Here is a 57,671-nt window from a genome sequence, read left to right on the forward strand (position 1 = left end):
TGGAAAAATGGGTCCGCACCGAGATCGGCCCGATCGCCAAGCCCGACTTCATCCAATGGGCGCCGGGCCTGCCGAAAACCCGCTCCGGCAAAATCATGCGCCGCATCCTGCGCAAAATCGCAGAAAACGACACCGGAGCTATGGGCGACACATCAACCCTCGCCGACCCTTCCGTCGTCGATGAGCTGATTGAAAATTCTCTTTACGCCACGTCAGCATAAACGTGGTATAATTTAAGCGTCGCCACCACAACATAAGGCAGCGACATGATCCCCGACCCGCACAATTGCGGGTCGGCTGGGACGGGAGGCGGCACAGGCATAACGCAGTGTTGCAGTTAAGTGATTACGGCAAGCGGGGGATTTATCCGCACCGTAATCGGGGACAAAAGGGAGGACCGCACATGGCGGACAACTCAAAAAACAATGCTTACTGGGCAGCGAACAAACGGATCATCGGCATCAGCCTCGTGATCTGGTTCCTGTGTTCATTTGGTGCAGGCATCCTGTTCCGGCCATTGCTTTCGGGCATTAAAATCGGCGGAACGGATTTGGGCTTTTGGTTCGCACAGCAGGGCTCGATTCTCGTGTTCCTCGTGCTGATCTTCACCTACGCAATCAAGATGAACAAACTCGACAAAGAACACGGCGTCGACGAATAAGGAACCGAAGAATGGATCAGTTTACCCTCAACCTCATCGTTGTTGGCGCGACTTTTGCGCTCTACATCGGTATCGCAATCTGGGCCCGTGCAGGGTCCACATCTGAATTCTATGCGGCGGGCCGTGGGGTCAATCCCATCGTCAACGGCATGGCAACTGGCGCGGACTGGATGTCCGCCGCGTCGTTTATTTCTATGGCTGGCATCATCTCGTTTGGCGGCTACGACACCTCCGCCTACCTGATGGGTTGGACGGGCGGCTATGTGCTTCTCGCGATGCTCATCGCGCCATACCTGCGCAAATTTGGAAAATTCACGGTGCCCGAATTCATCGGCGACCGTTTCTACAGTCAGACCGCGCGCACCGTTGCGGTCATCTGTCTGATCACCGCTTCGCTGACCTATGTGATTGGCCAGATGACGGGTGTAGGCGTGGCCTTCTCGCGCTTCCTCGAAGTTGACAAGACCACAGGCCTTCTCATCGGCGCGACCATCGTGTTCTTCTACGCTGTGATCGGCGGCATGAAGGGCATCACCTATACGCAGGTGGCCCAATATGTCGTGTTGATCACCGCCTACACGATCCCTGCGGTGTTCATTTCGCTGAAACTCACAGGCAACCCAGTTCCACCACTCGGCCTGTTTGCGGACGCCAAATCCACAGGCATGCCGTTGCTTGAGACCCTCAACGGCTTGCTGAATGACCTTGGCTTCAGCGAATATACCAAACAGTACGACACAACGCTCAACATGTTCTTGTTCACAGTCTCTCTGATGATCGGGACTGCGGGCCTGCCTCACGTCATCGTGCGCTTCTTTACGGTTCCGACCGTTGCCGCCGCACGGTCTTCCGCAGGTTGGGCATTGGTCTTTATCGCACTGTTGTACCTCACGGCACCTGCTGTGGGCGCAATGGCGCGTGTGAACCTGCTCGACACCTTCTACCCCAACGGCACAACCAGTGCGGCGCTTTCTGTCGCCGAGATCGAAGCGGGCGTGGATGCACGCGGCAACGATATCAACTGGCTGAAGAACTGGGAGCAGACGGGTCTGCTCGGGTTTGAAGACAAAAACGGTGACGGCCTCATCGAATACAATGGTGGCGCTGACAACGAGTTGAATGTGAACCGTGACATCATCACGCTTGCCAACCCCGAGATTGCCAACCTGCCTGGTTGGGTGATCGCACTGGTAGCAGCGGGTGGACTTGCAGCGGCGCTTTCCACCGCAGCGGGTCTGTTGATGGCCATCTCCTCCGCCGTCTCTCACGACCTCATCAAGTCGCAGATCAACCCGAACATTACCGAGAAGGGCGAGCTTCTGTCCGCCCGTATCGCAATGGCTGTGGCGATCGTAGTTGCGACCTATCTAGGTATGAACCCTCCAGGGTTTGCCGCTCAAACCGTGGCGCTTGCCTTCGGTCTGGCAGCGTCCTCGATCTTCCCTGCCTTGATGATGGGGATTTTCTCCAAACGCGTGAACAACAAGGGCGCGGTTGCGGGGATGCTCGCAGGTTTGATTGTGACGCTCGTCTACATCTTCCTGCACAAGGGATGGTTCTTCATCCCAGGCACCAATTCGTTCACCGATGCTGATCCGCTGCTCTTGTCGATCAAATCGACATCCTTCGGTGCCGTAGGTGCGGCCGTCAACTTCATCGTTGCCTTCACCGTTTCGAACGCAACAGATGATGTGCCAGAGGAGATCGCCGAATTGGTCGAAAGCATCCGCGTCCCACGTGGCGCAGGCTCCGCAGTAGACCACTAAAACGGGTTTGGGCTAGCCCTCGGGCTGGCCCCTCTCCATACTGCGGGCGCGGAGGTTAACGGCTTTCGCGCCCGTTTATCATTCAGTCGACGGACCACCCCGATGCATGCGTCAGCCAAAATTCTTGCGTTTCTCGAAACGGCTCACCCCTACGACGTGCTGCCGCGCGACGCATTGGAAGAGCTGGCACACTCTTTTGCCCGCAAGCAGGTCAAAGAGGGGGAAACGATCTATGGGCATGGCGATCTGCTCGAAGGCCTCTACCTGATCAAAGACGGTTCAGTAGAGATTACCGACGTGAACGGCGGGCAGGTCTCGCTTCTGCAAAAGTCCAATCATTTTGGCGAACGCGGGTTGCTGCGTGACGGCGTGGCCGCAACCACCGCGACCGCCGCCTCCGACACAACGCTTTTGATCCTCACCCCACAGGCCTTTAAGGCCGAAGTGGCCCGTAACCCCGCCTTTGCCCGCTATTTCAATCGCGGCAAAAACCGCCCACAGGCCGCGGCAGGGTTGATGACGCAGCACGTCTCCGACCTCATGGCCAAAGACCCTGTGACCTGTCCGATGGACATGAGTATCCTTGAGGGCGCACGCCTCATGCGCGACCGCCGCGTGTCCTGCCTTGCCGTAACCGAGGGTCCGCTTCTCAAAGGCCTCGTGACGGTGCGCGACATGACGAACAAAGTTCTGGCAGAGGGACTGAATACCGCCCTACCCGTCTCCGCTATTATGAGCCCAGATCCCATTACCTTGGAACCCTCTGCGCTTGGTACGGACGTGATCCAAACCATGCTTGAGGCCAAGATCGGCCACCTGCCAATCACCGAGGCGGGTCGTCTTGTGGGTATGGTCACGCAAACCGACATCACGGGCTATTTCGGCTCCTCGCAAACCCAGATGATATTCGAGTTGAGCAAAGCCAAAACCATCGCGGAGATGGCCGACGTGACCGCCCGTCTTCCCGCATTCCTCATGCAGTTGGTGGGGGCGCATTTGCCCCATGATGTCGTCACACGCAAGATCACCGATGTGGCCGATATCGTCACCCGCCGCCTGCTCAAAATGTATGAGAGCGAGTTTGGCACCGCCCCTGTGCCCTACCTGTGGGCAGCCTGTGGAAGCCAAGGACGCCAAGAGCAAACAGGCGTCTCCGATCAGGACAATTGCCTCATCATCTACAACGCCGCGACCGATACCGACATGACCTATTTCAACGCAATGGCGAAATACGTTTGTGACGGTCTGGACGCCTGCGGCTATGTCTATTGCCCTGGAGATATGATGGCGATGACGCCTAGATGGTGTCAACGTCTCTCGGTTTGGGAGGGCTATTTCGATAGGTGGATCAACAAACCCGATAACGAAGCTCAAATGCTCGCCTCCGTGATGTTCGATCTGCGCCCGATTGCAGGCGACGAATCCCTTTACACACCACTCCAAGAGGCATCACTCGCTGCCGCCCAAAAGAACTCGATCTTCGTGGCGCATATGATCTCCAACTCGCTCAAACACACGCCGCCCCTTGGATTGTTGCGCGGGTTTGCGACAATCAAATCGGGCGAACAACGCGGCCACCTCGACATGAAACACAACGGCGTTGTCCCGATTGTCGACCTCGGCCGTGTCTATGCGCTTCAAAGCGGTAGCCCTGCGGTCAACACCCGTGCGCGGATCGACGCGGCGATTATCGCAGGTGTTATTTCCCAATCAGGCGGGGCCGATCTTCTGGCGGCCTATGACACCATCGCCACAGCACGCCTCGAACATCAAGCCGAACAGGTGCGCAGAGGCACGCCACCCGACAACTACCTGAGCCCTTCGAGCATTCCTGCCTTTGAACGGTCCCACCTGCGCGACGCTTTTGTGATCGTGCGCACCATGCAATCCTCGCTCGGCTCCTCGTCAGCGCGCAGTTAAAAGAAGGGTCCAATCCCCATGCTTCTCGAATTCATTGCCGTCATCGCCCTTGGTGGGGGCACAGCGGGTATCGTCATGCTCCTCCAAAAACTCACACGCAATGCGTTGCCCCGTTGGGCCACCCCCACGGCGGCAGGCCTCGCAATGCTCGGCTTTGCGATCTGGAGCGAATACTCTTGGTTCGATCGCACCTCGGTCGCTCTCGGCCCCAATACAGTTGTCGCAGCCACGATCGAGCGCAAACAAATCTGGCGACCTTGGACCTTTTTCGCCCCCGTCACCACGCGGTTCATTGCCGTGGATATGGGCAAGACCCAGATCAAAGACTCCATCGTGGCGACAGACCTATACTTGATGTCGCGGTGGCAAGAAGGCGCCATTGTCCCCGTTGCATTTGATTGCAAACAGGGACGCCGCGCTGACGTGTTCAAAGGCTTCACAGACGACCTAGATGCCGATCTCGCGGGCGCAAGTTGGATCACCTTGGAGGAGGGCGACACAATTTTGGCGCAGGCCTGCACCGCGCTCGACTAAAGCGCATCACTCATTACGGAGGGAAGACAGACATGCGCGGCCCACAGCATATTTTGCTTGTCGAAGATGAAGACAATATCGCTATCGCCGTCGCACTCTTACTGGAGCGCGAAGGCTATCAGGTCACACGCGCTTCCATCGGCAGCCAAGCCCTCCCCAACATTCGCGCCATCGCCCCTGCTCTCGTCATACTCGACGTGACGCTCCCCGAAATGTCAGGCTATGAAATCTGCCAACAATTGCGCCGCGATCCTGAATTGGGCAAAACGCCCGTCTTGATCATGTCGGCCCGCACCTCCCCCGCCGAACGCCGCAAGGCGATGGCCCTTGGCGCGGATGCCTTTCTCGCCAAACCCTTTGCCGTCCACGAACTGCTCGACACCGTGAACCACATGTCACAAGGACTGCAGTCATGAAGATTGAACACTGGTCCTTGCGTCTGCGCGTCTTTTTGTTCTTTGCGTTTCTGTCCGTCGCGGGCATCGGCGCGGTCATTGCGGGGCTGTATTTCGGATATCATCGCCTTGGCATTCCCGCAGCCCTCGATGGCTTCGTTTTCGCGGGGGCCGTTTCAAGCTTTGCCATCCTCGGTGTGACCGTGTGGATCTGGCTGATGTTCGACGAAAATGTCGCCAAACCGATCCAACGGCTATCGGGCGGGTTGCTCGCCCGCGCCCATGCGGATGTGGACGATGAACTGGACGAGGCCACCGCCAAATACCTTGGCGACCTCGCGCCCGCCGCGCGGGCTGTCACACAAAACCTGTCATCAACGCGCAATCAATTGGCGAAATCCGTCGCGCAGGAAACCACACGTCTGGTTGAAGAAAAGGCAAAACTCTCCGCGCTCGCCGCAGAAATGCCTCTCGGAGTTGCGCTTCTGTCAGGCACTCACAAACTTGCGTTTTACAATGGAGCCGCAGCCGAATTGCTCGACACAGATCACGCCCCTGGCTTGGACCATTCGATTTTCGATTACTTGCGTGAAGCCCCAATTCGATCCGCCTACCGCCGACTGTGCGCGGGCGAAGGCGGTGACGGGCACGTGATCCCCCTCACTGTCGCCACCACCCACGGCGGGCACACTCTCGCCGCGCGTCTGCGCCTGATGCATAGTCCGACCGAAAGCGAGGCCAGCCCTCCCTATGTTCTCACCCTTGAGGACGTCACCGATGACCTCGCTGTCCATGTGGCCCGCGAAGCGCTTCTGCGCCGCTTGTTCAACCGCCTGCGCCCCTCTGTGGCCACGTTGCAAACCACACTCGACGCACGCGCTTCAGATGACGCTCTGCGTCAGGACGCCCGCCTTGATGCCGCGATGCTGTCTGAAATGGCCACTCTCATCACCGAGTTCAGGGAGATGGACGCTGCTTACGAAGCCGCAAAAAGCGACTGGTGGCGGATGGGCACCGTGCGCGGTGCGGAACTATGCGATGCACTGACAGCGCGCCTCGAAGAAGACGGGATCGCCCTATCAGCAGACGTGCCCGAGCCGATCAATCTCACCCTCGACGCTGTGCAAATTATCTCTCTGATCGACCAAGTGGCCCACAACCTCACCCGTGACGGGGCCAAGGCGCTCTCGCTGCTCATCACGCCAGAGGAGACAGGCGCAATGATTGCTCTTGGATGGTCGGGCGAGCCGCTTTCGGTGGATCGTCTGGACGGGTGGATGCGCCGCGAGATTGACGTCGGGCTTGCCAATATGACGGGTCGCGCAATTCTCGACATGCATGGCACCGAGATATGGCCAGAGGAAGGCCGTGGATCGCGGGCCGTTCTCAAGCTCCCCATCCGCGAGGCGCACCGCCCACGACGCCAAGCAAGTGATGGACGGCGCAGCGTAACCTATGATTTCGACCTCTTGGCCAAAACACCTCCCAAAGAACTCATCAACGCGCCTCTGTCCGATCTGACCTATGTGGTATTCGACACCGAAACCACGGGGCTTTTACCCTCTCAAGGAGACGAAATTTGCCAGATCGCCGCTCTGCGCGTGATCAACAGCAAGGTCGTGCAGGGTGAGCACCTCGACCGTCTCGTGAACCCCAATCGCGACATCCCCGCCACCTCCACCGCCGTGCATCATATCACCAACGGGATGGTCAGGGACGCCCCTCCGATTGACGTGGTCGGACTGCAACTGCACTCCTTTGCGCGCGGCGCGGTATTAGTCGCTCATAATGCGCCGTTCGATCTGGAATTCTTGCGCCGTCACGAGAGCGACATTGGCGTGAGTTTCACCAATCCCGTTCTCGACACCGTGCTTCTCTCTGCCGTGGTGTTTGGCCAAAGCCAAGAACACACACTCGACGCGATCTGTGACCGGTTGGGTGTGACAATTCCCGCGGAAGCGCGACACACCGCTATGGGTGATACGGTTGCAACAGCGGAAGTGTTTATCAAAATGATGCGCATGGCCCAAGAGAGAGGCATCACGACATTTGGCGAGATGCTGTCAGAAATGCGCAAACACAAACGCCTGTTACAAGACGCCAATACGCATCTCTAACGCTCGTCATCGAATATTTCGCACCGACCCGATAGGACCACGATGGTCATAGAACGGCACATGATCCGGCGGTTGCGGCCCGTGCAATGCGGCTTCGACTTCGCCCAACACAACCCGCGTCACGAAAGGCAGATCAAAGCGGCGTGCGGCCTCTAGAGGCACCCATTGCAGATGCGATAGCTCATCCTCGGCGCGGCTGAAATCATCAAGATCCCCCGCAATCAAGGACGCTTCCGCCAGAAAGAACCGCGCATCAAAGCGCCGCGCGAACTTCGGTGGTGTGATTGCGCGAAATACGAACGATAAGCCCGTTGCCTCCTCCATCACCAGACCCGTTTCCTCGCGCAATTCGCGAAGCGCTGCGACGGGCAAAGCATGGGCCAAGGCGGGGTCGGCCTCTGTTTTCAATCGTGCCTGACAAATCGGAGAAAGAGCGCCTCTCAATGGCGCCCTGAAATCGGCGTCATCCACGGCCCCACCTGGAAAGACAAACTTGCCGGGCATAAAGACCGCCCCCTGACCACGCTGCCCCAAAAGGACACGCGGTCCTTCCGCACCTTCTTTGCGAAGGACGACAATCGTAGCGGCATCTCTGATCGGGGTCTCATTCATACCCGAAAGCCTAACGCGCTCTTACGGCTCGCGAAAGGCCTCACGCGATTTGTAGAGCGGTTTTAGAAGATATTGCAAAAAGGTCTTTGACCCAGTGTGCAACTCGACCTGCGCGCGCATACCGGGGCGAATTTCGATATTCTTTTGACGATCCGTGAGACCGCCCAAATCGACCGTCGCGGTGACGCGGTAATAGGGCTCTGCATTGGGGTCACGTTCATCTTCAAAAGTATCGGCGGACACAACTTTAACCTCGCCTTTGAGTGATCCGTAAATCGTGTAGTCGTAGGCCGACAACTTGATCGTTGCCGCTTGTCCTGGTTCAACGTGGGCGATGTCTTCGGGGCGCACACGGGCCTCGATAAACAACTCCTCATCAATGGGAATGATCTGCACCAATTCTTCACCCGGACGGATGACGCCGCCGATTGTGGTGACGGTCAACTCGTTGATGATCCCGCGCATGGGGGATGTAATCACGGTGCGGCCCAATTGGTCCTGCGCCAATGTCAGCGCCTGTTTGACAGAGGCAATCTCGCGCAGCGTATCTGAATATTCCTCGGCTCGCTTCAACTCGGCTTGGCTCACGGTCTCGTTGTATTTCGCCTGCGCATCCGAATGCGCTTTGCGCGCGCGGGTCACTTCAATCAGAGCCACAACGTTTTTGGTGAGCATATCCTCCATCAAGGACCGCTCTGCCTCCGCCTGTTTTAACACCGCCATCGCGCCATCTTTACGCGCCAGATAATCCGCCGTCCGCGCGGTCAGAAGGGCACGTTCAGAGGCCAGAACCCGTTCGGCCCGCGCCGCCAAATCCTCGGGCACATCAAAGGTATCACGCCCCTCAAGTTCAGCTTCGAGCCGCAACTGGCGCACACTCAAGGCATCTAGCTGCTCTTGGAGATCATCCGTAGACGTACGGAACTCTGTGCCGCGCAAACGTGCCAAAACCTGCCCTTTTTCGACCGTATCGCCCTCTTTGACGAGCATCTCGGACAGGATACCACCCTCAAGGTTTTGCACGATTTGTGAACGCGACGAAGAGATCATTTCCCCGTCTGCACGCACAATCTCATCGACCGTGGCAATGGAGGCCCACAAAATGAAGACCACGACCACCAGACCCGCAATGCGGATCACCCATCCGGGTTTGTCGAGATCTTTTTCAAGGACATTATCGAGTGTGACCATCAGGACTTCCCTTGCGCTTTGGCAAGGTGTGCGGTGACTTGGTCGCGTGGGCCGTCGACAACCATTCGACCACCTTTGAACACCATCACGCGGTCGGTCAGATCGACGATTGGCATACGGTGCGTGGCGATCACCGCCGTGCGGTTCTCCAGCCATCCCGCAACCCGCTTGATCAGTTTCGCCTCAAGCGCTTGGTCAAGGGCGGCGGTTGGCTCGTCGAGCAGGCAAACACTGGGATCTTGCAACCACAAGCGGGCCCAACCGATGGATTGACGTTGTCCAACTGAAAGCCCCTCACCCCCGTCACGAATATCCAGATCGAGACCACGGTGGTGACTGCGCACAAAGGCTCCAAGTCCAGCAAAATCAAGCGCTGAATAGAGCTGATCGTCACCACGCATCACCCCGCCCAACGACAGGTTGTCGCGCAACGTCCCCGCGAACAGGCGCACATCCTGACCAAGGTAGCCAACATTGCGCCGCACATCGCGCGGGTCGATCTGGTTCATTTCGGCCCCATCAAGCATCACACGCCCTTGGCTCGGCGCATACAGGCCCGCGAGCAATTTTAGGAAGGTAGATTTGCCCGAGCCATTGGCCCCAAGCACGGCGATCTTTTGCCCCGCTTTCAAATCCAGACCAGGAATATCAAGGCTCGGCGCTCCGTCCGTATCATAACGGAACTGGACCTCACGCAGAGCAAAATCGCCCGCAATCGTTTCGCGGCGCAGATAGCTGCGTGTCGGATCATTGTCCTGAACCGAGTCCGCGATCATGTCCAACCCGTCGAGCGCTGTTTTCACATTGCTCCACCGCGCCAGTGTGCCCGACAATTGAGCCAGAGGCGCAAGCGTCCGCGAGGTCAGAATACCTGTGGCAATAATGGTTCCGACTGTAAACTCGCCCGCAAAGACAAGATACGTTCCTGCGACCACGGCGCCGACATAGGTCAGTTGTTGAATGGCCTGCGACCAGAACGTCAAAAGCCCCGCAAGTTTGCGTTGTTCCGAGGATTTCACCGAAGACAGCAGGTTCAATTCGTCCCAAATCCGTTTGATCCGATCCTCGCCGCGTTGCGACTTGATCGTGTCCAACTCGAACACTGATTCATGCAACAAACGTGACGCCTGCGCCGAAGCCCCTTGGGTCTCTTTAGTAAGCTGCATCATCTGCTTTTGGAAAAAGTACCCCGGAACAACCATGAGAATGGCACCGGCGATGAGCAAAAACACCACTGGCCCTGCAATGGAGGCCACAAGCGCGAAGAACAAAAAGATAAACGGAATATCCGCGATCGTTCCGATAGTACTGGAGGTGAAAAATTCACGCACAGACCCAAACTCACGCATAGCTGAAAACAGCCCCGAGGGCGTGTTGGGTCGCGCATCCGAACGCATTCCCAAGATACGGTCCATCAGAAGCGATTGCACCTTGGTCTCTATCTGACGCCCCGAGCCATCCATAAGGCGCGACCGCGCCAATTTAAGAACAGCTTCCATAGCAATCGCAATAACGGCACCGAGCGCCAAGACCCACAAAGTCGCTTGGCTCTGGTGCGGGATTACACGGTCATAGACCTGCAACGAAAACAGCGCGACAGCGACTGCCAACATATTGGCCACGAGAGAACCGAGGGCAATTTCACCGATCTGGCGTTTGTAACCTTTGAACTGTCCCCAAAACCAATGGTCGTTTTTGAGGTTAGGGACATAGGAACGCGTCAGCGCACCGAGCGTTTTCCCCGCACGCACAAGCGTGCCCGAAAAGAAAGGAGCAAACTCTGTCTCCAAAACCTCAGCCGTATGATCAGGTGCTGTACGGTCATGGATCGTCAGAACACCGTTTTTCTGGCTAAGCACCAAGACAATATGACCAGAGGACATATAGGCCAAGGCAGGCCAATGATTGGGCCTTAGCATGGTCACGGTTGTGACTTCTGCATCCAATCCCGTCTGTTTGAGAGCCTGCGCCATTGTCTCAGGCGCGATATCTCCGCTCTGCGCCCCGAAGCTGTCGAGCACATCTGCCACCGTGGCAAGGACACCAAACCGCGAGGCCAACAAGGTAACGAGTTCAGCGCGCTGCACGATCTGCTTTGTGATCGCTGCGGGAGCGGGAGAAACGGGCGCGGTCGGTTCTGGAACGGGCTGCGGCGCTACGTCTGGAGGAGCGATTGTCGGCTGGGCTTGCGGCTCAACAGCCTGCGGCGCGGCAGGGTCTTGGACCGGCTCGGTCACAGGCGCGGACTGAGGCGCTCGCGCCACCTGCTCGGCCTCGCGGTTTTGCTTGAGCCGCTCGGCAACACGCGCTTTGGCCTCGGCCTTAACCGTTTCCGCGTCCTTTTTCACATACGCAGCCCCGTTGGCCGCAGATTGTGCGCGAGCAAGCCGCTTTGACTTTGCCTCTTCACGGGCTTTGCGTTCTTCAATTACTTCACGAGCAAGTCGCTCTTCGCGGGCTTTCGCCTCTTTAGCCGCTTTGGCCGCCATCTCTCGCACAGCCTTCGCAGCAGCGGCCTTTTTCTCCTGGTGTGGATCAATGGCCGTTGGTTCTGGCGTATCTGCCACGGGGACAGTTTTCGGACGCCCGCCCAAATGAACGGTCATCGGTCCAATTTTATTCAAAGGCGCTTTGGTCTTGTTCGACACGTCTTTGGGCGCGATAGGCCGCGCCGACGTGATCTTGAATGCCAGTTTGCTCCCCCTACTCAAATGTCCGCTCCGTTTGCCAAAGTGCCAGCCAAACGGGCCGCTTCCAACTGGGTCTGGACGATGTCGTATTTGACATCGATGTGCTTCAACTCGTCACGGACCATTTGCTCATAGACCCCCAAGACATCCATGACGGTCTTTTTTCCCGCTTCGAACTGATCTTGAAACAGGCGGTAATTGGCACGTGATTGTTGAACCTGATCTGCGGCATCGCGTTCTTTGCGTTGCAAAGCCTGTAAGCTGCTTTCAAGCCGCGACCGCTGCCGCGCCGCGGTCTCCTGCGCCTGCGCGACGAGGGCAAGTGCGGCACCTTCTCGGGCTTTGCTAGCCTCCATTTCGGCGCGGGTTCCAAGCCCCAATCCGCTGCCTTCGTAATCAAGAGATGCAGAGCCGTTTTTGCCCAACACACCTGTCGCCGACAAGGCAGGCAATAGCGATGCCCGTTCTACGCGAGCCTCTGCTGCCGCGCGTTTAGCCTCAGCGCGCGCACGCACCACGTCGAGACTCTCGAGTGACGACGACGGCAATTTCACGCCCCGTGGTTCTGTCAGATCAGGCACAGAATGCCCCGACATCATTGACTGCAATTCAGAGAGGGCGCTGTCGCGGGCTTCGCGATGTGTCGACGCTTCATGCTCCATTTCGGAAATCTTGGAATGGACAACGCGCTCGTCTGCAAGACTAGACAGCCCCCCGCGCACACGCTCGCTCACGACACGGTTAAACTCACGCATGCGGCCAAGGCCACTTTCCGCCATGATCGTTTTTTCGCGGGCTTCTGCGGCCACCACCAACAATTCCAACCCTGAATGCACACGATCGTTTTCGTCTTGGGCCAAAGCCACAGCCGCCACTTCAACATCGGCAGCGGCGAATTCACGCTCGGCTTTTTTCTTGCCGTTGTCATAGAGCACTTGGTTGATCAAAAGACCCGCGGCGAACTCACCCAAAGAGGTCAGCGAGATTGACGGGCCAATCGTGGGCAACCAGTTTTTGTCACGCGACACCGACCGCATTTTGGCCGCACGCAATTCTGCTTGCGCCACACCCGATGAGGTATCGAGCAAACTTGAGGCCAATTGCGCGTAGGGTGATCCATCGTCCAGAACACTGCGGCGCGAAATGAGGCCCGAAATGATCTCGGACCCCGTATTGGTGTTGGCAGCCGCAAGTTGCGACGCGCCTTCATCCATAGCAGGAGGGTCGGCCATCTGGTCGCGCAAAAACGCGACCGGTTTCACCTCTGAGAGTTTGGACATCACGGGTGCGTCCATGCATCCTGATAGAGCTGTCGTCGCTCCGATCAAGATACAGATTGATAGACCCTTGCGCATAAAACCCTCACTCAACACCCGCGCGAACTGGACCCTATTGAACACCATCGTGTCCTCTACGGCAGCACCACTTCGATTTCAGGAGCAACAAGAACCTGTCCTTCGGTGCCCAACGTGTAGACATCGTAGGTCGCCCCATCGACGTCAGTCGATTGACCAGTATGTGTTGCGCCCTCGAGCACCACGCGGTCATCTTCGCCACCGTGAATTGTGATCGCTCCATTCACGCCTGCAAGACGATCCAGATCAGCCGCATTGAGCGTCACTTGGCCGCCATTCACGAATTGAAGGTCGATTGCGCCAAGCTCGAAGTCGTCGAGACCTGTATTGTCGAGATCCACCTCAAACATCGCGCCTTCGGGACGCTCGTTCGTCGTGTCGAGTACGAACAGGGTGTCCGATTGGTTGCCCGCAGTGTCTTCGGAAGAGAGTACGATTTGTGATCCGTTCGGGACTTTGTTGCCAAACACCATCATGGTCTCGCCGCCCACGTCGATATCGGTCGAAGCCACTTCGGTAACTTGTCCGGCCTCGCTGACAGCAAAAGCCGTCACATCATCAGTAGTCTCTTCGATAGAAACGGACCGTACACCTGTCGTGTCGCGCATCACGGCTTCGACAACAGGCTCGGTGCCAATGGTGTCGATCTCGATTTGCGATGTCTCGGTCAAGGTGTTGCCTGCGGCATCCTTGGCTTCAATGGTCACTTCCGCATTGCGCTCGCCGCCTGCGATAACCCCGTCATCATAGGACACAGTCCAGTTGCCGTTCCCGTCAACCTGCGCTTCCTTGCGGACTCCATCAACTGTAACGAACACCGTCGAGCCTGACTCGACCTCGCCCGTCAGTGTAAGTCCGCCGTCCATTTCCGAGCCATTGAACACACCATCGGCACCGCCAACATTGCTATCCATGCCAAGCTCGGTGACAAGCGTGTCATAGGTCAAGGTGTCGGACAGGCGCGCCACGTTGCCCGCACGGTCGGTTGCGACCACCTGGATCGGCATAGAGCCTTCGCCCGATGGAACAATGCCCGCGGGAAGTGTGTAGGACCATTCGCCCGCGCCATTGGCAATGGTGGTAAATTCCGAACCACCAACCGTAATGACCACCGTGGAATGCGGCTCTACCTGACCGTTCAGCCCGACGCCTGCATCAGCCTCAACCTTGTTTACAACTCCATCAGAGCCGCCAAAACTTGTTAGATTGTTGAAGTTATTAACGTAAGTATCGACCTCAACTGCGCGGGTTACCGTCTTGGTATTGCCCGCATCATCGGTGATCGTCGCCGTAGCTTCGGTCATATATTCGCCTGCGGTCACTTCGCTCGCTGCGAATTTGACAGCGAATGACCCGCCTGACGACGCCCGAACGGTGTGCGACACGCCACCCAAGGTAACGACGACATCCAGACCCGGCGTCGCTGTGCCTGTGACCCAGACACCATCGGCCGCCTCTTCAAAGTTGATGATATCGTCACCCTCAATCGGGCTTGATGACAACGCGACATCGCCCGCCTCCGTATCAACACGCACCGAGGTTGCCGAGGTTGCAGTGTTGCCCGCGGCATCGGTAGCCACAGCCGTCAGCGTCGTATTATATTCGCCCGATGGCAAAGTCCCCGCAGGAAGCGTTACGCTCCAAACACCATCTGTGCCTGCGGTTGTCTCCATATCCACGCCCTGAAGCGTCACCACCACAGTAGACCCTGGCTCTGCAGTGCCTGTGAAAGTCAGTGGCTGACCGCTTTCACTAAGGTTCACAATATTGTCGCCGCCAGAGTGGTTCGGGTCGATTGCGACCCCCATCTCGGTGTCGATGTGGAACGTGCCAGAGGTCGTGGATGTGTTACCTGCCGCGTCTGTGGACACCGCCGCAACCGTTGCATCGTATGTGCCTTGCGGCAAAGTGCCATTGGCATAGTTGACCGTCCACGATCCATCATTGCCAACCGTCGTCGTGCGCGAAACGCCAGCGACGGTCACAACGACAGTAGACCCCGCCTCACCTGTTCCCGATAGCGCAACACCCGACTGCATTTCGCTCAGGTTGACGGTCCCGTCACCGCCTGCCGAGTCCGCATCGACGGTCAAACTGCTCTCGAGATCGACATGCACATCATGCGTATAGCTCGCAGCATTGCCCGCAGCATCGGTCACCGTTGCGGAAATCGTGCTGTCGTAAGTGCCAGGCGCGAATTGCGTGCCATCAAAGACAACGCTCCATGTCCCATCCTGCGCCACGGTCGTTTCGACCTCTTGGCCCTGCATTGTAACAACAACCGTCGCCCCTGCTTCGGACGTACCTGAAACAGTGACGTCGCCCGTTGCTTCGTCGATGTTGATCACGTTATCGCCCGCAACCGTATCAAAGGTCAGATTTTCGGCTTCCGTATCAACGAGAAGCGAGTCAGTCACAGTCGTCGAATTGCCTGCGTCATCGGTGGCTGTCACGGTCACATCCGTAGAATATTCACCTTCATCGATCGCATCACTCTCGAAGTCGACCGACCAAGAACCATCATCACCAACCGTTGTGGTCTCGGTGGTATCGTTGACAGTTACATCAATGGTCGCACCCGGCTCGCCCTCACCCGAAATGGTAAAACTGCCGCTATCGTAATCTTCGCCATTTACGATCGTGCCTGTGCCCTCGGTTCCGCCCGTAATGACAACATCGGGCGCAGTCGTATCCGCAGCCCCGCCATTACCGCCGCCATCAATAATAGTGCCCGCTGCCAACGCTGCCGCAGCACCACCTCCGAGACCGAGAAGTGGCCCAAGCCCTGCACCGAGAACTGGCGCAACCACAGGCTCGACACGCTCCAGATCAAGAAAGACCAACTGGTCGTATTCACTCCACTTGCCTGACAGGTCTACGTCTCCGTAGCTCGCCACAAGCGCACCCTCAGAGGTATCTTCGAACTCGACTTCCGAAATAAACCCGCGTTCGGAGAGCAAAATCTCCTTTTCGCCGCCTACGAAGAACCCTTCGAGGCGCACTTCCTTGCCTCCGACCAACGTAAGGATCAAATCCCCGCCACTACGTGTATAACCCGAAATCGCGGCCTGCGTTGTGTTTAGGGAGATATCTTCGATTCCTGCCATCCGAATGACTTCTACGTCATTCACGAGAGGAATATTGCCTGTGTCAATTTCGCCCGCAGAATTGCGGACAGTAAACTGTAGCCCCACCATTGTACTCATTCACTTCTGCTCAAGTTTCACGGCGTGCCCTGCTCGAACCGCCGCATTTTTATACTCTGGGACAGAAACTACCCGATCAGCGAATCACTTGCTAGATTTTTCTCACTCCGGACGGCAAAAATTAACTATTTGGTAACCAAATAGCGGTAAGGCCCCGCGATTCCCACCAAGATGTAGGGAGGAAAACGACATCTTGAACACCGCAGAAACACAGAAAAATCAAAGAAAATTACGACTTTCGGACTATTTACTACTTTAGGACGACCACGCCATTGAGCCTTAACGCGTTGCTGATCACGAAGACCGACGACATCGCCATAGCTCCCGCGCCAAGCATCGGGGACAACAGAACGCCCCAAACAGGGTAAAGCACCCCCGCCGCAACGGGGATCAACGCCACGTTATAGGCAAACGCCCAAAACAGGTTTTGACGGATGTTGCGCATGGTTTTTGCACTCATGTCCAGCGCAGTGACGACCCCACGCGGGTCCGCCCCCATCAACACCACATCCGCCGCCTCAATCGCGACGTCCGTGCCAGTCCCGACTGCAATACCGACGTCCGCCGAAGCAAGAGCCGGCGCATCGTTGATCCCATCCCCGACAAAGGCGATCTCACCGAACTCTTCTCGCAGCGCCGCAACGATCTTTGCTTTGCCTTTAGGGAGAACCTCGGCTTCGACCCGCTCAATGCCCAACTCCGCCGCGATTGCTTGTGCGGCACGCGTCGTATCTCCCGACACCATCACCACCGACAGCCCACGTGCATGTAGCATTTCAACGGCAGCGCGTGACGTTGCCCGCACTGGATCGGAGACGCCAAGCACCATCGCGGGCACGCCGTCAATTGCGACCAATACGGGTGTGCGTCCCTTTTCTGCCAAGGCCTCAAGCGGTGCCGCGAACGCAGCCCCTTCAACGCCTTCGCGCTCCATCAGCCGTAGGTTTCCGACTAAAACGGCCTGATCGCCCACCTGTGCGCGCACGCCTTGACCCGCAACTGCACGCGCTTGCGAAACCTCGGGTAGGGTTAAACCGCGGTCCTGTGCAATGCGCTCAATCGCCCGCGCTATCGGGTGTTCAGATTGCGCCTCAACCGCCGCAACAACGGCCAGTACCGTCGCCTCATCACCGCTCAGACGAACCACATCCGTCACCACGGGCTTGCCTTCGGTGAGTGTTCCCGTCTTGTCAAAGGCCACGACCTTGATGCCTTGCAGCGCCTGAAGCGCGTCGCCCTTGCGAAACAAAACGCCCAATTCCGCGGCCCGTCCTGTGCCGACCATGATCGACGTCGGCGTGGCCAGCCCCATCGCGCAAGGACAGGCAATGATCAACACAGACACACCTGCGACAAGCGCATATTGCAACGCGGGATCAGGACCGAATATCAACCAGACAAAGACCGTCAACGCAGCCAATCCCATCACAGCAGGCACAAAATACATCGTCACCTTGTCGACGAGGGATTGGATGGGCAGCTTCGCGCCTTGTGCGTCCTCGACCATGCGAATGATCTGTGCCAACATCGTGTCGCCACCAACCTTTTGAGCACGGAACGTCATCGCCCCTTCGCCGTTCACCGTTCCGGCGATCAAGCCCGCGCCCTCGGCCTTGGCCACGGGCAGCGGCTCGCCCGAGATCATCGCCTCGTCCACATGGCTCTCACCGCTAATCACCACACCATCGACAGCAATCTTCTCACCGGGACGCAGGTGCAAAACGTCGCCCACGACAACCTCGCCAATCGCCACATCGACCACGTCCCCGCCGCGCTCAACCCGTGCGGTTTTGGCCTTCATCCCGGCCAGTTTACGGATTGCCTCACCTGTGCGCCCCTTGGCCCGCGCCTCCAAATAGCGCCCCAATAGGATCAGTGTTGCAATCACCGCCGCCGCTTCGAAATAGACATTGCGAGCGGACACAGGCAGCGCCCAAGGCGCAAATGTGGTCACGCAAGAGTAGGCAAACGCCGACCCCGCCCCCATCGCGACGAGTGAGTTCATCTCGGGCGCACCGCGCAGTAGCGCAGGAATGCCTTTGAGAAAGAACCCGCGAGCAGGTCCAACGAGAACGGCCAAGGTCAACACGAACTGGATGAACCGCCACGTTTGCGGCCCTACCACCCCCATAAACCAATGATGAAAAGCCGGCACCAGATGCCCGCCCATTTCCACCACGAATACGGGCAATGTCAGGGCAGCGGCCACGATCAACCGCCCCCGATACCCACGCGCCTCATCGGCCTTGCGGTCCACTTGCGGCGCATCCTGTCCGCGCGGCTTGGCCGAATATCCCGCACTGGCCACAGCACGGCGCAGCTCGTCTGCATCAGTGGTCCCGACTAAAAACGTCGCACTTGCAGTTTCCGCGGCCAAATTGACCGATGCCGAGACAACACCCGTCGTCGCCGCCAAAACACGTTCAACTCGCCCCACACAAGAAGCGCAAGACATGCCCTCGACATCGAACACAACCGTATCGACCCGCGCGAGATAGCCCGCCTTGTCCAAAGTAGCGCTGAGACTAGCGGGATCGGCAGGCGCATCAAATGTCACCTCGGCTGTTTCCGTGGCAAGATTGACACTGGCGGCCTGCACACCCTCAGTCGCGCCAAGCGCTCGTTCAACACGCCCAACACAGGATGCACAGGTCATGCCCGCAACACTCAATCGGATGGTGGTCATTTTGGGAACCTCGCCTCTGGCAGTTTCATACCCACCTAGGTAACAATAGGATAAATCGTCAAGGCTCTGCGCGACAAAGTGAACGGCGCAATTCCACCTGACGTTAAACCATACACGCATCCAACAGCCAAGAAAGGCGCCCCCATGTCTGTGTTTTCTGTTCCTGATATGACCTGTGGCCATTGCAAGGCCGCCATTACCGAAGCTCTCGAAGCGGTCGATGATGGTGTCGACATAGAGGCCAACATGGAAACCCGCGAAATTGAGGTACACTCCACCGCGGGAGATGCCGCCATTCTCAAAGCTCTCAATGACGCAGGCTACCCCGCGCAACTGCGCTCCTGATCGCTCCCTTCTTTCCCTATTCAAATTTCGTCCGTTGCAAGCCGCCCGCGCTCGCGCGATAAGGTTGTGCTAACAGTATGACTTTTGAAATTCGGGAGGGATTGATGGTCAAAGCAGACTGGATCGCCGTTGACTGGGGCACCACGTCGCTTCGCACGTGGGCGATGAGCTCAAGCGGCACTGTTCTGGCCGAAGCCCAATCAGATCACGGTATGGGGGCCCTGCGCTCCGACGGCTTTGAAGCCGCCTTGCTTGACCTGATTTCAGACTGGCTTCCTGCAGAAAAAACCCGTGTCATTGCCTGTGGTATGGTCGGAGCGCGCCAAGGATGGGTCGAGGCCGAATACTCGCGCGTCCCTTGCGCGCCCACGGCCAGCACGTTGACCCGAGCACCCACCACCGACCCGCGCCTTGATGTCCAAATCTTGCCCGGCGTATGCCAAATGTCGCCCGCAGACGTGATGCGCGGCGAGGAAACCCAGATCGCCGGCTTCCAATCGCTCAACCCCAATTTCGATGGCGTCATCACCCTGCCCGGTTCCCACACAAAATGGGTCCACATGAGTGCGCGCGAAATCGTCTCGTTCCAAACCGTGATGACAGGAGAAATGTTCGCCGCCCTGTCTGGCCATACTGTGTTACGCCATTCCGTGCGCACCGATGGATGGGATGAGGCAGCGTTTGATACCGCAGTAGACGAAATTCTCTCGCGCCCCGAGCGGCTCGCCGCCAAACTCTTTTCGCTGCGAGCCGAGGGGCTGCTCAATGCCATGCCATGCGAAACCGCCAAAGCCCGCCTGTCTGGCCTGTTGATCGGCGCGGAGATTGCCGCGTCCAAACCCTACTGGCTCGGGCAACCGCTTGCCATCATCGGCGACACCGACCTTGCGACCCTCTACGCTCGCGCATTGCAGACACAGGGGCTCGACGCCATTCGCACCGACGCCACAGCCATGACACTCGCGGGGCTATGTGCGGCCCACACCCAATTCACCACTGGCCCACGGAGCGGCACATGACCTGTCGTTTCAACATGTGGCCTACATTCTTCAAACCAGATTTCACCACCAACGTGACCGCATCTCGCGCCCGCGCTATGGTGACCGCATATGATGAGGCTGTAACATGAGCTATTACGTTTACGACGACACAAAATGCGAACTCGGCGAGGGCCCGATGTGGCACCCCCTGTGCAATCAACTTTTCTGGTTCGACATCATGGGGATGCGTCTACATACTCGTGTCGATGACGAGACATTGACATGGCAGTTCGATGAGTATGTGTCCGCCGCAGGATGGGTCGATGAGAACACCCTGTTGATGGCTTCGGAAACATCGCTATCGACCTTTGACATCGAGACGGGCGAGACCTCCTTTGTCTGCGCCCTTGAGGCCGACAATCCCGTTACCCGCTCCAACGATGGCCGCGCCGACCCTCAGGGCGGGTTCTGGATCGGGACGATGGGCAAACAGGCCGAAGACAAAGCAGGCTCGATCCACCGCTATTATCGCGGCTCTTTGCGTAAATTATTTGGCGACATCACCATCACCAACTCCATCTGTTTTTCTCCCGACGGCAAAACGGCCTACTTCTGTGACACGGCCACCGATCAGATCATGCGTGTTGCCCTCAACGACGATGGTTGGCCCCATGGCAAACCCGAAGTCTTCATCGCAAACGCCAACAATCCCGACGGCTCCGTGGTCGACGCAGCGGGCAACTTGTGGAACGCCCAATGGGGATCATACCGCGTGTGTTGCTACTCCCCCGAAGGTGAGGTGCTGCGCTATGTCGATGTGGGCGGGATGCAATCCTCATGCCCTGCATTCGGGGGCGCGGATGGCACGACTCTGTTCGTGACCACGGCGCAGCAAAACCTGCCAGAGGCAGACCTCGAAAAGAGTGACGACCACGGTTGTGTCTTTGCGGTTGATGATGTGGCCAAGGGCCAAAAAGAACATCGGGTGATCCTATGAGACGCCCCTTTGGCACCACGGCGGATGGCCGCAAGGTCGAGGCTATATCGCTGCACGCAGGCGATCTGAGCGTCACCATCCTGACCCTTGGCGCGACCCTCAACGATGTCCGCCTCAAAGGCGTCGCATACCCGCTCACATTAGGATCAAAAGATGTGGCCGCCTATGAAGGACCGATGGGCTATTACGGCGCTCTGGTCGGCCCTGTGGCCAACCGCATCGCAGGCGCAAGCGCGCCGCTCAATGGGGAGACTTTGAGCTTTGAGGCCAACGAGGGCACAACCTGCTTGCATGGCGGCCCTAACGGGATGCACCGCGAGATTTGGCAGATCGAAAGCCATTCAGAAAGCGCCCTCACCCTCTCGCTCACCCTGCCTGATGGCAAGGGCGGCTTTCCGGGGGCGCGGTCTATGCGAGCGCGGTTCTCCCTCGATGCACCTGCGCACCTGCGCTTGGTGATCGAGGCGGAGACGGACAAGGACACCTACATCAACATCGCCAACCATTCCTATTGGTCGCTCGACGGTCACGCGACCATTACGGGCCACATGCTCACTGTGCCAGCCGACCGTTATACGCCCGTTGATGCAGACCTCATTCCAACGGGCGTTGCCCCCGTAGACGGGACCGATTTCGACTTTCGCACAGGGCGCGCCTTGGGGGAGAATACACCGCGCATTGACCACAACCTATGTCTGTCAGACACCCCAGCCACAGACCTGCAACACGCCTGTACGTTGACGGGGTCAAGCGGCGTGACACTGCGCATTGATACCACCGAGCCGGGCTTGCAAATCTATGACGCGGGCAAGAACTCCTCCGCCCCCTTCGTGGGATTAAACGGCAAGCCCTACGGCGCGTTTAGTGGCGTGGCCTTGGAGCCGCAACGCTGGCCCGATGGGCCCAATCAGGCGGGCTTCCCGTCGTGCCTTCTCAAAGCGGGCGAGACCTACAGACAAGAAACCGTCTGGAGCTTTTCCAAGCCCTAATCCGCACGACACGCCAAACCACAAAAGGGGCCAAACGGCCCCTTTTTCAATCGTCCTAACCTGATCCTAAATGCGTCAGGAAAACCCGCCGCCACCTGGCGTTTCCATCACAAACACGCCATTTTCAGGCAGATCAATCTCGTCGTTTCCTTTGAGATCAACGCGCGTGCCATCGGGCAAAATAGCGTAGTTCACCCCCACCTGTCCGCCCATCGCTCCCCCAACGCCAAAGGGCGGAACGACACGATGGGACGACAATGTGGTCACGGTCACAGGCTCCAGAAAACGCAAACGACGCAAGGCGCCACAGCCCCCCGTGTGCGAGCCTTTTCCGCCTGACCCGTGACGAATGGAAAACTCCTCAAGGCGCACTGGGAAGCGCGTCTCCAAAATCTCGGGATCGGTCATACGCGTGTTGGTCATATGGCTTTGCACCGCATCGCAGCCGTCAAAATCCGGTCCTGCCCCTGTGCCGCCTGCAATCGTTTCGTAGTTTTGAAACTCAGCGTTGCCCCAAACAAAATTGTTCATCGTGCCTTGGCTGCCCGCAATCACGCCAAGCGCGCCAAACAAGGCATTGCACGCGGCCTGCGACACTTCCGTGTTGCCCGCGATCACCGCCGCAGGGGCGCGGGGATTGAGCATCGAGCCTTCTGGAACGATGATATCCAACGGCGCAAGACACCCCTCGTTGAGCGGGATGTTCTTGCCAACCAAGGTGCGGAAAACATAAAGCACTACAGCCCGCGAAATGGATAAAGGCGCGTTGAAATTGCCATCCTGCTGCGCACTTGTTCCGGTGAAATCCACGACTGCACGACGGGTTGCACGGTCCACCCGCACCGCCACTTTGATCTCGGCCCCTTCGTCCATCGGATAGGTAAATGCGCCGTCTTGCAAATGATCAATGACCGCCCGCACGGAGGCCTCGGCGTTATCTTGCACATGCCCCATATAGGCCGTCACAACGTCCAGACTATAGCGCGACACCACCTCCAACAAGGCGCGTTTTCCCGTTTCGTTTGCGGCCACTTGCGCCTGTAGGTCCGCGATATTCTGATCAATGTTTCGCGCAGGGTAGCGCGCCTCCGACAAGATGCGACGCATCAATGTCTCTTGGAATTCTCCCGCCGCCACAAGGCGTTCATTGTCGATCAGAACACCCTCGTCCTCGATCGTACGGCTGTCGGGCGGCGCTGATCCGGGGGTGCGACCACCGATGTCGGCATGGTGCCCGCGCGACCCGAGCCAAAACGCGATGGACCCGTCCACAAAGACAGGCGTCACCACAGTCACATCGGGCAAATGCGTCCCGCCGCGATAGGGCGAATTGAGCACAAAAGCATCGCCATCTGCGGCGTCGGCATTCAGTCGGATTATTGTCTGAATACTGTCGGACATTGACCCCAAATGAACGGGCACATGCGGCGCGTTGGCGACCAGATGCCCCTCAGCGTCAAAGATCGCACAGGAGAAATCAAACCGCTCCTTGATGTTCACCGACCACGACGTATTCGCCAAAGTTGCGCCCATTTGATCGGCCACCGACATGAACAGGTTCGACATGACCTCAAGCAAGATCGGATCGGCCTCAGTTCCCACCGCGAGCGCCCGCGCGGGGGCTGTGTCACGGGTCAACACCAGATTGCCCATCGGATCGAGCGTCGCACGCCACTCAGGCTCGACCACATTGGTTCCCGTCGCCTCGGTGATGATCGCGGGGCCTTTGATCACCGTCTCTTGGGCCAGTGTGTCACGCGCGTAAAGCGGCACGCGTCCCCACCCCGCAGCACTCACATCCAGATGCGCCACAGGGGTCGCCTCGCCCTCGCCCATCGCAACAGCGGCAGGCGCTTCGCCCGTGTCACCAATGGCCTCCACGGCCAACATATCGAGGATCAGGGCACGCCCCTCACGGGCAAAGCCGAACCGCGCTCTATGTGCGGCATGAAAGGCCTCCGTCATTGCCGCCGCGGCCACGAACGTCACATCCAAAGTCTGATGTGATCCGTCATAGCGCAGGTGCGCACGGATTTCTGTGCGGGTCGAGGTGACACCCTGTGCCGTAACCTCGCGCAGCGCGTCCTCCGCCAGTTCCTGTGCAAGCGCCTGTGCCGCACCAAGGTCCGTGATCGGTGTGTCGACCTGACGCTCGCGCAAGGCCCGCACCTCGGCCAACCCCATGCCGTAAGCCGAGAGAACCCCCGCAAAGGGATGGATCAACACGCGGCGCATCCCGAGCGCATCCGCCACAAGACAGGCATGTTGCCCCCCTGCACCGCCGAAACATTGCAAGGCGTATTCGGTCACATCATGGCCGCGCTCGACCGAGATTTTCTTGATCGCGTTTGCCATATTGTCGACTGCAATCTTGAGAAACCCCTCGGCCACCTCAACGGGATCAAGGCTCTGCCCCGTGGCGGCGTTGATCTCGTCGGTGAGAGCAGAAATGCCGCGCCGTGTGGCAGCCACGTCAAGCGGCGCATCGCCATTTGGCCCGAACACAGGCGGGAAATGATCGGGTGACAGCTTGCCCAAAAACACGTTGCAATCGGTGACGGTGATCGGCCCGCCACGGCGATACGCCGCCGGACCGGGGTCCGCGCCCGCACTCTCGGGCCCGACTTGAAGCCGCCCGTCGCGGAACGAACAAATCGAGCCGCCCCCCGCGGCCACCGTGTGAATATCCATCATCGGCGCCCGCATCCGCACGCCCGCCACTTCGGTCTCAAAACTGCGCTCGAACGCGCCCGCATAGTGGCTCACATCCGTGGAGGTGCCGCCCATATCGAAGCCGATCAAACGGTCAAATCCCGCCGCCTCACCTGTGCGCACCATTCCGACGATCCCGCCCGCAGGCCCCGACAGAATGGCATCGCGCCCCTGAAACAAGGCCGCATCGGTCAGCCCACCGTTGGATTGCATGAACAACAACCGCTCACATGCTGTGCCCAGAGACAAGGCTTCGGCCACCTGTTCCACGTAGCGACGTAAGATGGGCGAGAGATAGGCGTCCACCACGGTGGTATCACCACGCGAGACGAGCTTGGCCAGACGCGACACCTCATGAGAGGTGGAGACCTGCGTGTAACCGATCTCCCGCGCGATTTGCGCCACGCGTTGCTCGTGAACGGGCTCCAGATAGGCATGAAGAAAGGCCACAGCCACAGCGCGGACACCACCGTCGAACGCCCGTTGAAGGGCCGCGCGCGCTGCCACCTCATCCAGCGGCGTTACAACGGTCCCGTCGGCGGCAAGACGCTCAGGAATTTCCGCGACGGTTTCATACAAAAGGTCAGGACGTTTGATGTTGAGCGCGAACAGATCAGGGCGCGTCTGATAGCCGATACGCAAGATGTCCCCGAAGCCTTGGGTGATGAGCAACAACACCCGCTCCCCCTTGCGCTCCAGCAGGGCATTGGTGGCCACAGTGGTGCCCATCTTGACCGAGGCAATCGCGCCAGACGGAATCGGCTGTCCCGCTTGCAATCCCAAGACATCACGAACGCCTTGTTCCGCGGCATCGCGGTAGCGCTCGGGGTTGTTCGACAGTAATTTATGGCTGTGCAAAACGCCCTGCGGATCGCGACCGACAATATCCGTAAAGGTGCCACCACGATCAATCCAAAAGTCCCATTTCGCATCCATTGTATCGGCCTTTCGTCACAGGTTTCGGGCAAACTAGGACATGCCTTAGTCTGCAACAAGCACGCTGCCACAAAGGAACCGTCACAAACACGTAATTTCCCTCTTGACCCCCCGCGCGTGACCGACTACCTACGCGGCACTTCGGCGGAGTAGCTCAGTTGGTTAGAGCAGCGGAATCATAATCCGCGTGTCGGGGGTTCAAGTCCCTCCTCCGCTACCATTACCCCCTCAGATCATAGATACGATGCACGGCTCAGGCCGACCTTTGCGCTGTGGCGGGCGGCACCGGCACGCTCGAATGATGTTGTCCCGCACACAAAAACGGGGACGCAAGCGCCCCCGTTTTCAACTCATTGCATAGCCGCGCCTTACCAATCGAAGGCAGCAACCATTTCGCGTTTTCCGAGCGTCAGAGCATCGGAAACATGCAGCATGGGGCGCAGGTCCACTTCGCTGCGGCCCGAGGCCACCAGCGCCGCCATATCGGCGTAGAGCTGCGGGTATTCGCCGTCGAGTTGGCCAATCGCGCCGGGTTGTTGGACACCGTCGATCAACAGAACGCCGCCGCCCTTCTCCAGTTTCAAAACGCCCTCGTTACAGACCGCTTCGATATCCCACACATCCGCGCCCGAATGATCCCAATCCATCTGGGCCGACACCACGGCCGCCTTGGGATGATAGAACTCAAGATCCGCCGCAATAGGCGTGTCTCGGTTGGCGGGGAATTTCAGCACCGCCTCTTTGAGGTGAATCGGATCGGGCAGGATTTCTGTCACGATGGACAGCGCGTTAATGCCCGGATCAAAGATGCCCATGCCGCCAGGCTCAAACACCCAATCCTGGTTCGGGTGCCATTTGCGCACATCTTCTTTCCACGTCACTGTGAACCGCTCGAGCGTCTTGTCCGCGAGCCATGCCTTTGCCGCCGCGACCTGCGCCGCCTTGCGCGAGTGCCATGTGGCATAGAGGGTCACACCCGCTTCACGCGCCAAAGTTTCGAGCGTGTGGACTTCCGAGAGCGTCGCACCAGGGGGCTTTTCCAACATCACGTGACGCCCTGCGGCAATCGCCTCACGCGCGATGTCAAAGCGCGGCACAGGCGGCATACACAGGCTGACCACCCCGATCTCGGGGTGAGCCTCAAGCATCTCGGTCATGTGAGTGTAATTGGGCACGCCCTCAACCTGATGGTTGCGCGACACGGCTGCGGCCAGTTCCCAATCGTCAGATTTGGCAAGCGAAGGGATGTGTTGGTCGATGGCGATTTTGCCGACACCGACCAGAGCAATTTTACGCGCCATTAGTGACTGTCCTTTCCGACAGGTGCGCCACGGCACCCTTTGAGGAAGTCGAGATCGGCCCCCGTATCTGCCCCCTCGACGTGGGCTTGGTGAAGCCATGCATAGCCGCTCGCAGCCTGTTCGTGGATCGGTTTCCATGCAGCCAGACGTGCGGCCAGTTCCTCGTCCGAGATATCGAGATGCAGCTTACGATTCGGCACATCCAGTTCGATCATGTCACCATTCTGAACCACGGCAAGCGGCCCGCCTGCGGCGGCCTCTGGCGAGGTATGCAGAACAACCGTGCCGTAGGCCGTGCCCGACATCCGCGCGTCGGAAATACGCACCATATCGGTGATACCCTTGCGCAGGATTTTGGGCGGCAGGCCCATATTGCCCACCTCGGCCATACCCGGATAGCCTTTGGGTCCGCAGTTTTTCATAACCATGATGCAGGTCTCGTCGATGTCGAGATCCTCATCGTTGATCTTGGCCTTGTAGTCGTCGATGTCCTCGAACACGACCGCGCGGCCTTTGTGTTGCAACAGTTCAGGCGTCGCCGCAGAAGGCTTGAGAACCGCACCTTTGGGCGCAAGGTTGCCGCGCACAACAGCGATGCCGCCCTGCTCCATGAGGGGCTTGTCGACAGGCAGGATCACGTCTTCGTTGTGGTTCACCACATCTTTGACCTCGTCCCAGATCGTCTCGCCCGACACGGTCAGCGCATCTTTGTGCAACTGATCCGCCTCGCCCAAACGTTTGAGAACCACAGGCAGACCACCCGCGTAGAAGAACTCCTCCATCAGGTATTTGCCCGATGGCATAAGGTTGACGATGGTCGAGACATCGCGACCGCAACGGTCCCAGTCATCAAGCGACAGATCAACACCCACACGGCCCGCCATTGCGAGCAGGTGAACAACCGCATTGGTGGAACCACCAATGGCGCCATTGGTACGGATAGCGTTCTCGAACGCCTTTTTGGTCATGATATCGGAAGGCTTCAGATCGTCTTTGACCATCTGCACAATGCGGCGACCCGACATCTGCGCCATAACGCGGCGGCGGCTATCCACGGCGGGGATTGCGGCGTTTCCCGACAGAGCAAGCCCGAGCGCCTCGGCCATAGAGGCCATCGTCGATGCAGTGCCCATGGTGTTACAGGTCCCCGTGGAGCGCGACATGCTTTGCTCCGCTTCGAGGAATTCCTCTTGGGTCATCTTGCCCGCTTTGACGTCCTCGGAGAATTTCCAAAGGTGCGTGCCCGATCCGACGCGCTCGTTCTTGTAATAACCGTTGAGCATCGGCCCGCCCGTCACAACAATCGACGGCAGGTCACATGATGCGGCCCCCATGATCAGCGACGGCGTGGTTTTGTCACAACCGACAAGCAACACACAGCCATCAATAGGTTGTCCGCGAATAGTTTCCTCGACCGCGAGAGCGGCAAGGTTGCGGAACATCATCGCGGTGGGGCGATAGGTGTTCTCAGAGGCGGAGAACACAGGCACCTCAACGGGAAAGCCACCCGCTTCCCAAATCCCTGCTTTGACCTTTTCGGCCAGCTCTTTCATGTGGCTGCCGTTACATGGGCTAAGTTCCGACCATGTGTTCAACACGCCAATGATCGGGCGACCGTCGAACAGATCATGGGGATAGCCTTGGTTCTTGAGCCAGCCACGGTGGTAGATCGTGTCACGACTATTGCCGCCATACCAAGACTGGGATCGAAGTTTGCGGGGCCATTCTGCGGGTTTAAAACTCATTTTATAGTGCTTTCACTTTGGTTGTGCCTGCCGCCTTAGGGGCTTGGATAAGAGGATTGCGCAGCGCCATGCCGAAATCGGGGGCTTCAATCTCGAAAATGTCGCCCTCTTTCGTGCTGATGCCATCCGCGAAGGACAGGGTCGCCGTGCCAAAGAAATGCACATGCAAATCCCCCTCTTGGCGGAAGATGTCGTACTTAAAGTGGTGATGCTCCAGATTGGCAAGGGTGTGAGACATATTGTCCTCACCCGAGACAAACGGCTTCTCCCACAACACCTCACCATCGCGGTAAATCCGTGACATGCCCTGCACATCGGCGGGCAGATCCCCGATCAGCATTTCAGGACCAATGGCGGCGGGGCGCAGTTTGGAATGCGCGAGCCACAGGTAGTTGCCGCGTTCGGTGATATGGTCGGAAAATTCATTGGACAGGGCAAAGCCCACACGGAACGGCGTGCCGTCAGGACCGTTGATGTAGATGCCCGCGATCTCGGGTTCTTCGCCCGCGTCCTCGGCGAAGGAGGGCGAGTGCAGCGGCTTGCCCGCAGCCACCGCCATCGTGCCGTTGCCCTTGTAGAACCATTCGGGCTGCGCGCCCACTTCGCCCTCGGCGGGCTTGCCAGATTCAACGCCCATCTGGAACATTTTCATCGAGTCGGTTAGCGCGGCCTCTTTGTCCGGTTTGACGTGCATCGCATTGCGCGTCGAGGCCGAACCAAGGTGGGTCAGGCCCGTGCCCGTAAGATGGCAATGCGCGGGGTCGTCGTGGTGGATCGGCAGGAGCATCCGGCCTTCGGCGTAAGCGGCCTCAAGGTCCACCGCCTCACCAAACCCATGTTCACGGATCACATCGGCAAGGGGACGTCCCGATGTCGCGGCCTCCATCGCAAGCGCATAGGACGACTCCGCGTTCTTGACCACATAGGCCTCGGAACCAGACCTGACGACGACACTCACACCGCCAGAGGCATTTTCAATTTGTGACAGAAGCATCATCCGTTATCCTTGTTTTTGTTTGTTATAGACGTCGAAAACCACAGCCATCAGCAGCACGAGGCCTTTGATCATCTGTTGATAGTCGATACCAATACCCATGATCGACATGCCGTTATTGAGCACCCCCATCAAAAACGCACCGACCACAGCGCCCACAATCGTGCCGACGCCGCCCGACATGGACGCCCCGCCGATGAACACCGCCGCAATCACGTCAAGCTCGAGTGCAAAGCCCGCTTTCGGTGTCGCCGTATTCAGGCGCGCCGCAAAGACGAGACCGGCCGCCGCGGCCAGAACGCCCATGTTCACAAAGGCGAGGAAGGTCAGCCGTTCGGTGTTGATGCCCGACAGCTTGGCTGCTTTCTCGTTGCCGCCCATCGCGTAGACGCGGCGACCGATCACGGTGTTCTCGGTGAGGAAGGCATAGATCACGGTCAACACGCCCATCGTGATCAACACGTTTGGCAGGCCACGGAAGGTCGCCAGTTTCCACATCACAAAGATCAGCGCGAAGGCCACGATGCCCGTGCGAGCCACAAAGAAGCTCTGTGGTTCGTCTTCGATCCCGTAGGCCTTGTTCGTGGCGCGCTGTTTCATCCCGCGCCAGATGACAAATGCTGCGGCGACAAATCCCATGACCAGTGCCAAGACATTGACCTGACGGACACCCGTCATCACGGCGAGGCTTTCGCCCCACGCGGCGGGGAATACATCGGGCACAAATCCGTTTGCAATCACGGTAAATTCACGCGGGAACGGGCCGACAGATTGGCCGTGCAGCAACCAAAGCGACAGACCGCGAAACACCAACATGCCCGCGAGCGTGACGATGAAGGGGGGAATGCGCCAATAGGCGACCCAATAGCCCTGCGCTCCGCCGATCACACCGCCCGCGACCAGACAGACCGCGATGGTGAGAAGCGGGTTCACATCCCAGTTCACGATCATCACCGCTGCCAATGCGCCGATAAAGCCCATGACCGAGCCGACCGACAGGTCGATATGACCGCCGACAATGATCACCAACATGCCCAGCGCCATGATGATGATGTAGGAGTTTTGCAGCAGCAGGTTGGTGATATTCACCGCCCGCAGCAACGTCCCGTTTGTGACGATCTGAAAGAACGCCATGACCCCGATCAGGGCAAATAGAAGACCGTATTCGCGCAAGTTCGCGGCGAGGTAGGCCTTGATCCCCGTGTGTTTCGTGTTGTCCATCCCTGCTCTCCTATTCGCTGACGATGAGCGACATGATGCGCTCTTGGCTCGCCTCGGCGGCGGTCAATTCACCGACCAACGCGCCCTCGTTCATGACATAAATTCGGTCGCACATGCCCAATAGCTCGGGCATCTCCGACGAGATCATAACCACGCCTTTTCCTTGGGCGGCCAGATCGTTGATGATTGTGTAAATCTCGTATTTCGCACCCACATCGATGCCGCGCGTCGGCTCGTCGAGGATCAGAACCTCAGGCTCGGTAAACAACCACTTGGCCAAGACAACCTTCTGCTGGTTGCCCCCCGACAGGTTCATCACTCTTTGGAACACCGACGGAGTGCGCGTCGCCAAGGCCTCGCGATATTTTTCCGCCGCCTTGGTCTCTTCGTTCTTGTTGAGAACGCCGCCACTGGAAACATCCTCAAGGTTGGCAAGCGTGGTGTTGAAACGGATCGTTTCCTCCAACACGAGGCCCAGAGATTTACGGTCCTCGGTCACATAGGCGAGACCCGCATCAATCGCGCGATCCACCTTGGACACATCAACAGGCGTGCCATGCAGTTTCACGGTGCCCGAAATATTGCGGCCATAGGATTTGCCAAATACTGACATGGCCAATTCGGTTCGCCCCGAGCCCATCAGGCCCGCGATGCCGACAACCTCGCCCGCGCGTACGTTGAACGAGGCGTTCTTGACCACTTGGCGGTCGCCATGTTCGGGATGCCAGACATTCCAGTCCTCGACCTCCATCAACATCTCGCCCGGTGTGCGGACATGTTCAGGATAGCGGTGCGTCATGTCGCGCCCCACCATATCCGCCACAATCTTGTCCTCGGACAGTCCTTTGGCAACATGGGCAGAGACGGTTTGGCCGTCACGGATCACCGTCACAGTGTCCGCGACATAGCGCACTTCGTTAAGTTTGTGAGAAATGATGATACAGGTCACGCCCTGCGCTTTCAGCTCCAACATCAAATCAAGAAGTTTACGGCTGTCGTTTTCCTGAAGCGCCGCCGTGGGCTCGTCCAAGATCAACAATTTCACGTCTTTCGACAGAGCCTTTGCGATCTCGACGAGTTGCTGTTTGCCGACACCTATGCTGTCCACTTTGGTGGTTGGCGTCTCGGCCAGACCGACCTTTTTCAACAACTCCTCGGTGCGCGCATTGGTTTCGTGCCAGTTAATGACACCCTTCGCCGCGCGTTCATTGCCCAAGAAAATATTCTCGGCAATTGACAACTCGGGGACCAGAGCAAGCTCTTGGTGGATGATCACGATGCCGCGGCTCTCGCTATCACTCAGCGTTTTAAAGGCGGCGACGTCGCCCTCGTAATGAATGTCGCCGTCATATGTTCCGATGGGGTAGATGCCCGACAGCACCTTCATCAACGTTGATTTTCCGGCGCCGTTTTCGCCGCAAATCGCGTGGATTTCACCCTGCTCAACCTTCAAGTTCACCTGATCGAGCGCTTTCACGCCGGGGAACTCTTTGGTGATATTTCTCATTTCCAGAAGTGTGGTCATGGTTTGCCCTTCTGCGGGGGCGCATCGCCCCTTTTCGTCGCTCCGCCCCTCAGGGGTAGAGGCACAGCCGCCCGAGCCTCTAGGGAAAACTCGGGCGGCCTCGTACTGTTCAAATCGCGTGGATTACTTGATCTGATCCATTGTGTAGTAGCCAGAGTCGATCAAACGCTCTTCCCAGTTGGACGCATCCACAGGAAGCGGCTCAAGCAGGTAGGAGGGAACAACCTTAACGCCATTGTCGTAGGTCGTGGTGTCATTGATCTGTGGCTCGGAGCCGCCAAGAACGGCGTCGACCATGCCCACGGTCACTTTTGCAAGCTCACGTGTGTCTTTGAAGATCGTGGAATACTGCTCGCCAGCAAGGATGGATTTCACGGATGGGATTTCCGCATCCTGACCCGACACGATTGGCATTTTCAAATCGCCGGAGCCGTAACCGACACCTTTAAGCGAGGACAGGATACCGATGGACAAACCGTCGTAAGGGGACAGAACGCCGTGGATCTCTTTGTCGGTGTAATGTGCGGACAAGAGGTTATCCATGCGGGCCTGTGCAACAGCACCGTCCCAACGCAATGTCCCGACTGTATCCATGCCCATCTGGCCAGACACGATGTTGATCGTGCCATCATCGATCAGCGGCTGAAGAACAGACATCGCACCATCGTAGAAGAAGTAGGCGTTGTTGTCGTCAGGGGAGCCGCCGAACAGCTCGACGTTATAAGGGCCATCGCCAAAGCGGGCTTTGAGGCCTTCAACGATTGTGGTTGCTTGCTGAACGCCAACTTTGAAGTTGTCGAACGTCGCGTAGTAGTCAACGTCGCCAGAATCGCGGATCAGGCGGTCATAGGCGATGACTTTCACGCCAGCAGCAGCGGCGTTTGCCAGAGCGTTGGACAGCGTTGTGCCATCAATCGCCGCGATCACGAGCACGTCCACACCTTTGGTAACCATGTTCTCGATCTGTGCGAGCTGGTTGGGGATGTCATCTTCTGCGTATTGAAGATCGGCCTCGTAGCCTGCGGCTTCGAGTTCTTTGACCATGTTGTCGCCATCAGCGATCCAACGTGCCGAAGACTTTGTCGGCATTGCGATCCCAACGGTGCCGTCAGCAAAAGCAGCGACAGCAAGCGTAGAGACAGCGGCGGCAAGCGCCAGTGTTTTCGTAAGTTTCATTTTTTATCCTCCCAAGACCGAAAAATCCGGTCGTCGTCAATCAGGCCGGAATCGGCCCCGACGCATGTCACGTCGCGCATGATAAAGCCTTGGCTTATTATCCCAGTCAAATTATGTATAATTATTAATTCATATCATTATGGCTATTTTATCAAGCTGAGGACGGGACTTCACCGATGAACACGCTTTTGCGCAAGGGCCTGAAAATCAATCACCTGCGTCTCGCGGCCGCTCTGCTCACCGAAGGCAAGCTGACCGATGCGGCCCATACGCTCGGCATTGCGCAACCCGCCGCCTCGCGTCTGGCGTCCGAGATCGAAGCCATCATCAACGCGCCGTTCTATCACCGTGAAGGCCGCGGGATTGCCCTCACCGCCGAGGGTCGCGCTTTGGCGATCCGCGCGGACCGTATTCTCAATGAAATCGGCGACGCGGGTCGCGAAATAGACGAGTTGCGCCGCGGATTGACGGGGACCGTAGCACTCGGGGCCGTTACGGGGCCCGCGATTGACCTTGTCCTTCCTGTGGTGCGCCATGCACGGATCGATATGCCCGATGCGCAGATCGAGATTGAAGTCGCGACCTCTGATCACCTGCGCGATATGGTCATTGATCGACGGCTGGACTTTGCCATCGGCCGCCTACCCGACGATTCCACCGCGTCCCAATTCGACTACACCCCCATCGGACCAGAACCGATGAACATTATTGCACGGCGCGATCACCCTTTGATGCGGGCCAAAACGCCGATCTCGATCGAAAGCCTGTTAAGATATGATTGGGTCATGCCGCCCTCTGGGGCCATTTTGCGGCAAACCGTCGAACGGGCGTTGCGCGACCTTGGCCACGCGCCGCCCCTGCGCGTGCTCAACACGTCTTCGTTTTTATTGACCCTCGCCGCCGTCGGCCAATCCAACGCCATTGCGCCTATTGCCTCTGCCGTAGCCCAAATCTTTAGCGCCGACGGTCAAATCCAGACCCTCGACACGAAACTAGAACTCGCCGTCGACGAATTTGGCATTCTGACACGTTCGGGCGCACATTTGACACCGACCGCCCAGCGCGTTCGCGAGCTTGTCAACGATATGGTCAAACAACACCGCGACACTTAGTCCGCGGACCGCAACACCCGCGCAGGCCGCACACGCATCGCGCGCCATGAGAACCACAGCGACGTCAGAAGCGTGAGCAAAACGCCCCCCACCACGATGACCGCCGCCGAGCCCCAAGCAAACTGGAAGTCCGACTTCATCACGAAATGGATGACAGCCCATCCCGCGAGGCCACCGGCCGCAAGTGCGACGATGGCCGCAGCAAACCCCATAAGCGCCGAGCGCAGCGCGAAACTGCGCAAGATGACTCGGCGCGTGGCGCCAAGCGTTTTGAGAATGGCCGCCTCATAGCGCCGTTTGCTTTCCCCCGCAGCCGCAGCCCCGACAAGAACGACAGCGCCCGTGATAAGCGTGGCCAGTGCACCAAGGGTTGTGGCAGCGGCGATGCCCTCAAGGACGGTGACAACCCGCCCGATAGCATCGCGCACACGGATCGTCGTGATATTGGGATAGGCCTTGGCAAGATCGCGGATCAGCGGTGCTTCGGCCTCCGGCGTGGCATAGATCGTCGCAATATGGGTGTGCGGCGCACCGCGCAACGCCGCGTCATTCATCGACAGGACAAACCCCATGCCCGCGCCAGAAAAATCAACCTCGCGGAAGGACGTGATCTCACCCGTGATCTCACGACCAAGCACATTGACCGTCATGGTATCCCCGAGTTTGAGACCCATCTCTTCGGCTTCTTCGGCGGCAAAACTGATCTGTGGCGGGCCCGCGTAATCCTCGGGCCACCACGTTCCTGCGGTGATCTTTGCGTTTTCGGGTTTGGCGGCGGAATAGGTGATCCCGCGATCCCCGCGAATGACCCAATGCGGCCCCGCGTATGTCTCGGCGTCCACGCCATTGATCTGCGTGATGATCCCGCGCAGCATCGGCGCGCTCTCAAATTTGCTCACGCCCGCGTCGCTTGTCAGGCGCTCCAACACCCCGTCGATTTGATCGGGCTGAATATCGACCACGAAATAGGAGGGCGCCACTTCGGGGAGGTCTTGCGCGATGGCATTGCGCAGGTTTGTGTCAATCTGTCCGACTGCGGAAAGAACCGTAAGCCCAAGGCCGAGCGACAAAACCACGGAGGTTGTCTCCCCCCCGGGGCCACCCACGGACGAGAGCGCGAGACGCAAACCTGTGCGCCCTTTGACAAAGCGGGCCTTCGACAGGCGACGCGCCAGACGGGCCACACCACGGGCGGACAAAACCAACAGAGCGAACGATCCTGCCACACCGACAAAGGACCAAAGCACCAAACGCGCACTGTCGGTGAACAGGGCAGCCGAGGCGACAAGCGCCACAATCATCACCGCCATGACGACTATATAACGCGGGCGCGGACGCCCACTCAGACCGAACTGCGCATCACGGTAGAGCGCGGCAGGGCGAATTTGCTCGGCGCGTGACAGCGGCCACAGCACAAAGATTGCCGCCGACAACAGACCGTAGACGCTGGCCTCAATCAGCGGGCCAAGATGCACACCGACCACAACAGGAACGGGCAGTTGCGCCTCAATCAACGGCGCGGCCAACAGCGGTGCAACAGCACCGAGGGTCAATCCAATCGCGATGGCGACCAACGTCAATATCCCGACCTGAAAGGCATAGATCATCATGATGGTCGAGCGCTCTGCCCCCAGTGTTTTCAAGGTCGCAATGACAGAGGTTTTGCGGTCTAGGTAGGCGCGCACAGCCGCCGAAACCCCGACCCCGCCGACGGCCAGACCCGCAAGGCCGACCAGAACGAGGAAAGACGACAAACGCTCGACAAACCGCGACACTCCGGGCGCACCATTACGAGCATCGCGCCATCTGAACCCGCCGTCCGCGATCTCCGCCTTGGCGCGAGCCTCATAAGCGTCAAGGTCGGTGTCCGTGGGCAAACGCAAACGATAGGCCGTCTCGAACAACGTGCCTGCGGACAAAAGAGTCGTCCCGCGCAACGCGTCCAACGCGACAATGGAACGCGGCCCGAGCGAGAAGCCCGCCGAGGCATTGTCAGGTTCGCGGGTCAGCGCAGCCATCGCCACAAACGGCTCGCCACCAATGGCAATTTCGTCGCCAACGGATAGCCCCAACCGCTCGAACAACATCGGGTCGAGCACAGCGCCCGCAACGCCGCCTTGCCCCGCAAGCGCCTGAGCGATTGGCATGTCGGGGGTCAAGGTCACAGCGCCGATCAAGGGATAGGCATCATCCACCGCCTTCACCTGTGTCAATGCCCGCTCGTCACCGATTGTCACCATAGACCGGAAATCAGCGACTTCGGAGACAGCATCGGCATTGGCCTCCATCCATGCGCGTTCCTGATCGGTCGCGAAGCGATAGGTAAACTCCAATTCCGCCTGACCGCCAAGTAACGCCGCACCTTCGCGGTCCAGACCCTGCGCAATGCTCTCGCGCACGGATGTGACCCCCGCAATCGCAGCCACCCCAAGAGCCAGACAGGCAATGAGAACCCAGAACCCTTTGATCCCTGCGCGCAATTCACGCCGCGCGATGGTCCACGCCAGTTTTATGTTCACGCGACAGCCTCCGCAGGTTCCAGATGCCCGTCACGCAAACGGATCACCCGATCACACCGCGCCGCCAGTTCGGGCGCGTGTGTCACCATGACGAGCGTTGATCCGTGGCGGTCACGCAAACCGAAGAGCAGGTCGATAATCGCCTCCCCTGTTGTGCCGTCGAGATTGCCCGTTGGCTCATCGGCCAAGAGGATTTCGGGACGCGGAGCCGCCGCGCGGGCCAAAGCCACACGTTGTTGCTCACCGCCCGACATTTGCGACGGGTAGTGATCCATCCGCGAGGTCAGCCCAACCGCCTCCAATTCCGCCCGCGCCCGCTCGAACGCATCCGCGACCCCCGCCAGTTCCAGAGGCGTCGCGACGTTTTCAAGCGCAGTCATTGTCGGAATGAGGTGGAAGGATTGGAACACAACCCCCATATGATCTCTACGGAACCGCGCCAGTTGATCCTCGTCCATCGACGTGAGGTTGTGGCCAAGCACCGAAACGAGGCCGCCCGTGGCCTGTTCCAACCCGCCGAGCAACATAAGGAGCGACGATTTGCCAGACCCAGACGGCCCGATCAGCCCAACGGTTTCCCCGCGCATGACATCGAGCGAGATGTCGTGCAATATCTCCACGCGGCCCGCATTGCCGTCGAGGGTTAGATTTGCGCTCGACAGAGAAATAATGGCGTCACTCATGGGGGGTATCCTTTTGGTCTTTCACTTTGGATATGGGGTTTTATCCGGCATGAGCAAGCGATTGTCGGCGGTTTTCCTTTCTATCGCCCTAATGGTCGCAACTCCACTTGCCGCTCAGGAGACCAATGTGCGCATTGCCGCCCTTGGTGACAGCCTGACCCAAGGCTACGGATTATTGGCCCACGAAGGGTTCACAGCACAGTTGCAAGATTGGCTTGACGCGCAAGGCATCGCCGCCACCATCGTCAACGCGGGCGTATCTGGTGACACGACATCGGGCGGGTTGTCCCGCGTGGATTGGACCCTAACCGACGACATCAACGCGATGATCGTGGCACTTGGAGGCAATGACGTGCTGCGCGGCATCCCGCCCGAACTCGCCCGTTCCAACCTCGACGCGATTATGGCAGCGGGGGCGGCAAAGGGCGTGCCTATGATGATCGTCGGCATCTCGGTGCCAAGCAATTACGGCCAAGATTACAAAACGGCTTTCGAGACGATCTATCCCGATCTGGCCGAAAAATATGACGCGCTTTACTTCGAGAGTTTTCTCAAACCGCTCACCGATTTGGGCGACATGAGCGAGACGATCACAACCCATATCCAAGCGGACGGGATTCATCCCAATGCGCAGGGCGTGTCGGTGATCGTGGAGGCTATGGGGCCAATGGTCGCCGAACTGGCGACACGCGCAACACCATAGGCGGCGTCAGTCTTCGCGCGGGTGATCGTCGTAGTCGGTGGTCAGAATGCGGTTGGCGTCCCCTTCAGGATCATCGAACTGATGCGAACGGATCGACCAAAAGAAGGCCGCGAGCCCTATCCCGCCAAGAAAGATCGAAACGGGAATAAGATAGACAAGCACGTTCATATCAATTGACCTTTTTGCGCGCCCGCAGGCGCAACGCATTGAGCGACACAGTAATGGACGAGAACGACATCGCCAAGGCCGCCGCGAGCGGTGTCGCAAATCCCGCAAGCGCCAATGGCACAGCGATCATGTTATAGCCTGCTGCGATTGCGAAGTTTTCCTTGATCCGGCGCGTGGCCGATTTGGCAACCTGAGCCGCCTCGCCCAAGGGGGCAAGCGAATTGCCCAGCAGCACGATGTCGGACACCACGCGGGTGGCCTCCAGAGCCGATGCAGGCGAGATCGAAACATGTGCGCTCGCCAGTGCGGCCGTGTCATTGAGGCCGTCCCCGACCATCAGAACCTTGCGTCCCAAGCGGGTCAGATTACCCACGCGTTGCGCTTTGCTTTCGGGAAGGCACTCGGCCTCCCATGCGTCGATACCGATCCGTTCGGCAATCTCGGCCACAGCGGCGGGCGCGTCACCTGAGAGCAAGATAACCTCTTTGCCCTGCGCTTTGAGTGCTTCGACGGCCTGTGCCGCGCCATCACGCAGGTGATCGACAAAGGCAAAGGCCACCGCTGCGCCGTCACCCACTTTGAGATAGGTCGCTGTCTGCGGCAGGGGCTCGGCCCCGATCCACGTCGCACGACCTAGACGGACAAGTTTGCCATCAAAGCGTGCCTCAACCCCATGACCCGGAATTTCAGTAATGGCCTCAAGTTTCGCGGGGATCACATCCGCCTTGCGACAGGCTTCATAAATCGCCGCTGACAAAGGATGCGCAGAGCCAGAGGCAAGCGCCATTGCAATACCGCGGGCGCGGGGTTCGATCTGTGCAAGGTTCGACAGTTCGGGACGCCCTTCGGTCAGCGTGCCCGTTTTGTCGAAGACCACAGTGTCGACCTCGGCCAGACGTTCGATTGCGGTTGCCGATTTGATCAACATACCCGCCCGAAACAAACGCCCCGAGGCTGCGGTCGTCACGGCAGGCACGGCCAACCCGAGGGCACAGGGACAGGTGATGATCAGAACGGCGACAGCGATATTGAGCGAATGACGCACATCACCCGTTGCCCATACCCAACCGACAAAAGCCACAAAGGCGAGGATATGAACAAGCGGGGCATAGACCTGTGCGGCGCGATCCGCGAGCGAGGTATAGCGGTTGCGCGATGTCTCGGCCATCGCCACGAGATCGGCCATGCGGTGCAAAGAACTCTCCGACCCTGCCGCCGTTACGCGCACATTCAACACACCTGTCAGGTTCACTTCGCCCGCGCTGACCACCGTGTCGGGCCCAACAGCAACGGGAAGGCTTTCCCCCGTCAAAAGCGAGCGGTCCAATTCGGAGGCGCCTTCGGTCACTATCCCGTCTACGGGGACACGTGCGCCAGGAACAACGCGGACCAGATCCCCTGCTTTGATCTCGGAAATAGGCCGCACGGTCCCGTCGACCAAGGTGGCACGGGGGACTTCAAGAGCCGCGAGTTCTTCAGCTGCGGAGCGTGCTACAGAGCGCGTGCGATAGTCGAGGTAGCGCCCCGCCAACAAGAAAAAGGTCAGCGAGAGGGCTGCATCGAAATAAGCATGTTCGCCCGACAAAGCCGTTTCATAGACCGACATGCCCGCGGCAAGAATGATCGCCAGTGAAATTGGCACATCCATATTGAGCCGCCGCACCCGAAGCGCCGACCATGCGGATTTGAAAAACGGTTGGGCCGCATAAACAATCGCGGGCAAGGCAATGGTCGCGGAAATCCAGTGGAACATATCGCGGGTCGCATCGGTTGCCCCCGACCACACCGCCACGGATAGCAACATGACGTTCATCATGGCGAAGCCTGACACTGCAATACGGGTCAGAATGGCGCGGCCTTTTTTGTCTGTTTGGGTTGCGGAAATCGCATCGGCATCCAACTCATAAGCCTCGTAGCCGATCCCTTCGAGAACCTTGATCATATCATCGGGCGTCACGGACTCGTCCGCCTCGATCAAGGCGCGTTTGAGCGTGAGATTCACCCGCGCACTATGAACCGCATCGACTTTGTTCAATGCACGTTCCACAGCCGAGATGCAGGCCGCACAATGCGCGGTCGGCAAGGACAACACGATACGAGCCTCTTTCACGTCAAACGCCCCCGCAGCATCTTCTGCGGCAGGAGCGGCGAGACACGCCGGACAGGCTGAAATCTGGACTTCGGACATCGCGCGTTTTCCGATCAGGCGTGTTTAATGTTTGACGTAAAAGACGATCCGCTGTTTGAAATGCGATCCATCTTTGGCTGTCGCAACCATGCGGTAGTTCCAGTTGCCTTCTTCGAGTTTGCCCGTTTCGGCAACATAGGCTTTCCCGTCGAAAACAAACTCTGGCGTCTGGTCATCGACCACAGAGGTGGGGCGGCCGATGGTGCCGCTGATGCTTTCCACCTCGACGGGCGCACCCGTCTCATCGGTGATGGCGACACGGAAAATGTCCCCCTCCGCTTTCGTCTCGACTGTCCACCCAAGCGCCAGTTGCTCGGCCTTGTCTGTGTCGAAATGCTGGGAGGCGACGTAGGAGTTTTTCACCTCTAGCCCGGGAAAGGTCCGCACAGCACTAACCGCCATAAAGATATTCACACCGATGATGAGGCCGAAAGCCCCGACCATCATCGCCAAGACATGTTTGCCCTTGAGTTCGAACTCTTTCTTTTCGCCTGATTTTTCCTCAGCCATCTTATTGCCCCCGACCATTGAACACCGTCGCGGTATGCGCACGATCATTGTTGGAGATATCTGTTACCCAGATGGTGATGTCACTACGGTCGCTCGTTGCAGGAACGGATTTCGCTTCCGCTGTGATGTAGACACGTTGGATTTTCATCTCATCCGCAGGCACAACCACCACTTGGTTTTCGGCACCCTCGACCTGAACCGACAAGGACGGATCACCCGTGACAGAGATTTTGAAGGGGCGATCATCGCCGTGTTTGTTGCGCAAGCGCACATTGTAGATATTGCGGATCGAGCCGTCGGATTGCACCACGAATGTCGGGTTGCGCTCTGGAGCCACCGTCATGTCGATGTCGGGGCGGATAAACAAGGCCACCACAAGCCCGATGCCGACACCCGCCCACAGGACGGTGTAGAGAATGGTGCGCGGGCGGAAGATGTGTTTCCAAATCGATTTAACTTCCTGACCCGACATTTCACGCGCTTCATCGGTCAGGGCCATGTAGTCGATCAACCCACGAGGCTTGCCGATTTTGTCCATGATCTCGTCGCAGGCGTCGATGCAAAGGGCACAGGTGATGCACTCAAGCTGCTGACCGTCGCGGATGTCGATCCCCACGGGACACACGTTCACACAGGCCATGCAGTCGATACAATCGCCCATTTCCACATTGCTATCCGCTTGTTTACGAGCCTTGCCGCGCGGCTCGCCACGCCAATGGCGATAGCCGACCACAATGGTGTCCTCGTCCATCATGGCCGCCTGAATGCGTGGCCACGGGCAGGCGTAGATACAAATCTGTTCGCGGGCGAACCCGCCGAAGAAGAAAGTGGTGAGTGTGAGAATGATCACGGTGCCATAGGCCAAAGGATGCGCCTGTCCCGTAAACAGGTCGACCAAAAGTGTTGGAGCATCTGTAAAGTAGAACACCCATGCGCCGCCCGTTGCCGCGCCGATCACGAGCCACAAGAACCATTTGGTCAGGCGCAAACGCAGCTTGCGGAAATCCATCTTCTTTTGACGGTGAAGGCGCAGGCGCGCATTGCGATCGCCCTCGACCCAACGCTCTACAAGGATGAAAAGATCGGTCCAAACTGTCTGAGGACAGGCATAGCCACACCAGACACGCCCTGCCGCCGAGGTAAAGAGAAACAGCCCCAAACCCGCCATGATCAACAGACCCGCGATGAAGTAGAATTCATGCGGCCAGATCTCGATCCAGAAGAAGAAAAAACGACGGTTCGCAAGGTCAATCAACACCGCCTGATCCGGCAGGTTCGGACCACGATCAAACCGAATCCACGGCGTGAGGTAATATATCCCCAAAGTGACAGCCATGATGATCCATTTCAGCGAGCGGAATGGACCTTTCACACGGCGTGGGAACACCGGCTCGCGGGCTTCGTAAAGTTTTGGGGCGTCGTCTGTAGAGCTCATGGGAGCAGGCCTTTGCACTATTCGCGTTAGCTACCTTAATGGTGGCGGTGGCGCTATGAAGCCTTGATGTGGATCAAGATTTTCCTACGCCTCACCAAACATGCATTAATTAAATATGTTTTTCACGCGGCATTCTGTCTCGCTTCCACATTTGGCCAATAGAAACGACGTTTGTCGCGCATGAAGATTCGCACCACAATTGCACCCTATCACAAAAAAACACCGCAGCTTGTGGGCTGCGGTGTTTTGAATTTTGTCGGCACCGACCCTTAAGAAACGCGCGAACAGGATCATGGGCCGGTGCCTCAACTCGGGCGTTGCCGCCCGAATTCCGAATGGATTATTCGCCACCGCCCAAGTTGTGGACGTAGAGGGCAGCCGCTTTGACTTCAGCCTCGGAGAGACGCAGGCCCCAAGCAGGCATGACGCCATAGCGCGCATTGTAGACTGTCTCGTGGACATCCTCACGCGAACCGCCATAAAGCCAGATCGCATCCGTCAGGTTTGGCGCACCTTGGTAGATGTCCCCTGTGCCATCTTCAGCGTGACAAGCCGCACAGTTCTCTTCAAAAACCACGGCGCCTTCAGCAGCGAGAGCCGCATCATGCTCTTGGTCAGAGATCGAAAGAACATATTCGACGACCTGTGCAATTTGCTCGTCTTCGAGCAACTCGTCAGCGCCGAACTTTGGCATCTCGGAGTAGCGAGAATCGTCAGTCTCGTTGCGAACGCCGTGTTGGATCGTATAGGCGATCTCATCTACGGTGCCGCCCCAAAGCCAGTCGTTGTCGAGCAGGTTTGGATAGCCTTTGTTACCCGCAGCCCCGGAGCCGTGACACTGGGAACAGTTGGCACGGAACACAGCAGCGCCCGCGTTCACACCGTAGTTGTGAACATCAGACCCAACAGCTACTTCCGTGACATCAGCCGCCGCAAGTTCGGCTTCCACCGCCGCGTTCATTTCCTCGAAAGAGGCGATTTTCTCGGCAACCTCTGCGCGGGTCGAATACCCGAGAAGGCCTGCTGTGGCGTGCTTGGCGAGTGGCCATGCAGGGTAGGCAATCGAATACCCGATTGCCCAGATGATGCACAGGTAGAAGGTCCACAACCACCACCGGGGGAGAGGGTTGTTATATTCTTCGATGCCATCCCAAGAGTGGCCCGTCGTATTGACCTGATTTTTGTCTTTTTTACTCATCTCCGAGCCTCCTCAGATGTGGCCGGTTTATCTTCATTGCGAAAAATGGAGTTGGCGACGTCCCGGTGCTCTTTGTTACTGCCTGGGCGGATCGCCCAGACAATAACGGCAACGAAGAAAACAAACATCAGCAACAGTACCCAACTGTCCGCAAACTCACGCAGGATATGATAGTCCATATCACGCACTCCTTAGCGCGATGCGTCTGGCGTGAAGGTCGAGAAGTCAACCAACGTACCGAGCATCTGCATGTAGGCAATCAAAGCATCCATTTCTGTAATGCCGTCCTGCCCGTCGAAATTGCTGACCACCGCACCGGGGTAGCGTTCCACGAGAGCATCATAGTCACTGTCGGGGTCGGCTTGAGCGAGGAAATCCTCGTCTGCGGCTTCGATCATCTCGTCGGTGTAGGGAACCCCGACCATGCGGTGCGTTTTCATGAGATCCTGAACATACTCAGGCTCGATGTAACGATCCGCAAGGAAGCCATATTTCGGCATAACCGACTCAGGAACCACGGATTGCGGGTTTGTCAGGTGATCAACATGCCACGCATCGGAGTAACGACCGCCCACACGCGCAAGGTCAGGACCAGTCCGCTTTGAGCCCCATTGGAACGGGTGGTCATATTTCGACTCCGCTGCCAGTGAGTAGTGGCCATAACGCTCCACCTCGTCGCGCATCGGGCGGATCATCTGCGAGTGGCAGACATAGCAGCCTTCGCGCACGTAGATTTCGCGCCCCGTCAGTTCGAGCGGCGAGTAAGGCCGCATCCCATCCACATCCTCGATCGTGTTTTCGAGGTAGAAGAGAGGCGCGATTTCCACGATGCCACCGACGGTCACCACCAAGAGGGAGAAGACCAACAACAGGGTCGCATTGGTTTCGAGGATCTTGTGTTTATCAAGAAGTGCCATTTGCATCAGCCCCCTTATTCTGCCGGAGCCATGACCGCATCGTCAGCCACAGCAGGCGAACGACGAACGGTCATGATGAGGTTGTAGCACATGATAAGTGCGCCAGTGAGGTAGAGAACGCCACCCAGAGAACGAACCACATACATTGGGTGTTTCGCAGAAACCGTGTCAGCGAAAGCGTTCACGAGGAACCCTTGGCTGTCGACTTCGCGCCACATCAGGCCTTCCATAATACCCGTCACCCACATGGACGCCGCGTAGAGGACGATACCGATAGTAGCGAGCCAGAAGTGCCAAGACACGAGACCCAAGGAATAGAGACGTTCACGGTTCCACAGTTTAGGAACGAGGAAGTAGAGCGCACCAAAGGTGATCATACCGTTCCAACCAAGGGCACCGGAGTGTACGTGACCAATGGTCCAGTCGGTGTAGTGCGACAAGGAGTTCACAGCGCGGATCGACATCATCGGACCTTCAAAGGTCGACATGCCGTAGAAACCGACCGAAATCACCATCATGCGGATAATCGGATCGGTGCGCAGTTTGTCCCATGCGCCCGAGAGCGTCATCAGACCGTTGATCATACCGCCCCATGAGGGCATCCAGAGCACGACAGAGAACACCATGCCGAGCGTCGAGGCCCAGTCAGGCAGAGCTGTGTAGTGCAGGTGGTGTGGACCTGCCCAGATGTAGAGGAAGATCAGAGCCCAGAAGTGGATGATCGACAGCTTGTAGGAGAACACCGGACGACCGGCTTGCTTGGGCACGAAGTAGTACATCATGCCAAGGAAGCCTGCGGTCAGGAAGAAGCCCACAGCGTTGTGGCCGTACCACCACTGCGTCATCGCGTCCTGAACACCCGACATCACCATAACAGAGCGCGAGCCGAGGAACGAGACAGGAATAACGAGGTTGTTGACGATGTGCAGCATCGCGATGGTCACGATGAAGGAGAGGTAGAACCAGTTGGCCACGTAGATGTGCTTTTCCTTGCGGGTCATAAGCGTCCCGAGGAAAACAAGAAGATAGGCGACCCACACGATGGTCAGCCACAGATCGACGTACCATTCAGGCTCGGCGTATTCTTTGGACTGGGTCACACCCATGACATAGCCCGTCGCCGCCAAAACGATAAACAGGTTATAGCCCCAGAACACGAACCACGCGAGGTTCCCGCCCCAAAGACGAACAGCGGAGGTACGCTGTACGACATAGAATGAGGTTGCGATCAGTGCGTTCCCACCGAAAGCGAAAATCACAGCCGAGGTGTGCAGCGGACGCAGACGCCCGAAGTTACCATGCCCTTGCAGGAACTCGAAGTTGAGCCCCGGATAGGCGAGTTGGAATGCGATGAACGTTCCCATCAGGAAGCCCACGACACCCCAGAAGGCCGTGACGATAACACCGTAGCGCACAACGCCGTCAAGATAGCCAGTCGTGGCCGGTTTGACGTCACCCATCGTGCGCAAGGAGTAGATGAATGTCATGGCCCCAGCGGCCATGAAAATGAGCGCATGCACTTGATATGCAAAATCGCGCCCGTAGTTTGCGGCCAACCCTGCGAGAACCACAAAGAGTCCCAGAGCTGCCAGCTTAAAATAGTTCCACATGTTGCGTCCCTTCGTTCTGCACCTCTTTTTCGAGGCATAGTCTCAATCCTGCTCGGACACAGGTATCGACATTGTGCGGTTTGAACGACAACCCCGCTCTCAACCTTGATCTGAGTCAAAGCTGTTGAACTTAAAGGGCTAGGCGTCGTCGGGCCGACAGTTTTGCAATCGACATGCGCTTGGACCGCAGCCCGCTCGCAGGTCAAGTTTGACACAGAATGCAATTCGAAAACAGTTCCAGAATCCTCCGTAGCGGCAAAACACCGCGCTTTTTCGCCGCTGTGCAAAAGGTGTTGATCCTGATCAAAGCCACCGCGCCGGTTTGCCGCCACACTCCACGCATAGAGAAACAAAATTCAGGAGGCATCCATGCCCTTCAAGACTGTAACGACGGTCGTGTGCTCGATGGAGGCTGACAGCCATGCGCTTGATGCCGCTGTAAATCTGGCACGACGCGAAGACGCCCATCTCGAAGTCCTCTGCCTTGGTTTGGACCGCACGCAACCCGGATTCTATTATGCGGGAACAAATGCTCTCGCGTTGCAGGACAACCTTCAACAAGCCCAAGCAGAGAGCAAATCCATTGACGATGCCGTCAAGGATCGCTTGTCCGCCGAAGATATCGCGTGGTCCTCGAACCCGATCACCGCGCAAATGGCAGGCCTCACGCCGCAACTCGCACATTTCCTGCGGTTCTCCGATATCGTGGTTCTCCCTCGCCCCTATGGTGCGGGCCGCGGCCATGAACATGAAGAAATCCTAGAAGCAGCCCTGTTTTCGGGTCACGTCCCTGTGCTTGTCATTCCCGATGAGGCCACTTTGCCCGAAACCATCCAACGGGTTGTCGTAGCATGGAACGAAAGTGCCGAGGCGCTTGGCACCATCCGTGCGGCCCTGCCGATTCTGCAAAAGGCCGACTTGGTGGACATCACCGTCGTCGATCCGCCGCGCCACGGCCCAGATCGCTCCGATCCAGGTGGATCGCTGTGTCAGATGCTTGTCCGTCATGGCGTCCGCGCAGAAGTATCGGTGTTGGCAAAAACCATGCCGCGCGTCTCTGATGTTCTGATGCGGCAACTGACCGACAAGGACGCCGATATGTTGGTGATGGGGGCCTATGGCCACTCGCGCTTCCGCGAATCCATTTTGGGCGGCGCAACACGGCATATGCTTGAACTGGCCGAAGTGCCCGTTCTCATGTCACACTAACGGCGCGCACCAATCCGAAAACAAAAAGCGCACCCGAAACGGTGCGCTTTTTGTTCCGAGAGCATGATCTGGCGTCAGATCATCAAGCCGCCATCCGCATCATCGCCTGTTTCCATCTGAAGCCGATCAAAATCGGGAATCACAACGCGGCGCTTTCCTTCAAGCTGAATAACACCCTCGCGTTTGAGTGCCGAAACCTGACGGGACACCGTTTCCAATGTCAGGCCGAGATAATCTGCCATCGACTCACGTGTCAAAGGCAGCTCGAATGTCATGCCGTTTTCGGTCGACTTGAGTTCCAAAGACGACTCGCGGCGGGCAAGAATTGCCAGAAGAGATGCAATTTTTTCGCGGGCGGTTTTACGACCCAGAATGAGCATCCATTCGCGGGCAGCATCCAGTTCGTCGAGCGTCATTTCCAACAGGCGCTGACTGATGTGGGGCGTGGCCGCCATCATGGTCTCGAACGGTTTGCGACGGAAGCAACACAGCGTGAGATTCGACACAGCCACAACATCATAGGGCGCAGCCTCCCGACCTGGACGGCCCAAGAAGTCAGAGGGCAGCAAAAGGCCGACCATTTGCGTACGCCCGTCTTCCATCGCTTGAGACAACGACGCGACACCCGTGACGACGGAAGCCACAAAGTCCATGCGGTCCCCCGACCAGACAATTGGCTGACCCGCCTCGTAGGAGCGGTAATATTTAATGGCATCAAGCTCTTCGAGCTCATCGGCCTCACACCGCGCACAAACGGCGCGATGCTTGATAGGACACGTCCCACAGTCTTTGTGGTCGAAAACAACATCGGTCATGAATTGTGCGCTCAAAGTTCGAGTTTTTTGATTCTTGATCTGGGTCAAGGGAGCCTCACCCCAGTTCCGATAGAGCCTATCCTTATGAACAAGCACATTCAACTCCGCAATCTTGGCCTCTTTGACGCTCGCGTTCCTCGCTATACGAGTTACCCAACGGCCCCGCATTTCAAAACCGACGTAGGCGAAGCCGACGTTGCGTCGTGGTTGTCCGCCCTTGATCCAGAGCAGCCCGCATCGCTTTACGTGCATGTCCCGTTTTGTCGCCGCCTGTGTTGGTTCTGCGCCTGCCGGACCCAAGGCACCACCACGGCAGGCCCCGTCGCCGCCTATGTGGGAACCTTGAAAGCCGAGTTGAAGCTCATAAAAAATCATTTGCCAGAGGGACTTAAACTCGGGCACCTGCATTGGGGTGGCGGAACGCCGACCCTGCTCGAACCCGATATGATCGTCGACCTCACAGGGGCGATTGCCGAGGTTGCGCCCTTTGCCGAGGACTATGAATTCTCCGTCGAGATTGACCCCAACGAGATCGACGATGCCCGTCTGGATGCCCTTGCCGCGGGCGGAATGAACCGCGCCTCTATCGGCGTTCAGGACTTTGATCCCGTGATCCAAGAGACAATCGGTCGCATTCAGTCCTATGAGATCACCAAGGCCGCAGTGGACGGATTGCGTGCCCGCGGGATTCGCTCCCTCAACACCGACATCCTCTATGGCCTACCCGGCCAGTCGCAGGAAAAAATCACCGCAAGTGTGCAAAAGCTACTATCGCTGTCACCTGACCGCGTCGCCCTGTTCGGCTATGCCCACGTGCCGTGGATTGCACGTCGCCAAACCATGATCCCCACCGATCAGCTCCCCACTCCCGAAGAGCGGTTGGAGCTATTCAACACCGCGCGGGATCTCTTCGTTGCGGACGGTTACACCGAAATTGGCATCGACCACTTCGCCCGCGAAAACGATGGTCTTGCCGTTGCCCTGCGCACAGGAAAACTGCGCCGCAACTTCCAAGGCTACACAGATGATAAGTGCTCCGCCATGATTGGCGTTGGCGCTTCCTCTATCGCCAAATACCCGCAAGGCTACGCGCAAAACGCCCCTGCCACCTCAAAATACCAAGAGGCGGTTCGGGCGGGACGCTTGCCTATCACCAAAGGGCACAGCTTTACTGAAGAGGATCATTTGCGTGGCCGCATTATCGAAGCGCTGATGAGTGAATTTCGCGTAGACCGCGCCGACCTCGTGCAACGGTTCGATCTCAGCCAAGAGGCTTTTGACGACTTTGCCAAAGGCGTCGATACGGCCTTTCCCGATATGCTGGACATTTCCGCCGACGAGATCGTTATTCTCGATCATGCCAAACCGCTTACCCGCATGATCGCGCGCCACTTCGACGCCTACGACATGTCCCAAGGTCAGCACTCCTCAGCAGTATAAGCGGACCTTGATCAACGGTTTGAACAACCAGACCCCAGTACGCCCTCGGCAGTTTTGTCGGGGGCGTTTATCGTTTTACGCCCTTGTCTCTCGTCCCGTTTTCCTTGAACTCTGTGCGCAACAACTGCCACCTTTTGCAAAAGGATCTCGCTTTTGGTTTTTCTCGACCGCCTCCGCGCTATCACCCCTCAGGTTCTCACAGGTGACGACACAGCATCCTATGCCCGTGACTGGGTGGGAAAATATGAAGCCGAGCCGTTGGCCGTTGTGCGCCCTGCGACGACCGCCGAGGTGTCAGGTGTCCTTGCGCTGTGCAACGAGACGGGCACCGCCGTGGTTCCGATGGGCGGCAACACGGGCCTGACGGGCGCGACTTTGGCCAAGGGGGCCATCATCCTGTCGATGGAGCGCATGAACACTGTGCGCGAGGTGCGCAAAGAGGCGCGAATTGCCATCGTCGAGGCAGGCGTTGTTTTACAAGACCTGCACGATCACCTTGAGGGATCGGGACTCAAATACCCGATGACGTTTGGCGCAAAGGGGTCATGCCGTATCGGCGGCACGCTTGGCACCAATGCAGGCGGGTCCAATGTTCTGCGCTACGGCAATACCCGTGATCTCTGTCTCGGGATCGAAGTGGTTCTGGCCGACGGGCGTGTGCTTGATCTGATGAGCGAACTGCACAAAGACAACTCGGGCTATGATCTGCGCGACCTGATCATTGGCTCCGAGGGCACGCTTGGCGTCATCACCGCTGCGGTCCTCAAACTGGCTCCTGCACCCAAAGCCCACGCCACGGCGATGGTCACGGTCCCCGATCTGTCGGGGGCATTACAGCTTTTAAACGCCCTCCAAGAGCGCACCGGCGGCATGGTCGAGGCCTTTGAATACATGCCACGAAACTACATGGAACGGCTCGAAGCCTACCGCCCTGACCTCATCCCGCCCTTGGGCCATGAGGCAGAGCACACGATTTTCCTTGAGATCGCATCAACCATTCCGCGCGATTGCGCGGAGGACGACAGCGGTGAGGTTCCTCTAACCACCCATCTCGAAGACGCCTTGGGAACCATGTTCGAGGCGGGCCTCGTTCTGGACGCAGCCCTCGCAGGCTCAGAGGCGCAACGACGGTCCATGTGGGAAATGCGCGAGGCGGCTGCGGAAATTTCCACCAACACCAAGCCCCTCGTGATCAACGACCTGTGCCTGCCCGTCGACAAGGTCGCCGCTTTTTGCGACGAGGCCATCGCACGGCTCAAACTCTTGGACGCTGATCTAACCGATTGCACCGTTGCGCATTTGGGTGACGGCAACGTGCACTACACCGTTTACCCGTCCAAGGATGACGCGGACCTGTCCGATAAGATCATGGAAACCGTCGAGGACATCGTCCAAGACATGCGTGGATCATTCTCCGCCGAACATGGGATCGGTGTTGCCAAGCTGTCCTCCATGCGGCGGCGCAAATCTCCCGTGGCGCTCGACGTGATGCGCGCGATTAAGGCCTCAATGGACCCTAACGGCATCCTCAACCCCGGCAAAGTTCTTCCATGATCTCCGCCTTCGCGATCATTGCTGGTAGCCGCCGACTGCGGGCCAGTGCTTTTGCGATGTTTTTCATCGGCGCTCTTGCGGCGGCTCTCGCGCCTTACCAAGGGCTAATCGCCATCAAGCTCTTTGGCTTCTCCGACGCGCAATTCGCCGCGATTATGGTGGTCGGGGCTGCGGCCTCGGTGGCCTCCTCGCTCTACACGGGCATCATCACCGACCAATGGGCCTCACGGCGAACCACCGCGCTGATCTGTGCGGCGATCACCGTGGTGGGCGTTGGTGGCGTCTATGTCACCCGTTCGCCCATCGCCTATCTGCTCGCCGCAACGGTGCTGATCCCCATCGGATTTGCCCTCATGGGACAACTGTTCGCCATTGCCCGCCTCGCAGTGTCTGAACGCGCTCCCGCCGAGCGGGACGGCGTGATGTCATTGATCCGTGCGGGGTTTGCTCTACCCTTCATCGTGGTTCTGCCGCTGTTGTCGATTGCCATCGGACGCGGCATGGGCCTGATCCACCTCTACGGCATCGTCACCTTAGCCGCGACGTGCTGTTTTATCGCGCTCTACACACTTCTCCCCAAAGACGGATTGGAGGGCGGCGCAGAAACCAAATCGGGCCTCTCCTTCGGACAGTCCATCTCTGAGTTGGCCCATCCGCGTGTGGTGTCTCGCCTGTTACTGATCGCCACGCTCGTCGCCGCCAACACGATCTATATGCAAACGATGGGCCTTATTTTTGAAGCCGCCCACCCCGAGGGAACCGCCCGCACCGCCCGTCTTGCGGCCCTGATCGCGGGGCTGGAGATTCCGTTTATGATGCTGATCCCGTGGGTCTCGGCACGCATGAGCAAAAGCACGATCCTGCTTGGCGCGGCGTTGATCTATGCCGTGTTCATGTTGCTGTTTCCGCGCATGGCAGGTGGCGATGCCGTGTGGCTTTTGGCTCTCCCCGCCGCCATGGGAGCCGCAGCGCTCTTGACCCTGCCCATCGCTTACTTCCAAGACCTGCTCTGGAACCGTCCGGGGGCAAGCTCGTCGCTGCAATCTGTCAATCAGGTGACAAGCCAATTGATCGCAGGAGGAATTTTCTGGATCGGGACATCTTTGGCATCCTATGGCCTAGTGATGACCATTGGCGCAGCAACCGCGATTGGCGCTGGCGTCGCCCTACGCGTGGCCGATGCCCGCGCGACAAGGTCAACGCCCTAACCCTTATTTCCAGTCGAAAAAGCCGTCGCCCGCACGGGCCAACAGACGCGTGGCCAATTCACGGCCCATCTCTGCGCCGTCTTCGATGGCACCAGAAATCTCATCGAACAACGCCTCTGATCCGTCGGTGCGCAGGATTTCTCCTCGCAGACGCAACGTGCCCCCATCAAGGGTCGCCAGTCCCGCAATCGGAGTCTCACACGACCCGTCAAGCGCGGCAAGAAACGCCCGCTCTGCGGCCAAACGTTCGCCCGTTTCACGGTGGTGCAACGCTTCCAAAATGGCAGCGGTATTACGGTCATCACTGCGGCGTTCAATCCCGATAGCCCCTTGCGCTACGGCGGGCAGCATCTCTTCAGGCGCAATTTCCGAGCGCGGCACGTCCGTCGCATCCAAACGGTTCAACCCCGCCATCGCAAGGAAGGTCGCGGACGCAACGCCATCTTGCAGCTTTTTCAAACGGGTCTGCACATTGCCGCGGAACTCGACAACGTCGAGATCAGGACGCCGATGCAGAAGCTGCGCCCTGCGGCGCAACGATGAGGTGCCCACCACCGAACCGCTTGGCAAATCAGCCAGTTTACCGCCACCCAACTGGATGAAGGCGTCGCAAGGGTTTTCGCGCGGCAGATAGCAATCCAAGATCAAACCCTCAGGCTGATCCACGGGCATATCTTTCATCGAATGCACGGCGATATCGATGGAGCCGTCAAGCAGCTGATCCTCGATCTCGCGCGTAAACAGCCCCTTGCCCCCGATCTCTTTGAGGGCCCGATCCAACACGCGGTCGCCTTGGGTCGAGATCACGACAATCTCGAAGGCCTCGGCAGGCAGGTCGAAATGATCCATGATACGGTCACGGGTCTCATGTGCTTGCGCGAGCGCAAGCAGCGAACCACGGGTGCCGATCTTGAACGTCTGGGCGGGGGTCGGGAGCGAAATTTTCATGCCACACGCTTACCCGCGACAGATGCGCCTGACAAGTGATCCCTGCCCTATCCGACCTTGACAAAAGCACGCAGGAAAGGGACCAACAGCGAAATGATTGGGAGAATGACATGACGAACAAATCCATCCTCAAGGCGCTCAACGGTGAGACGCAAGCCGTTCCCCCGATCTGGATGATGCGCCAAGCGGGCCGCTACCTTCCCGAATACAAAGCAACACGCGCACAGGCGGGTGACTTTTTGTCGCTATGCTACACGCCCGATCTGGCCGCCGAAGTGACCTTGCAACCGATCCGCCGTTTTGGTTTCGACGCAGCGATCCTGTTCGCGGATATTCTGCTGCTGCCACAAGCCTTGGGCGCAGACCTCTGGTTCGTCACGGGCGAAGGCCCGCGCCTGTCCACGATCACAAGCGACGCCGACTTCGCTCCGTTGAAGGGCAAGGACGACATCCACGAGACACTCGCCCCCGTCTATGAGACGGTGAAAATCGTCGCGCGTGAACTGCCGAAAGAAACCACATTCATCGGCTTTGCAGGCGCGCCATGGACCGTTGCCACCTACATGATCGCAGGACGCGGCACACCGGACCAAGGCCCCGCACATGCGCTGCGCGAGGGCAACAACGCCCTGTTCGAAAAGATCATCGACCTGTTGACGGTCAGCACCATCGAATACCTCGACATGCAGATCAAAGCGGGCGCGGAAGTTGTGAAGATTTTCGACAGTTGGGCAGGCTCTCTCAAAGGGGACGCCTTTGAAAAATACGCCGTAGCCCCCGCGCGCAAAATCACCACCGAGTTGAAAAAACGCCACCCCAATGTTCCGATCATCGGCTTCCCTCGGGAAGCGGGCGAAGGCTACATCGGGTTCCACGCCAAAACGGGTGTGGACTGTGTTGCTCTCGACAACTCTGTTTCGCCTGAATGGGCCGCCGCGAACGTGCAGAAAGACGGCTGCGTTCAGGGCAATCTCAAGCCTTCGCACATGGTTACGGGCGGTCAGGGCCTGATCGACGAAGTGCGCCACATCCGCGAGACATTCTCCAAAGGTCCGCATATCTTCAACCTCGGGCACGGCATCACGCCTGACGCCGATCCCGACAATGTCACGTTGATGATTGAAACCCTACGCGAGACCGTATGATGAATATCCGCCCCGCAGCCCCCGCCGATCTGCCTGTCATCGCAGCCATCCACATCGCCAGTTGGCGCGTGGCCTATCGCGGGCTACTCTCTGATGACTATCTGGGGCAACCCGTTGCCGATGATCTCAATGCCAAATGGGTCGGCATGGATATTCCCGATGAAGATGTCCTCCTTGTGGCCACCGACGACACAGGGGTCGCAGGGTTCATCTACGTCAAAGGCGGCAAACGCCCCGCCTACATCGACAACCTGCACGTCGACCCTTCCCGAAAACGCTCAGGGATTGGCGCAGCGCTCATGTCCGCCGCAGCCAAAATCCTGATCGAACGCGGCCACGAAAGCACCTATCTGACCGTGATCACGGACAACGAAGGTGCCGTGAATTTCTACCGCAAAATGGGCGGTGACTTCGGTCCAAAACAAGACGAGCTACTCTACGGCGAACCCGTCCAAACCTACCCCGTCCATTGGACTGATCTGAGCATTTTGGCGTCCTAAGATGACACTTTAGTGTTGCGGCGAAACGCGTTCAGCTTCGACGCCATTTAAGCGACAAGGGGGCCAATAGGCCCCCTTTTATCTCACACCCATTTGGCCATTGGCGGCAGGCTCATCAGAACCGCATTTGCGTCGTGACCTGTCTCCAACCCGAATTTTGTGCCGCGATCATAGACGAGGTTGTATTCGGCATAGAGGCCGCGATGCACCAGTTGTTGATCCTTGTCGGCCTCCGTCCACGGTGTATTGCGGCGCTTCTCCGTCACCCCGAGGAAAGCCGGCAAAAAGGCGCGTCCAACATCTTGGGTAAAGGCGAAATCCGCCTCCCAATCGCCCGAGTTATGGTCGTCAAAAAAGATACCACCAACGCCGCGCGCGCGACCGCGATGAGGAATATAAAAATACTCATCTGCCCACTCTTTGAACCGCGGATAGTAACCCGCGTCATGGCGGTCACAGTGCTCTTTTTGAACCGCATGAAACGCTGCGGTGTCCTCAGGGTATTCTATGCAAGGGTTCAAATCGGAGCCACCGCCAAACCACCACGCATGGGGCGTCCAAAACATCCGCGTATTCATGTGAACGGCGGGTGTGTGCGGGTTTTGCATATGGGCCACGAGCGAAATCCCTGCCGCCCAAAAGCGCGGGTCATCCTTCATCCCTGGAATGCCCTTGCGAGCCGCCATCGCCATTTGCGCGCGCTCTCCAAGTTCACCGTAAACCGTTGAGACATTGACGCCAATTTTCTCGAACACACGACCACCGCGCATCACCGACATCAAGCCACCGCCCGCATCCGATCCATCGCTTGACGCGCGTTTGGTCTCTGTGACTTCGAAACGGCCCGCAGGCAAGTGCGCGAATGGCCCCTCGGTTTGGGTATCTTCGACGGCCTCAAACGCAGCAACTATTTCGTCGCGCAGAGAACGGAACCATGCGGAAGCGCGGACTTTTTCATCACTCATCTCTAATTGCGGCTGTTTGGTCATGGTGTGGTCCTTCGTGGCGCGTGAAATTGCTCGCGCAGACCTAGCAGGAATGCGCCGATCCTGCCAAGCCCGCTTTCCCTGCGGCCAAAAGGCGCTATGCTCAACATACTGTTCGCGAAGGTTTTCTTATGGAGTTCTCAATGCGTTGGATTTTGCCACTGGCCATCCTGCCCTTTCTCGCCGCCTGTTCTGAGCAACAGATGTGCATTTCGGGCGCGACCAAAGACCTACGGGTTGTACGCGGATTTATCACCGAGACCGAAGGCAACCTGCAGCGCGGATATGCTTTGGTCGAAGTCGAAGTCATCGATTTCGAAACACAGGCCTGTGGCACTAAAAAAGATGGGACCACAAAATACTGTCGCGTTCCGGTGAAAGATACCGAAATGAAGCCGAAGGCCATCGACCTTGATGCCGAAGCCGCGAAACTGGCATCGCTCAAACGTAAAGAGGCGCAACTGGCCGTACAGGCAGAACAGAAAATTTCAGCCTGCAAAGCCGCCTATCCAGAAGGGTAAAGACAGCGCTGCGTCCTAGTGTGTCGGCGCTTGGACCACATCGAGAAGTGTCCGACCGCCGTCCACGTCGAGCACCTGTCCTGTCACGAAGCTTGAACCGTCAGAAGCGAGGTACTGCACTGTTTCAGCCACGTCTGACGCAGGGGCGACACGCGCCAAAGGTGTGCCGCGCAAAATCTCGTCACGGTAATCAGGATGCTCGGACAAGACATCACTCAAACTGGCGCTCAGGACCGAACCGAATGCCA

Annotated in this window: 47 protein-coding genes and 1 tRNA gene (1 of these 48 running past the window's edge); 21 read left to right on the plus strand and 27 right to left on the minus strand. The window is 58.1% G+C overall.

Annotated elements, in window-relative coordinates; translation table 11 throughout:
- The 7 genes from ACN0TS_RS12180 to ACN0TS_RS12210 all read left to right on the plus strand — a co-directional run.
- The coding region (locus ACN0TS_RS12180; protein ID WP_417259633.1) for an AMP-binding enzyme at positions 1 to 221 on the plus strand (221 nt) is incomplete at its 5' end.
- A gap of 182 nt (positions 222 to 403) precedes the next feature.
- A complete protein-coding gene (locus tag ACN0TS_RS12185) occupies positions 404 to 661 on the plus strand; it encodes a DUF4212 domain-containing protein (RefSeq protein ID WP_417259634.1) in 258 nt (85 codons plus the stop codon).
- A gap of 11 nt (positions 662 to 672) precedes the next feature.
- Positions 673 to 2,427, plus strand: a complete 1,755-nt coding sequence (locus ACN0TS_RS12190) for a sodium:solute symporter family protein (RefSeq protein WP_417259635.1) — start codon at positions 673 to 675, stop codon at positions 2,425 to 2,427.
- Between the two features lie 102 nt (positions 2,428 to 2,529).
- Complete coding sequence (locus ACN0TS_RS12195; RefSeq protein WP_417259636.1) at positions 2,530 to 4,347, plus strand: putative nucleotidyltransferase substrate binding domain-containing protein; 1,818 nt, start codon at positions 2,530 to 2,532, stop codon at positions 4,345 to 4,347.
- Between the two features lie 18 nt (positions 4,348 to 4,365).
- On the plus strand, positions 4,366 to 4,881 hold the full coding sequence (locus ACN0TS_RS12200) for a hypothetical protein (protein ID WP_417259637.1): 516 nt from the start codon (positions 4,366 to 4,368) through the stop codon (positions 4,879 to 4,881).
- A gap of 32 nt (positions 4,882 to 4,913) precedes the next feature.
- Positions 4,914 to 5,297, plus strand: coding sequence for a response regulator transcription factor (locus tag ACN0TS_RS12205; RefSeq protein ID WP_417259638.1), 384 nt, complete (start codon positions 4,914 to 4,916; stop codon positions 5,295 to 5,297).
- On the plus strand, positions 5,294 to 7,393 hold the full coding sequence (locus ACN0TS_RS12210; RefSeq protein WP_417259639.1) for an exonuclease domain-containing protein: 2,100 nt from the start codon (positions 5,294 to 5,296) through the stop codon (positions 7,391 to 7,393). The genes ACN0TS_RS12205 and ACN0TS_RS12210 overlap by 4 nt, the downstream gene beginning before the upstream one ends.
- Positions 7,394 to 7,399: 6 nt before the next feature.
- On the opposite strand, the gene ACN0TS_RS12215 is transcribed toward ACN0TS_RS12210, so the two are convergent.
- The 6 genes from ACN0TS_RS12215 to ACN0TS_RS12240 form a co-directional block, all read right to left on the minus strand.
- Positions 7,400 to 8,005, minus strand: a complete 606-nt coding sequence (locus ACN0TS_RS12215) for an NUDIX hydrolase (RefSeq protein ID WP_417259640.1) — start codon at positions 8,003 to 8,005, stop codon at positions 7,400 to 7,402.
- 21 nt (positions 8,006 to 8,026) lie between these two features.
- Entirely contained in the window at positions 8,027 to 9,196 is a 1,170-nt protein-coding gene (locus ACN0TS_RS12220; protein ID WP_417259641.1) for an HlyD family type I secretion periplasmic adaptor subunit, read from the minus strand.
- Positions 9,196 to 11,802 carry an ATP-binding cassette domain-containing protein gene (locus ACN0TS_RS12225; protein WP_417259803.1) on the minus strand — a complete coding sequence of 869 codons (2,607 nt, stop codon included), beginning with the start codon at positions 11,800 to 11,802 and terminating at the stop codon, positions 9,196 to 9,198. The genes ACN0TS_RS12220 and ACN0TS_RS12225 overlap by 1 nt, the downstream gene beginning before the upstream one ends.
- Before the next feature lie 101 nt (positions 11,803 to 11,903).
- Positions 11,904 to 13,166, minus strand: coding sequence for a TolC family protein (locus ACN0TS_RS12230; RefSeq protein ID WP_417259642.1), 1,263 nt, complete (start codon positions 13,164 to 13,166; stop codon positions 11,904 to 11,906).
- Positions 13,167 to 13,297: 131 nt separating this feature from the next.
- Positions 13,298 to 16,447 carry an Ig-like domain-containing protein gene (locus tag ACN0TS_RS12235; RefSeq protein WP_417259643.1) on the minus strand — a complete coding sequence of 1,050 codons (3,150 nt, stop codon included), beginning with the start codon at positions 16,445 to 16,447 and terminating at the stop codon, positions 13,298 to 13,300.
- Positions 16,448 to 16,697: 250 nt separating this feature from the next.
- Positions 16,698 to 19,133, minus strand: a complete 2,436-nt coding sequence (locus ACN0TS_RS12240; RefSeq protein WP_417259644.1) for a heavy metal translocating P-type ATPase — start codon at positions 19,131 to 19,133, stop codon at positions 16,698 to 16,700.
- 144 nt (positions 19,134 to 19,277) lie between these two features.
- Here ACN0TS_RS12240 and ACN0TS_RS12245 point away from each other — a divergent pair, with 144 nt between their 5' ends.
- From ACN0TS_RS12245 to ACN0TS_RS12260, 4 genes are all read left to right on the plus strand, one after another.
- A complete protein-coding gene (locus ACN0TS_RS12245) occupies positions 19,278 to 19,478 on the plus strand; it encodes a heavy-metal-associated domain-containing protein (protein WP_417259645.1) in 201 nt (66 codons plus the stop codon).
- A 77-nt stretch (positions 19,479 to 19,555) separates the two neighbouring features.
- Entirely contained in the window at positions 19,556 to 20,497 is a 942-nt protein-coding gene (locus ACN0TS_RS12250) for a 2-dehydro-3-deoxygalactonokinase (protein WP_417259646.1), read from the plus strand.
- Positions 20,498 to 20,603: 106 nt separating this feature from the next.
- Positions 20,604 to 21,455 (plus strand): SMP-30/gluconolactonase/LRE family protein, encoded by an 852-nt coding sequence (locus ACN0TS_RS12255; protein ID WP_417259647.1) that lies wholly within the window; start codon positions 20,604 to 20,606, stop codon positions 21,453 to 21,455.
- A complete protein-coding gene (locus ACN0TS_RS12260; RefSeq protein WP_417259648.1) occupies positions 21,452 to 22,444 on the plus strand; it encodes an aldose epimerase family protein in 993 nt (330 codons plus the stop codon). Before ACN0TS_RS12255 ends, ACN0TS_RS12260 begins: the two co-directional genes overlap by 4 nt.
- Before the next feature lie 75 nt (positions 22,445 to 22,519).
- Here the strand turns inward: ACN0TS_RS12260 and ACN0TS_RS12265 are convergent, their stop codons facing one another.
- Entirely contained in the window at positions 22,520 to 26,092 is a 3,573-nt protein-coding gene (locus ACN0TS_RS12265) for a hydantoinase B/oxoprolinase family protein (RefSeq protein ID WP_417259649.1), read from the minus strand.
- A gap of 143 nt (positions 26,093 to 26,235) precedes the next feature.
- On the opposite strand from ACN0TS_RS12265, the gene ACN0TS_RS12270 reads away from it, so the two are divergent.
- Positions 26,236 to 26,312: transfer RNA gene (locus ACN0TS_RS12270), tRNA-Met, on the plus strand.
- 148 nt (positions 26,313 to 26,460) lie between these two features.
- Here ACN0TS_RS12270 and ACN0TS_RS12275 read toward each other — a convergent pair.
- The 6 genes from ACN0TS_RS12275 to chvE form a co-directional block, all read right to left on the minus strand.
- Positions 26,461 to 27,393 carry a Gfo/Idh/MocA family protein gene (locus ACN0TS_RS12275; RefSeq protein ID WP_417259650.1) on the minus strand — a complete coding sequence of 311 codons (933 nt, stop codon included), beginning with the start codon at positions 27,391 to 27,393 and terminating at the stop codon, positions 26,461 to 26,463.
- Entirely contained in the window at positions 27,393 to 29,138 is a 1,746-nt protein-coding gene (araD, locus tag ACN0TS_RS12280; RefSeq protein WP_417259651.1) for an L-arabinonate dehydratase, read from the minus strand. The genes ACN0TS_RS12275 and araD overlap by 1 nt, the downstream gene beginning before the upstream one ends.
- Position 29,139: 1 nt before the next feature.
- Positions 29,140 to 30,135, minus strand: coding sequence for an AraD1 family protein (gene araD1, locus ACN0TS_RS12285; RefSeq protein WP_417259652.1), 996 nt, complete (start codon positions 30,133 to 30,135; stop codon positions 29,140 to 29,142).
- Between the two features lie 3 nt (positions 30,136 to 30,138).
- Positions 30,139 to 31,353, minus strand: a complete 1,215-nt coding sequence (gene mmsB, locus ACN0TS_RS12290) for a multiple monosaccharide ABC transporter permease (protein ID WP_417259653.1) — start codon at positions 31,351 to 31,353, stop codon at positions 30,139 to 30,141.
- A 10-nt stretch (positions 31,354 to 31,363) separates the two neighbouring features.
- On the minus strand, positions 31,364 to 32,878 hold the full coding sequence (gene mmsA, locus ACN0TS_RS12295; protein ID WP_417259654.1) for a multiple monosaccharide ABC transporter ATP-binding protein: 1,515 nt from the start codon (positions 32,876 to 32,878) through the stop codon (positions 31,364 to 31,366).
- A gap of 123 nt (positions 32,879 to 33,001) precedes the next feature.
- Positions 33,002 to 34,054, minus strand: a complete 1,053-nt coding sequence (gene chvE / locus ACN0TS_RS12300; protein WP_417259655.1) for a multiple monosaccharide ABC transporter substrate-binding protein — start codon at positions 34,052 to 34,054, stop codon at positions 33,002 to 33,004.
- Between the two features lie 176 nt (positions 34,055 to 34,230).
- On the opposite strand from chvE, the gene ACN0TS_RS12305 reads away from it, so the two are divergent.
- Positions 34,231 to 35,166, plus strand: coding sequence for a LysR family transcriptional regulator (locus ACN0TS_RS12305; protein WP_417259656.1), 936 nt, complete (start codon positions 34,231 to 34,233; stop codon positions 35,164 to 35,166).
- Here ACN0TS_RS12305 and ACN0TS_RS12310 read toward each other — a convergent pair.
- Positions 35,163 to 37,685: an ABC transporter permease gene (locus ACN0TS_RS12310; protein ID WP_417259657.1), complete on the minus strand. Its 2,523-nt coding sequence runs from the start codon at positions 37,683 to 37,685 to the stop codon at positions 35,163 to 35,165. The two genes, ACN0TS_RS12305 and ACN0TS_RS12310, sit on opposite strands and share 4 nt — an antisense overlap.
- Entirely contained in the window at positions 37,682 to 38,368 is a 687-nt protein-coding gene (locus ACN0TS_RS12315; protein WP_417259658.1) for an ABC transporter ATP-binding protein, read from the minus strand. Before ACN0TS_RS12315 ends, ACN0TS_RS12310 begins: the two co-directional genes overlap by 4 nt.
- A 49-nt stretch (positions 38,369 to 38,417) precedes the next feature.
- On the opposite strand from ACN0TS_RS12315, the gene ACN0TS_RS12320 reads away from it, so the two are divergent.
- Positions 38,418 to 39,071 (plus strand): arylesterase, encoded by a 654-nt coding sequence (locus tag ACN0TS_RS12320; RefSeq protein WP_417259659.1) that lies wholly within the window; start codon positions 38,418 to 38,420, stop codon positions 39,069 to 39,071.
- Positions 39,072 to 39,077: 6 nt separating this feature from the next.
- Here ACN0TS_RS12320 and ccoS read toward each other — a convergent pair whose 3' ends face one another.
- From ccoS to ccoN, 8 genes are all read right to left on the minus strand, one after another.
- A complete protein-coding gene (gene ccoS / locus ACN0TS_RS12325; protein ID WP_417259660.1) occupies positions 39,078 to 39,239 on the minus strand; it encodes a cbb3-type cytochrome oxidase assembly protein CcoS in 162 nt (53 codons plus the stop codon).
- 1 nt (position 39,240) lies between these two features.
- Complete coding sequence (locus tag ACN0TS_RS12330) at positions 39,241 to 41,427, minus strand: heavy metal translocating P-type ATPase (RefSeq protein WP_417259661.1); 2,187 nt, start codon at positions 41,425 to 41,427, stop codon at positions 39,241 to 39,243.
- Between the two features lie 24 nt (positions 41,428 to 41,451).
- The gene (locus ACN0TS_RS12335) at positions 41,452 to 41,937 is read right to left on the minus strand and encodes a FixH family protein (RefSeq protein WP_417259662.1); all 486 of its coding nucleotides are present in this window, start codon (positions 41,935 to 41,937) and stop codon (positions 41,452 to 41,454) included.
- A 1-nt stretch (position 41,938) separates the two neighbouring features.
- Positions 41,939 to 43,372, minus strand: a complete 1,434-nt coding sequence (gene ccoG, locus ACN0TS_RS12340; RefSeq protein WP_417259663.1) for a cytochrome c oxidase accessory protein CcoG — start codon at positions 43,370 to 43,372, stop codon at positions 41,939 to 41,941.
- Positions 43,373 to 43,712: 340 nt separating this feature from the next.
- Positions 43,713 to 44,570: a cytochrome-c oxidase, cbb3-type subunit III gene (gene ccoP / locus ACN0TS_RS12345; RefSeq protein ID WP_417259664.1), complete on the minus strand. Its 858-nt coding sequence runs from the start codon at positions 44,568 to 44,570 to the stop codon at positions 43,713 to 43,715.
- Positions 44,567 to 44,749 carry a cbb3-type cytochrome oxidase subunit 3 gene (locus tag ACN0TS_RS12350; protein ID WP_417259665.1) on the minus strand — a complete coding sequence of 61 codons (183 nt, stop codon included), beginning with the start codon at positions 44,747 to 44,749 and terminating at the stop codon, positions 44,567 to 44,569. The genes ccoP and ACN0TS_RS12350 overlap by 4 nt, the downstream gene beginning before the upstream one ends.
- Positions 44,750 to 44,761: 12 nt before the next feature.
- A complete protein-coding gene (gene ccoO, locus ACN0TS_RS12355; protein WP_417259666.1) occupies positions 44,762 to 45,487 on the minus strand; it encodes a cytochrome-c oxidase, cbb3-type subunit II in 726 nt (241 codons plus the stop codon).
- Between the two features lie 14 nt (positions 45,488 to 45,501).
- The gene (gene ccoN / locus ACN0TS_RS12360) at positions 45,502 to 47,097 is read right to left on the minus strand and encodes a cytochrome-c oxidase, cbb3-type subunit I (protein WP_417259667.1); all 1,596 of its coding nucleotides are present in this window, start codon (positions 47,095 to 47,097) and stop codon (positions 45,502 to 45,504) included.
- A 369-nt stretch (positions 47,098 to 47,466) separates the two neighbouring features.
- Here ccoN and ACN0TS_RS12365 point away from each other — a divergent pair, with 369 nt between their 5' ends.
- Positions 47,467 to 48,306: a universal stress protein gene (locus ACN0TS_RS12365; protein WP_417259668.1), complete on the plus strand. Its 840-nt coding sequence runs from the start codon at positions 47,467 to 47,469 to the stop codon at positions 48,304 to 48,306.
- 74 nt (positions 48,307 to 48,380) lie between these two features.
- On the opposite strand, the gene fnrL is transcribed toward ACN0TS_RS12365, so the two are convergent.
- Positions 48,381 to 49,121, minus strand: coding sequence for a transcriptional regulator FnrL (fnrL, locus tag ACN0TS_RS12370; protein ID WP_417259669.1), 741 nt, complete (start codon positions 49,119 to 49,121; stop codon positions 48,381 to 48,383).
- A gap of 84 nt (positions 49,122 to 49,205) precedes the next feature.
- Between fnrL and hemN the strand changes: the two genes are divergently transcribed.
- The 3 genes from hemN (at position 49,206) to ACN0TS_RS12385 (ending at position 53,323) form a co-directional block, all read left to right on the plus strand.
- Complete coding sequence (hemN, locus tag ACN0TS_RS12375) at positions 49,206 to 50,561, plus strand: oxygen-independent coproporphyrinogen III oxidase (protein WP_417259670.1); 1,356 nt, start codon at positions 49,206 to 49,208, stop codon at positions 50,559 to 50,561.
- 153 nt (positions 50,562 to 50,714) lie between these two features.
- Positions 50,715 to 52,115, plus strand: a complete 1,401-nt coding sequence (locus ACN0TS_RS12380) for an FAD-binding oxidoreductase (protein WP_417259671.1) — start codon at positions 50,715 to 50,717, stop codon at positions 52,113 to 52,115.
- The gene (locus ACN0TS_RS12385) at positions 52,112 to 53,323 is read left to right on the plus strand and encodes an MFS transporter (protein ID WP_417259672.1); all 1,212 of its coding nucleotides are present in this window, start codon (positions 52,112 to 52,114) and stop codon (positions 53,321 to 53,323) included. The genes ACN0TS_RS12380 and ACN0TS_RS12385 overlap by 4 nt, the downstream gene beginning before the upstream one ends.
- Before the next feature lie 3 nt (positions 53,324 to 53,326).
- Here ACN0TS_RS12385 and hemC read toward each other — a convergent pair whose 3' ends face one another.
- The gene (gene hemC / locus ACN0TS_RS12390) at positions 53,327 to 54,271 is read right to left on the minus strand and encodes a hydroxymethylbilane synthase (protein ID WP_417259673.1); all 945 of its coding nucleotides are present in this window, start codon (positions 54,269 to 54,271) and stop codon (positions 53,327 to 53,329) included.
- 110 nt (positions 54,272 to 54,381) lie between these two features.
- Between hemC and hemE the strand changes: the two genes are divergently transcribed.
- Together hemE and ACN0TS_RS12400 are read left to right on the plus strand one after the other, a co-directional pair.
- Positions 54,382 to 55,416 (plus strand): uroporphyrinogen decarboxylase, encoded by a 1,035-nt coding sequence (gene hemE, locus ACN0TS_RS12395; protein ID WP_417259674.1) that lies wholly within the window; start codon positions 54,382 to 54,384, stop codon positions 55,414 to 55,416.
- Complete coding sequence (locus ACN0TS_RS12400) at positions 55,413 to 55,916, plus strand: GNAT family N-acetyltransferase (protein ID WP_417259675.1); 504 nt, start codon at positions 55,413 to 55,415, stop codon at positions 55,914 to 55,916. The genes hemE and ACN0TS_RS12400 overlap by 4 nt, the downstream gene beginning before the upstream one ends.
- Positions 55,917 to 55,999: 83 nt before the next feature.
- On the opposite strand, the gene hemF is transcribed toward ACN0TS_RS12400, so the two are convergent.
- Positions 56,000 to 56,905, minus strand: a complete 906-nt coding sequence (gene hemF, locus ACN0TS_RS12405) for an oxygen-dependent coproporphyrinogen oxidase (protein ID WP_417259676.1) — start codon at positions 56,903 to 56,905, stop codon at positions 56,000 to 56,002.
- A 140-nt stretch (positions 56,906 to 57,045) separates the two neighbouring features.
- Between hemF and ACN0TS_RS12410 the strand changes: the two genes are divergently transcribed.
- Positions 57,046 to 57,423 carry a hypothetical protein gene (locus ACN0TS_RS12410; RefSeq protein WP_417259677.1) on the plus strand — a complete coding sequence of 126 codons (378 nt, stop codon included), beginning with the start codon at positions 57,046 to 57,048 and terminating at the stop codon, positions 57,421 to 57,423.
- 15 nt (positions 57,424 to 57,438) lie between these two features.
- Here the strand turns inward: ACN0TS_RS12410 and ACN0TS_RS12415 are convergent, their stop codons facing one another.
- Positions 57,439 to 57,671: the end of an SDR family NAD(P)-dependent oxidoreductase gene (locus ACN0TS_RS12415; protein WP_417259678.1), read on the minus strand. Its footprint extends 580 nt past the window's final position; only the last 233 of its 813 coding nucleotides appear in the window; the start codon falls outside the window, past its right edge — the gene reads right to left on this strand; its stop codon occupies positions 57,439 to 57,441.

The organism is Celeribacter sp. (assembly GCF_048266405.1).
Lineage (GTDB): Bacteria > Pseudomonadota > Alphaproteobacteria > Rhodobacterales > Rhodobacteraceae > Celeribacter.

Excerpts from the sequence above, each read along its gene's own strand:
- ccoG (WP_417259663.1), bottom strand. The coding sequence starts at position 43,372 with ATGAGCTCTACAGACGACGCCCCAAAACTTTACGAAGCCCGCGAGCCG.
- mmsA (WP_417259654.1), bottom strand. The coding sequence starts at position 32,878 with ATGACCACACTTCTGGAAATGAGAAATATCACCAAAGAGTTCCCCGGC.
- ACN0TS_RS12260 (WP_417259648.1), top strand. The coding sequence starts at position 21,452 with ATGAGACGCCCCTTTGGCACCACGGCGGATGGCCGCAAGGTCGAGGCT.
- ACN0TS_RS12330 (WP_417259661.1), bottom strand. The coding sequence starts at position 41,427 with ATGTCCGAAGTCCAGATTTCAGCCTGTCCGGCGTGTCTCGCCGCTCCT.
- ACN0TS_RS12350 (WP_417259665.1), bottom strand. The coding sequence starts at position 44,749 with ATGGACTATCATATCCTGCGTGAGTTTGCGGACAGTTGGGTACTGTTG.
- ACN0TS_RS12245 (WP_417259645.1), top strand. The coding sequence starts at position 19,278 with ATGTCTGTGTTTTCTGTTCCTGATATGACCTGTGGCCATTGCAAGGCC.
- fnrL (WP_417259669.1), bottom strand. The coding sequence starts at position 49,121 with ATGACCGATGTTGTTTTCGACCACAAAGACTGTGGGACGTGTCCTATC.
- ACN0TS_RS12215 (WP_417259640.1), bottom strand. The coding sequence starts at position 8,005 with ATGAATGAGACCCCGATCAGAGATGCCGCTACGATTGTCGTCCTTCGC.
- ACN0TS_RS12400 (WP_417259675.1), top strand. The coding sequence starts at position 55,413 with ATGATGAATATCCGCCCCGCAGCCCCCGCCGATCTGCCTGTCATCGCA.
- araD (WP_417259651.1), bottom strand. The coding sequence starts at position 29,138 with ATGAGTTTTAAACCCGCAGAATGGCCCCGCAAACTTCGATCCCAGTCT.
- ACN0TS_RS12185 (WP_417259634.1), top strand. The coding sequence starts at position 404 with ATGGCGGACAACTCAAAAAACAATGCTTACTGGGCAGCGAACAAACGG.
- ACN0TS_RS12230 (WP_417259642.1), bottom strand. The coding sequence starts at position 13,166 with ATGTCCAAACTCTCAGAGGTGAAACCGGTCGCGTTTTTGCGCGACCAG.
- ccoS (WP_417259660.1), bottom strand. The coding sequence starts at position 39,239 with ATGAACGTGCTTGTCTATCTTATTCCCGTTTCGATCTTTCTTGGCGGG.
- ACN0TS_RS12200 (WP_417259637.1), top strand. The coding sequence starts at position 4,366 with ATGCTTCTCGAATTCATTGCCGTCATCGCCCTTGGTGGGGGCACAGCG.
- ACN0TS_RS12250 (WP_417259646.1), top strand. The coding sequence starts at position 19,556 with ATGACTTTTGAAATTCGGGAGGGATTGATGGTCAAAGCAGACTGGATC.
- ACN0TS_RS12225 (WP_417259803.1), bottom strand. The coding sequence starts at position 11,802 with ATGACCGTTCATTTGGGCGGGCGTCCGAAAACTGTCCCCGTGGCAGAT.
- ccoO (WP_417259666.1), bottom strand. The coding sequence starts at position 45,487 with ATGGCACTTCTTGATAAACACAAGATCCTCGAAACCAATGCGACCCTG.
- hemF (WP_417259676.1), bottom strand. The coding sequence starts at position 56,905 with ATGACCAAACAGCCGCAATTAGAGATGAGTGATGAAAAAGTCCGCGCT.
- ACN0TS_RS12365 (WP_417259668.1), top strand. The coding sequence starts at position 47,467 with ATGCCCTTCAAGACTGTAACGACGGTCGTGTGCTCGATGGAGGCTGAC.
- ACN0TS_RS12410 (WP_417259677.1), top strand. The coding sequence starts at position 57,046 with ATGCGTTGGATTTTGCCACTGGCCATCCTGCCCTTTCTCGCCGCCTGT.
- hemE (WP_417259674.1), top strand. The coding sequence starts at position 54,382 with ATGACGAACAAATCCATCCTCAAGGCGCTCAACGGTGAGACGCAAGCC.
- ACN0TS_RS12195 (WP_417259636.1), top strand. The coding sequence starts at position 2,530 with ATGCATGCGTCAGCCAAAATTCTTGCGTTTCTCGAAACGGCTCACCCC.
- araD1 (WP_417259652.1), bottom strand. The coding sequence starts at position 30,135 with ATGATGCTTCTGTCACAAATTGAAAATGCCTCTGGCGGTGTGAGTGTC.
- ACN0TS_RS12335 (WP_417259662.1), bottom strand. The coding sequence starts at position 41,937 with ATGGCTGAGGAAAAATCAGGCGAAAAGAAAGAGTTCGAACTCAAGGGC.
- mmsB (WP_417259653.1), bottom strand. The coding sequence starts at position 31,353 with ATGGACAACACGAAACACACGGGGATCAAGGCCTACCTCGCCGCGAAC.
- ACN0TS_RS12385 (WP_417259672.1), top strand. The coding sequence starts at position 52,112 with ATGATCTCCGCCTTCGCGATCATTGCTGGTAGCCGCCGACTGCGGGCC.
- ACN0TS_RS12275 (WP_417259650.1), bottom strand. The coding sequence starts at position 27,393 with ATGGCGCGTAAAATTGCTCTGGTCGGTGTCGGCAAAATCGCCATCGAC.
- ACN0TS_RS12205 (WP_417259638.1), top strand. The coding sequence starts at position 4,914 with ATGCGCGGCCCACAGCATATTTTGCTTGTCGAAGATGAAGACAATATC.
- ccoN (WP_417259667.1), bottom strand. The coding sequence starts at position 47,097 with ATGTGGAACTATTTTAAGCTGGCAGCTCTGGGACTCTTTGTGGTTCTC.
- ACN0TS_RS12190 (WP_417259635.1), top strand. The coding sequence starts at position 673 with ATGGATCAGTTTACCCTCAACCTCATCGTTGTTGGCGCGACTTTTGCG.
- ACN0TS_RS12265 (WP_417259649.1), bottom strand. The coding sequence starts at position 26,092 with ATGGATGCGAAATGGGACTTTTGGATTGATCGTGGTGGCACCTTTACG.
- ACN0TS_RS12235 (WP_417259643.1), bottom strand. The coding sequence starts at position 16,447 with ATGAGTACAATGGTGGGGCTACAGTTTACTGTCCGCAATTCTGCGGGC.
- ACN0TS_RS12255 (WP_417259647.1), top strand. The coding sequence starts at position 20,604 with ATGAGCTATTACGTTTACGACGACACAAAATGCGAACTCGGCGAGGGC.
- chvE (WP_417259655.1), bottom strand. The coding sequence starts at position 34,054 with ATGAAACTTACGAAAACACTGGCGCTTGCCGCCGCTGTCTCTACGCTT.
- hemN (WP_417259670.1), top strand. The coding sequence starts at position 49,206 with ATGAACAAGCACATTCAACTCCGCAATCTTGGCCTCTTTGACGCTCGC.
- ACN0TS_RS12210 (WP_417259639.1), top strand. The coding sequence starts at position 5,294 with ATGAAGATTGAACACTGGTCCTTGCGTCTGCGCGTCTTTTTGTTCTTT.
- ACN0TS_RS12240 (WP_417259644.1), bottom strand. The coding sequence starts at position 19,133 with ATGACCACCATCCGATTGAGTGTTGCGGGCATGACCTGTGCATCCTGT.
- hemC (WP_417259673.1), bottom strand. The coding sequence starts at position 54,271 with ATGAAAATTTCGCTCCCGACCCCCGCCCAGACGTTCAAGATCGGCACC.
- ACN0TS_RS12220 (WP_417259641.1), bottom strand. The coding sequence starts at position 9,196 with ATGGTCACACTCGATAATGTCCTTGAAAAAGATCTCGACAAACCCGGA.
- ACN0TS_RS12305 (WP_417259656.1), top strand. The coding sequence starts at position 34,231 with ATGAACACGCTTTTGCGCAAGGGCCTGAAAATCAATCACCTGCGTCTC.
- ccoP (WP_417259664.1), bottom strand. The coding sequence starts at position 44,570 with ATGAGTAAAAAAGACAAAAATCAGGTCAATACGACGGGCCACTCTTGG.
- ACN0TS_RS12320 (WP_417259659.1), top strand. The coding sequence starts at position 38,418 with ATGAGCAAGCGATTGTCGGCGGTTTTCCTTTCTATCGCCCTAATGGTC.
- ACN0TS_RS12315 (WP_417259658.1), bottom strand. The coding sequence starts at position 38,368 with ATGAGTGACGCCATTATTTCTCTGTCGAGCGCAAATCTAACCCTCGAC.